Raw genomic sequence first — 57,671 nt, forward strand, 5'->3', positions numbered from 1 at the left:
GTCATTCCTAATCCTTGTGGGCTTTACCCTTATTCTGGAAGGCGTACAGGTGCACATCCCTAGAGGTTATATCTATTTTGCGATGTTCTTCTCAATGGCAGTAGAAACACTGAATCTGATGCGAGGGAAAAAGAAGAAGAAAGAAAATGAGTAATGGCTCTGCAATAGCGCTAAAAACATCATTTTCTATGTAGCAAAAAATCGCCGGTTATGCCGGCGTTTTTTGTTATACTTAGCTAATCTAGCCAAGTTATAGGAATCTCATTATGACTGTCCAAGCAAATATGCATGAAGCTAAAAGTAACCTAAGCCAGTTAGCAGATAAGGCTGTTGGTGGTGAAGTTGTCATTATAGCCAAAGCTGGAAAACCTTATGTCCAGCTTGTACCAATCACCCAACAAAACAGAGTTCCTGGAGGATTCGAAGATCTTATTACGATAGAAGAGGATTTTTTTAATGCAGATCGAGAAATTCAGTTCATGTTTGAAGGTGACAAATGAAACGTTTGCTGCTCGATACACATGTTTTCATCTGGTGGCTTACCAATGACCCGAAACTAGGACCGATTACGCGGAACATTTTGTCCAAAGGGACAAACACTGTGTATGTCAGTGCTGTTACACCTTGGGAGATATCTATTAAACGCTCTATCGGTAAACTGGACTTCAGAGCCGACTTTGAAATTGCTATGGAGAAAAACAGCTTCTTCCCGCTATCTATATCACATGCCCATGCGGAGCATGCTGGAAACTTACCACGCCATCATGGTGATCCTTTTGACAGGATGCTCATTGTTCAATCTTCTATGGAAGGGCTAACACTGATTTCAGCTGATAGTATTTTCTCTCAATATGGCATTCGGTTAATTGATGCTCGTATGTGAAAAATGATGAAAGTGTAGTGGTCAAATAATACCTGAACTTTAGGGAATAAATTTACAACTCGCTATAAGCTATTGACTATCCCCTAAAGCTATTATCAGAGCAGAAGAATTTTAGACCATCTTCTTAGCCGCCTGTAAATAAAGCATCTCCAGCGCGATAGTCGCACCTGCCAGAGCGGTAATCTCGGACTGGTCATAAGCTGGAGCCACTTCTACCACATCCATACCCACAATATCCAGCGGTTGTAAACCACGCAGTAGTTTCAAGGCACGATCGGTTGTCAAGCCACCAATTACCGGTGTACCGGTACCGGGTGCAAAAGCAGGATCAAGACAATCGATATCAAAAGTCAGATAAACCGGCATATCGCCAACAGTCTCTTTTATCTGAGCAACCAAATCATTCACATCACGGTCATTAACCTGAGCGGCATCCAACACCGTAAAACCATCGTCCTGACCATGTTCAGTACGGATACCAATCTGTACTGAATGATGTGGGTCGATCAACCCTTCGTTTGGCGCATGATAGAACATGGTGCCGTGATCAAATTTGCTGCCGTTTGGATAGGTATCAGAATGAGCGTCAAAATGAATCAAAGCCATTTTACCGAAATGTTTGGCATGAGCGCGCAACAAAGGCAAAGTAATGAAGTGGTCACCGCCAAACGAGAGCATACGCTTACCGGAAGCCAGCAGTTTTTCAGCATGAGCCTGTAACTTATCACTCATATTCTGAGCATCACCAAAGTCGAAGACCAAATCACCACAATCCACCACGTTCAGATGATTGCGTAATTTAAAATCCCACGGCCAACGGCTGCTTTCCCACGCCAGGTTGGTAGAAACCTGACGAATAGCCGCAGGCCCGTGGCGACTGCCTGAACGGCCTGATGTTGCCATATCAAATGGCACCCCGGTAATCACCCACTCTGCATCGCTGGAATACGGCTGGAAGTTCAGCGGAAAGCGCAGGAAACCGAAAGCATTAGAAACCAAAGAGTTATCTTGTTGATTGCCCAAGGTATTTATTGTCATGATATATCCTCAATAGTCTCCCGACAGAGTAAAGCCATTTCCAGAATAAATACTCAAGGCGATGACGAAATGGGGTATCGCTGAAAGAACCCCATATTCATGTATCCTTGATATTTAACTGATATCAATAGCCTTATCTGTATATAAGAGGCTTAATTAACGCCAGAAGATTATTCATCTTCCAGATATGTGTAGCCATAAAGACCACTTTCAAATTCCAGTAAAAATTGCTCTTGCAAGCCGGCATCCAGATCAGCGCCTTTTACCTGGTCACGGAAACGAGCCATTAGTACGTTAGGGTCCAGTTTTACATATTGCAGCATATCAGCGACTGAATCCCCTTCTTCACTTTGGTTATAAGTCACTTCGCCATTATCAAATACATAAACATCAATAGCCGCGGTATCCCCAAACAGATTATGCATATTGCCAAGAATTTCCTGATATGCCCCCACCATAAAGAAACCAATCATTGGCGGGCAATCAGGATCATAAGCGGGCATAGGCATAGTCGTTGCTACACCATCACCATCCACATAATGATCAATGATGCCATCGGAGTCACAGGTGATATCTAACAACACAGCTCGGCGTTCCAACGGCTTATCCAACCCCTCAATCGGTAAAACCGGGAACAACTGGTCGATACCCCATGCATCAGGCATAGACTGGAACAGAGAGAAATTCACATATAATTTGTCTGCCATACGCTCTTGCAGCTCATCAATAATTGGCCGGTGAGCACGGTTGCTTGGATCAAGATCCTGCTGAATACGTCGACAGATATTCAGATACAGCTCTTCCGCCCAAGCCCGCTCAGTCAAATCCAGCATGCCATGTGCATATTGTGTATGAACATCATGCAGATCAAGTTGGCTGTCATGCAACGATTCACGTAAAGAACGTCTATTCCCTTCAGAGTGCATCTCCTGCCAAGTTTCCCACAGGCTGGCGATCGGGCGGGAAGCATCCTCTGCCGGTGGCGTCGTCTGCGTAAATTCATTACATTCAACCCCGATCACATTGGATACCAACACAGTATGGTGAGCCGTCAGGGCGCGACCAGATTCGGTGATAACAGTCGGGTGTGGTAAACCATGCTCATCACAGGCATCACCAATACCCCAAATGACATTGTTGGCGTATTCATTCAATCCATAATTCACAGAACAATCAGATTGAGAACGGGTCCCTTCATAATCGACACCCAACCCACCACCAACGTCAAAGCACTCAATATTGACACCAAGTTTATGTAACTCGACATAAAAACGGGCTGATTCACGAACACCTGTTGCGATATCACGAATATTCGCCAACTGTGAACCAAGGTGAAAATGCAGTAATTGCAAGCTATCAAGCCGGCCTGCTTCACGCAGGATCTCAACTAATTGCAGTACCTGAGTTGCAGCCAGCCCAAACTTCGATTTTTCACCACCACTGGCTTGCCATTTACCCGAGCCCTGTGATGCCAAACGTGCACGAACGCCCAAGCGAGGGATCACATTCAGCCGTTCAGCCTCTTCCAATACCTGGGCGATTTCAGACATTTTTTCGATCACCAGATAAACCTTGTGACCGAGCTTTTCACCTATCAGCGCCAGACGAATATATTCGCGATCTTTATATCCATTACATACGATGACAGTACGAGTCATACCCGCATGCGCTAACACCGCCATGAGTTCCGCTTTGGAACCTGCTTCAAGCCCCAAAGGCTCACCGGAACTGGCCAGTGATTCAATGACACGGCGTTGTTGGTTAACTTTAATGGGATAAACTAAAAAGTAGTCACCTTTATAACCATATGACTCTCTGGCGCGTTTAAATGCTGCGTTGATTGAACGCAAACGATGTTGCAGGATTTGAGGAAAACAAAATAACGCCGGTAAGCGCAAATGCTCCTGCTCCTGCTGAACTCTTTTCACCAATCCCGCAAGATCAATTCTTGCCCCTGGCAAATCAGGGTTTGGACAAACACTGACATTGCCGAGATCATTGACGTAGTAGTAACTCCCTCCCCAATATGCAATATTATAAGTCTGTTGCATTTTACGAGCGATATTATCATTCATGGCAGTCTCCTTAATGGAGTTAGAGTTTCGCCTTCGCCTGTCATTAATAAATAACTCAAAACACCATCATTTTGCGGGTTGAGAAATATCAGGGAACAGCATGCTCTTAAGGTTGTAAAAAGCGTTTAGTTACTACTAAACAATGACAAAATTACCGAGTGACAATACGCCTGTGCGACATATCCGGCCTATTTGTTGGCAACAGATAACATCGAATTAAAGACATATTGAAAAGAAAGGAAAAAGACGCGGATATATCCGACGACAAGTGTGGCTGTTGGCCATTAGCAATCAGCAGATAATGGTTCATTACCCCATTCACCCCCACACATGACTCATACCAAGGAGCCATTTTCTCAATTGAGAAACAGAAGCTATTCGTATAGCTCTCTGCGAATCTGTAGTACAAAGAATCCAACTACGGCCGCTGTTTATACTCGCAATTAAACAAAATTGCAAAATGAAATTGAACAAAACACACATATAAACAAAGAAATTATTTGTCAGCAGATGAAAATTACTCTTTGAACTAAAAAAATCTGGAACACGGATAAGAATTACCCTAGAATAGCCGTCTAGATGTTAATCCATCCGTTTCCAAACTGAAATTATATTTTTAAGGTAACGTTATATAATGACCACATACCTTTTCACTTCTGAATCTGTTTCCGAAGGGCATCCTGATAAAATCGCAGACCAAATTTCTGATGCTGTTCTTGACGCTATTTTGGAACAAGATCCAAAAGCCCGCGTTGCATGCGAAACCTATGTTAAAACCGGCATGGTTATGGTTGGTGGTGAAATCACTACCAGCGCTTGGGTTGATATTGAAGAAATTACGCGGCAAACAGTTCGAGAGATTGGTTATGTTAATTCTGAGATGGGTTTTGATGCAAACTCATGTGCAGTATTAAGTGCGATTGGTAAACAGTCACCGGATATTAATCAAGGTGTTGACCGCGAAGATCCACTACAACAAGGTGCTGGTGACCAAGGGCTAATGTTTGGTTATGCAACCAACGAAACTGATGTACTGATGCCTGCACCTATCACCTATGCACATCGTCTGGTTCAGCGTCAGGCCGAAGTCCGGAAAAATGGTGTACTGCCGTGGCTACGTCCCGATGCTAAAAGCCAGGTAACTTTCCAATACAATAACAACAAAATTGTCGGTGTTGACGCAGTTGTACTTTCAACACAGCATTCTGAAACGATTAATCAGAAAGATCTGCAAGAAGCTGTCATGGAAGAGATCATCAAGCCGGTTCTGCCTGCTGAGTGGTTAACTCCAACAACCAAATATTTCATCAACCCAACTGGCCGTTTCGTCATTGGTGGCCCAATGGGTGATTGTGGCCTGACTGGCCGTAAAATTATCGTAGATACTTACGGTGGCATGGCTCGTCACGGTGGTGGGGCATTCTCCGGTAAAGATCCATCTAAAGTTGACCGTTCAGCGGCTTATGCTGCACGTTATGTGGCAAAAAATATTGTTGCCGCAGGCTTGGCTGATCGCTGTGAAATTCAAGTTTCTTACGCTATCGGCGTTGCAGAACCCACTTCTATTATGGTGGAAACGTTTGGTACGGAAACAGTTTCAACAGCAACCCTGACTCTGCTGGTGCGTGAATTCTTCGACCTGCGTCCTCATGGTTTGATTCAGATGCTGGATCTGTTACATCCAATCTACCGTGACACTGCTGCCTACGGCCATTTTGGTCGCCCACAATTCCCGTGGGAAGCAACAGATAAAGCAGAAATCCTGCGTGACGCTGCTGGCCTGAAACAATCAGCGGTCAATATGTAAAAGCAAAAAGCCCGGTTTAGATAACTGAACCAGGCTTTTCTTAACATTAGCGGGTTATTGAAGAAATCCTGAAATGACTATTTTTATCTGGCTTATTTAAGGATTTCTAATAAAATTCGATCACTCTCGTCTTATTCAATTTTCAACATATGCCATCAGCCAGAATTCCAGTTGCCTTACAACAAACTGTTATACATACTTTGCGGCAAAAACTGCAACAGGCAAACTTATATCTCAATCGTGATTTTCCAGAACCGACGATAAATTACCACCAGCGTGGTACCTCCGCAGGCAGTGCATATATAAAAGATTGGCAAATCCGCCTTAATCCGGTGCTATTGATTGAAAACCAACAGGCTTTTATTGATGAAGTTGTCCCTCACGAACTCGCTCACCTATTGGTTTACCGCTATTTTGGAAAAGTGCCTCCACATGGAAAACAATGGCGTTGGATGATGGAAGAAGTATTAGGCTCTCCTGCTAGCCGAACACATAAGTTTGAAGTCAATTCAGTACGCAGTAAAACGTTTACTTATTACTGTCGCTGCCAACAACATGAGCTGACTCTGCGACGCCATAATAAAATATTACGGGAAGAGAGCCATTATATTTGTAAGAAATGTGGAGAGAAGCTTATTGCCAAATCAATCGTTTCTTTTAATTCTAATTTATAAAAAAATGGGATTAAATTATTTTACTATCCAAATAAGTATTCTTTGCATTTTAACCGCACTAAAAAAGTAAAAAGCAGTAATTAAGGATTTTTTAAAGCGGGTAAAAGATCCGATGTTCTGCTGGCATAGAAAGGAAAAGGAAAAGGAAAAGGAAAAGGAAAAGGAAAAGGAAAAGGAAAAATGGGTTTTAAATTGACTAATAATGCGGGAAAATGACAATATTAATCCAATACTAAAACCATATTAAAATATTTAACAGGATTAATCGCATTAAACACATTATCAGCGAAAAATCACGAAAACATTTAAAAGCATTAAAGATTATTAAAGAAATTGGCGTTATTTTTGACATCATTAACACATCTGTTACTCTTTGGTTTTAAACCTAAAAAAATCAAATACAGAAAACGAGAAAACTTAACTATCAGTTTGACGAAAATGGGGAAACCAAATAGCAAGCTGAAAACGAAAAAACCATTAAATTGCCAGTAAAACAGCATTAGTAAAGATAAAAAGTGGGTATGATTAGCATTAGTTAAACGTAAAACACGATGGCTAATGATGATTAAACTTAATAAAAAGCAGGTATTAAAAGCGGTAAAAACAACGGTGAAAATGTTATACCGATTAAAACTATAAATTAAAACAATAGTTTTTAATAACAGTTTAAAACCTGCTCTGGTTTTATGGGTATTTCCATTAAGGGCCTTGGAATGTGATATTTATGACCGCACCTTTAATCGGCAAGCACCGGTCGAACAACCACAATTAACCAAGTGTCCCTCCAGGGCAACAGGTATTCCCTGTATATTGAACACGTTGGAACCTTCCGCAATCGCACCGGTTTGTTTACAGGCGGGACAAAATACCGGATCGCCTTTACAGGCAACCGACGATTGTTGGTTTACTAAACCAGAGCCCTTTAAAACATCGCCTCCGGTTGTGGTGGTATCACCTTTAAGGATAATTTTTTTTCCTTCTACGACACTTCGCATGATTTACTCCGTTGTATTTTCCGCTTCTCGTATTAAATGCCAGATCGTTGTGCCTGACTCCGCCCCTTGAACATCAAAAGCCATCGCGCCCTGCGCAAAGAAATACTGCTTGTTAGGGATGCTGTCGGTTCGCCAGAATCCGCTAACTAGCGCAGGGTTGCCGCCTCTCAGCGGAGTCACATGCAAAGGTCCACGGTCATAACGGGCATACCAGGCCAGTGTGGAAATATCATCAAAATGACCGGCACCATAGAAGTGCAGAGAATGGCCTTCACGAGGGATCACTCGTATTGAGCGTATTAGCTGGTTAATGGCAAAATAACTCTCCGGCACGCTGCCCGGCAGCGGTGTCAAGTCTGGGTATTTGCCTGCGCGGATTATCAGGCCATCGCAGTAAGAGCTAATCACCACATCTGTGTAGCGGGCCAGCATTGTGCGTATCCAATGTTCCCCACCCAATCGTCCTACAAAGCGTTTGGACAGCAGGGTGATCCAGTTAATACCGCGGATGGCATGTTCATACTGTAATACCGCAGTATGAACCGCCGAGTTCACTTGCAAGGAAGGGTAACGTTGCGCTAACTGATACTCCAAGGGAAAGTAGTCATGGTAATCTCTGGGCAGGACCAGGGAGTAGCCACAGTCTCCACTGTCGGGTTCGAGCTGTTCACACAGAAAGTCCAGCCAGGCCATAAAACGAACCATGCCTTCTTGCTCTTTCAGATAATCCCAGGGCAGTGTCAGACTCAGGTAAGAGCTACTATCGTCACCATCATCCTCATCGGAATCCAGGTAACGCATCAGATAGCGAGGGGCTTCATAGAGATTTTTTGCATCACTGACTACCCAACTAGAAGGCTGGTTTTTTTTCCGATTAAGAATACCTTCTTCGACTTTGGCAATATTTTCCGGTGAATATTTTTTTAATCCCCTCAGTGAATGACGATGAAAACGCAGGTGGGTACCAAACTCTTCGCGAAAACGGCGATAGCAGGCCAGAATGCGTTGCTTTTTCTCTTGAGTGTAGCCCTGTTTAAAAAACAGGGTTATCGAGAGACCCAGACGGGAAACAGTCAGTCCATCTCTATTGGTAAAAGTAAAACCGACCCGTTGTGATTTCAACTGGGAAAAGTAATCCAAAGTTTCCATATTCTCTCCGTTCATGATGAGACAGTGGATAATCCGTTATTCCCACATATTTTTTCCTTCCCGTATCAGGTGCCAGATCGTTGTGCCCGACTCCACGCCCTGAATATCAAAAGCCATCGCGCCCTGCGCAAAGAAATACTGCTTGTCAGGGATGCTGTCGGTTCGCCAGAATCCACTGACTAGCGCAGGATTGCCGCCTCTCAGCGGGGTCACATGCAGAGGTCCACGGTCATAACGGGCATACCAGGCTTGTGTGGAAATATCATCAAAATGACCCGCGCCATAGAAGTGCAGGGAATCACCTTCTCCCGGCACAAAACGTATCGGACGTATTAGCTGATTAATGGCGAAATAACTCTCCGGGACACTGCCCGGCAGGGGCGTCAAGTCCGGGTATTTACCAGCCCGGATCATCAGACCATCGTGGTAAGGACTCATCACCACATCCGTGTAGCGGGCCAACATGGTGCGTATCCAGAATTCCCCGCCCAATTGTCCTACAAAGCGTTTGGACAGCAGGGTAATCCAGTTGATGCTTCGTATCGAGTGGGCATAATCATCCAGTGTGGTATGAACTGTAGAGTTGACTTGCAGGGTCGGGTAGCGTAGGGCCAGTTGATACTCTAAAGGAAAATAGTCATGGTAATCTCTGGGCAGGACCAGACAATAACCACAGTCTCCCCAGTCGGGCTCAAGTTGTTCACACAGAAAGTCCAGCCAGGCCATAAATTTGGTCATGCCCTCTTGTTCTTTCAGATAATCCCAGGGCAGCACCAGACTCAGGTAGGAGCTACTATCATCACCATCAATTTCTCGGGAGTCCAGGTAATGCATCAGATAGCGGGGAGCTTCATAGATATTTTTAGCGTCACTGATATCCCAGGTAGAAAGCTGGTTTTTTTTCTGATTCAGAATACCCTCTTCGACTTTGGCAATATTTTCTGGGGAATATTTTTTTAATCCCTTCAGTGAATGACGATGAAAACGCAGGTGGGTACCAAATTCTTCGCGAAAACGGCGATAGCAGGCCAGAATGCGTTGTTTTTTCTCCTGGGTGTAGCCCTGTTTAAAAAACAGGGTAATTGAGAGACCCAGGCGAGAAACGGTTAGCCCATCGCCATTGATAAAAAGAAAAGAGGTCAGTTGGGATTTCAACTGGGCAAAGTAATCCAAAGTTTCCATATTCTCTCCGTTCATGATGAGACAGTGGATAATCCGTTATTCCCACATATTTTTTCCTTCCCGTATCAGGTGCCAGATCGTTGTGCCCGACTCCACGCCCTGAATATCAAAAGCCATCGCGCCCTGCGCAAAGAAATACTGCTTGTCAGGGATACTGTCGGTTCGCCAGAATCCACTGACTAGCGCAGGATTGCCGCCTCTCAGCGGGGTCACATACAGAGGTCCACGGTCATAACGGGCATACCAGGCTTGTGTGGAAATATCATCAAAATGACCCGCGCCATAGAAGTGCAGGGAATCACCTTCTCCCGGCACAAAACGTATCGGACGTATTAGCTGATTAATGGCGAAATAACTCTCCGGGACACTGCCCGGCAGCGGTGTCAAGTCCGGGTATTTACCAGCCCGGATCATCAGACCATCGTGGTAAGGACTCATCACCACATCCGTGTAGCGGGCCAGCATTGTGCGTATCCAGTGTTCCCCACCCAGTCGTCCTACAAAGCGTTTGGACAGCAGGGTAATCCAATTAATGCTCCGGATGGCATGGGCATAATCTCTCAGTGTTGTATGAACAGTAGAGTTGACTTGCAAGGAAGGATAACGTTGCGCCAGTTGGTATTCTAAAGGGAAATAATCATGATAATCTCTAGGTAAGACCAGACAGTAACCACAGTCTCCCCAGTCAGGTTCGAGTTGTTCACACAGAAAGTCCATCCATGTCATAAAGTGAGCCATACCGTCTTGTTCTTTCAGATAATCCCATGGCAATACCAGACTCAGGTAGGAGCTACTATTATCACCGCTTATTTCCCGGGAATCCATGTAACGCATCAGATAGCGAGGGGCTTCATAGAGATTTTTTGCATCACTGACGACCCAACTAGAAGGCTGGTTTTTTTGTTGGCTAAGTATGCTCTCTTCGATTTTGACAATATTTTCCGGTGAATATTTTTTTAGCCCTTTCAGTTCATGACGGTGAAAACGCAGGTGGGTGCCAAATTCTTCGCGAAAACGGCGATAGCAGGCCAGAATGCGTTGCTTTTTCTCTTGAGTGTAGCCCTGTTTAAAAAACAGGGTAATTGAGAGACCCAGGCGGGAAACAGTCTGTCCATCGCCATTGATAAAAAGAAAAGAGGTCAGTTGGGATTTCAACTGGGCAAAGTAATCCAAAGTTTCCATATTCTCTCCGTTCATGATGAGACAGTGGATAATCCGTTATTCCCACATATTTTTTCCTTCCCGTATCAGGTGCCAGATCGTTGTGCCCGACTCCACGCCCTGAATATCAAAAGCCATCGCGCCCTGCGCAAAGAAATACTGCTTGTCAGGGATGCTGTCGGTTCGCCAGAATCCACTGACTAGCGCAGGATTGCCGCCTCTCAGCGGGGTCACATGCAAAGGTCCACGGTCATAACGGGCATACCAGGCCAGTGTGGAAATATCATCAAAATGACCCGCGCCATAGAAGTGCAGAGAATGGCCTTCACGAGGGATCACTCGTATTGAGCGTATTAGCTGGTTAATGGCAAAATAACTCTCCGGGACGCTGCCCGGCAGCGGTGTCAAGTCTGGGTATTTGCCTGCGCGGATTATCAGGCCATCGCGGTAAGAGCTAATCACCACATCTGTGTAGCGGGCCAACATGGTGCGTATCCAGTGCTCCCCACCCAATCGTCCTACAAAACGTTTGGACAGCAGGGTGATCCAGTTTATGCTCCGGATAGAATGACCATACTGTAATTTGGCGGTATGCACTGCCGAGTTCACTTGCAAGGAGGGATAGCGTTGCGCTAACTGGTACTCCAGGGGGAAATAGTCATGGTAATCTCTTGGCATGACCAGACAGTAACCACAGTCCCCACTGTCCGGTTCGAGCTGGTCACACAGAAAATCCAGCCATGCTATAAATTTGGTCATGCCCTCTTGTTCTTTCAGATAATCCCAGGGCAGCACCAGACTCAGGTAGGAGCTACCATCGTCACCATCAGCTTCATCGGAATCCAGATAATACATCAGATAGCGGGGAGCTTCATAGAGATTTTTAGCGTCACTAACATCCCAACTAGAGGGCTGGTTTTTTTTCTGATTAAGAATACCTTCTTCCACTTTAGCAATATTTTCCGGTGAATATTTTTTTAACCCCTTTAGTTCATGAGTATGAAAACGCAGGTGAGTGCCAAATTCTTCGCGAAAACGGCGATAGCAGGCCAAAATGCGTTGTTTTTTCTCCTGGGTGTAGCCCTGTTTAAAAAACAGGGTAATTGAGAGACCCAGGCGGGAAACAGTCAGTCCATCGCCATTGATAAAAAGAAAAGAGGTCAGTTGGGATTTCAACTGGGCAAAGTAATCATTAGTATCCATAATTTTCTCCGTTCATTATGAGGCGGTGGCAAATGTCACACTTGCCAACATTGCCAGGATGGCGGCTAATGCCGCAGCGCTTACCGCAGCAGCAGCGATTAAAATTTCTCCCAGTTCAATCAGCGCGGCAGCGACGGCAAGGGTGACGAGGATAACAACGGCAACTTCGGCAATAATCACAACCACTTCCAGCATTCCGTCACCCACCTCTTTTAATATTTGCATCCAGCTCATGTTTTTTAGATCTTCCAGGGTGATATCTGAACCCTGTTGCACGGTTTGCCACCGGGCTTTTATCTCACGCTCAGTCCAGGTCACGATTTTTCCCGTTTGTTCATTAACCCAGGAAAAAACGTAGCTGACCTGATGGCTTATCGGGTCAATAATTTCTTCACACACCCACTTGCCGGCTTGATTGAACCAGGTACCAAACTGGGCAAGGAGCTCCCGGGTACTGTCGCGGACATAACTCAACCCATTTTCGGCCAGACCAGCCACTTCCTGTCCGAGGATAACCCAGTCTTCATAGCTGGGTAAGAAAGACCAACGGGAAGTGCTGAGAAGCGGCGGATTTTTTGTCAGGGGTTGCGGGATCGTACCCGGCACGCCCTCTTCGGGAGGTACGGGTAAAGCTTCATCATCAGGAGGTGAACCGGGCGGCAGTGGGGCCAGTGGTATAGGATTTTTATAGTATTGGGAACCGGGTTGGTAATGCTTTCGCCACGCTTCATCGTACTGCTTTTGCTCCTCGGTGCGGTTATCCATGACACGCATCACGCCAAAGCGCTTTTCTGTCGCAATTTGAATATAATCAAGCTCTTGCCCTTTACTGAGGGAATCACCCGGAAATTTCACCTCAATCAACATTTTCAGATTATCAGTGTGCACAGAGCCATCGAAGTAGGTGGCATTTCTGCCCGGCCAGCGGAGAGCGTCCTCTTTAACCAGAATAATATCGGGGCGGCGAATACGCTTAACACCAAATTCCTCCGCATCGGCGGCAGAAGGCCGGGCAAACGGGTTACTGGATTGCGGTAGATTATCACCATAACGCTGCTTAGAGACTTGACTGGTTGCCAGCATGGGCAGAGGAACATCCTGCTTTCCTCTGATAGCAAACCACCACTTCCGCTTTATAGGACCATAAAAAGTCATGTTTAAGCTCTTCAACCTTAATCAACCCACTCATAATGATTTGATTAAGAAAGCGGATCGCCCCCTGTTTAGTCACAATCATCGCAGGCAGACGCAGGGCATATTCAGCTTTTTCCGCCAAATAGCAGGGGTCTTCATCGGCCGGAAAGACCCCGATTTCCATCGTACAGTTAATTGAGGTGACGGCCGGGCACATCTTGCCGCTGTTGGATATTGTCATACTTATTTCTCCGTAAATTCCATAACATACTCTACCGGCGTATTACCGCTGGCTCGGTATAAGGTTTTCTTCGATGGGGGCAGGTAAAGACTAATCCATCCATATTTGAAACCTTATATAATGATTGAACCCTAATCCTGAAACGGCGTCATGACGATAGAGGCCATTAAACGAATAATCACGTTCTGTTCTTTTAAATAGCGCCGTGCAGCGCTTCTTCATATTACCAAGCCAGTGTTTCAATTTTGTGGCTCTGAATACGTGGCATTTGTAGAGAACAATAAACAACGTCCAGCTGAGTAGCGTGGAAATAAATAATAGAGAATTTCGTCCTCTGAGTTTTATGACTATAAAATCACGTTTTGTATCATATGAACATAATGAAAATGTGATACAAATCACAAAAACAACCAATTAATCGCTATCTGTCATATGTAACTAATAAAAAGCTCCGTACATCTTCACCTAATGCAGGGGAAATCTAAAACCTCAAAATCGCCAGGATATTAATCAGGTGTATGTGGGCTGGCGATATATGCTTTAAGTGTTTCTATTCTAATTCTCTGACCGTATTGACGTAAGCTGTGTAGTGATTATTAACACTTTGTTTAGTTCTTCACAATAGATGATTTCTGTAATTTCAGTATTTAGGCTGACTGGCTCAATAACAGAAAAAGCCGTATTCATTACTTCCTCACTGGATAATCAATAGCGATTCTTTGTTAATTACCCAATGAAAAAAATAGACAACCAATTACAAAAGACAATTATTCATTCTATTTTGGAAGAAACATTTAGCAATATTATCTCTCACATCATCACCCGTTGCCGCTAATACTGTTAGCTCCACCAGTTCCGGCGCTCTTTGAACAATAACACCATTTTTTTCAGAAAGAATAGAGCTGTTGTTAAAGCAGTACGCTTATTTCCATCAGCGAAAATATGACCTCTGGCAATGGCGACAAGATAATAGCTAGCTATCTCAAACAAGTCGGTCAACGCTTCATATTCACACAATGCTTGAATACGATACAAAACAGCATCAACTCGACCAATATCCACAACACCATGCAGGCCACCGTATCGATCAATTAACTCTTTTCTGATATAACAAATCTCACCAAGAGAAATATGGAAAATCATCGGTCGCTCAATTCCCTAAGCTCAGCATCAAATTCGTCAAATATTGCCGTTACGTCCTGCTTTAATTTATTGGCTGCAAACTCACGATATTCAGCCTCCGAAATGAGTACCGCCTTACCAAATGACTTATGGCGAATGATCACTGGCTCACCGCCAACCGCGGTTTTGTGAACATCGGACAGTTTTGCCCTAGCATCCGTGAAGTTGATAATTTTCATAGAATCACCTGTACAGTTGAAATGTACACACTATAGCAAAGAAAAAATAAACTGAATTCACTCAATGTAGACACGGCAATGACCATGAACGGGAAATTCAATAGCATACTCAACAACAACTTATTTCTGTTGTTTCAACAATATGGTTGTTCTTTAAGTATGCTATTTACTCTTACAACAACTTTTTTACTTATAGCAAATTAATCAGGCAAATTTCCCTTTTCCCATCGTGGTATCTGTCCACGCCGTCGTAATGGCGGCTTTCGCTTTACTGTCCAAGCTTTCAATAAAACCATTATCACCCACTGTCGGGGAAAAACCACTCATGGCCTGAATCAAGGAATCAACCGCATTGTCTGAAAGAGCAGTAAATTCACGCTCTCCTATTCCGTCCTTACGCCCCATCTGAGTCACTACTTTGGCACGATTGCCATTAAAGTAATTATTAAAACTGACGGAACCCACTGACTCAAATATGCCCTGCTCAGTTCCATCCTGAGTATGACGATTCACTGACAACACCAAATCATATCCGCTGCGCTGGAACCACAAGTTTTGCCAGTCAACATCGTTAAAGGCAATCATATCTTCTGCGCTGATATCATTAACCTGACTCTCTATCACCTTACTACTGACCACAAAGCTGTCTACACCCGCCCCGCCCTGGAAGCTGTTCTGATATCCCCCCAGAACCAGTAGATCTTGACCATCACCGCCATCAAACCGGCTGAATTTCGAAATGGCGGCGGCTATCAGGTGGTCATCACCGTCTCCGCCATTAATCACCGCATGGTAGCCCATCAGCTTAATCACATCGTTACCTGTGTTGCCATCCATGCGGTTGTCATTACCAAACACTCTGGCAAAGTCATTACCTTCAGCCAATTCAACCCGGTTGTTATTGCCGATGGTCACGACATAATCCTGATCTTCCCCGGTATCCACCCGGTTGTAGTTGCCGGAAGTCACAACGTAGTCCCGGCCTTTACCTGCGTCAATAAAGCCACCTTCGCCAAAGACAAATATCTGGTCATGCCCCTCACCCATAAAAACATGGTTCATGCGTCCAGCCACCACTGCGGTGTTATCACCATCACCACCAAACATCCAGTTTTCACCTCCTATCAGAACACCCAGATCATTACCTTCACCGCCCGTAAAGATGTTGGATGTGCCAATTGAGTAATAAACGTCATCACCACGGCCCCCCCAGAAGTTGTTGTTGTCTCCCAGATAAGCACCGAGATCTTTACCGTCACCGCCCCAGTTGAAGTTATAGTTTCCCAGTGATACATGGATATCGCTATCCCCTTGTAAGTGACCACTATTACGCAGGAAATCAAACGTTTTCTGCTCCATATTAAGCAGATCCGCAGTCAGATTCTCTTTCAGATGAGTGACTAACGATTTCATCTCTTCTTGCTTGTGTTTGCTGAATATCGTCGCAAATAGGTTAGGCAGGTTTAGTGAATTAAAACCAAATGCACGTTCTGATTGGTCATCAACCTGTATCTTCCCTCCGTTAATGACAACCGGCGATCTTTTTTCCTGATGTTCATCAGGCGCTTTTTCTTTCAGCCCATGACTCACAAAAAAGGATTCCACACTGTCCGCATTCATATTGGCATGTTGTTTTAAACCATGACTTAATTTATCCGGATCAGTGAAGACCCGTAATTGATCACCACTAAACTTCCCAATAACTTCCAGCATTTCCTGCAACATCGCCTTGCCATCCACGGGTTCGCCGGTGCGGGAAATAATCCGCCCCTCCACGGTGTAATCCACACCAAAGATATCCGCTAAGGTGGTATCCGCATTGACATTCGCTAATCGGCCAAGCAATTTGTTCCTAAGCTGACGCGGTAAATCCCGGGGATTATAGGTAAATGTTGTCCGCGCCATACCCGTTGTCGAGTATTGCTGCGTCATTAAACCAAACAGTGAGCCTAGGTTGGTATCCAGAATCGATTGTATATGGTCACCGAACATAAAGTTCCAACTCCCGGTGGTGACCTGAATATCCGCCCCCTGACCACCGACCGCAAAATTGAAGGCCAGTTTTTCATTGGCTTGACGAAATTTATCTGCACGGCTCATTTTGCCCGTATCAATATTGTTGCCGTTGCCACTTAACCATTGGTTGTATTGCTTGTTCAGTGCAGCTTCCGCGTCACTTTTTAAGCCACGGCTGCTGCGTTCATGTTGCGAATCTAAATCAACCAACGTTTTGTAGTCCACACTGCTGGTTTGGTCCAAGCCAGACATATCGCGCACAAATTTCTTCGCGCCAGACTGCGTCCATTGCCGATTCTGTGCCGCCAACCAATTCCGCTCTTCACCAGAATGAGCGATGGCTTTCAGTACACCGGTAATACGAACAGCCCCATCAAATGGATTAACCAACGGTGGCGTTGGGATTGATTTGTCCATCATCACTATCAGGTCATTACTGCGGCCCTGGTTGAAGCTGACATTGCGGTTACCAATAAACATCTGCACCCCTTCAAACGCTTGATAACCACCAATATTGACGCTGTGCTTACTGTTACCCTCACCGATGTGAACCATCACATTGTTGTCACCAAAGGCCAGTGATTTAAAACCACCGGTCCCGATTTTGACACCCACGTTTGATGTTCCCCAATTGATCGCGGTCAATTCACCGTTACCCACGTTCACCTGAATGTTTCCGGAGTAAGTCAGCGGTTTATTCGATTGATGGTTTGAGCTGACTTCAATCCTGTTTTTTCTCTTCCCCGGTGCGGTGAAAATATTAACGTTATCCGCAATTATCCCTCTGCTCACGGCATCAGCTTCTGTGTACCCCACCCTGGCGAGGTTGATATCACTCTCTGCAATGCCACGACGCACTTTTTCTGTGCTGGTCGCCAGTTCACCCTGTTCATTCCAGCGCAATACCCGTTTGTTATCGTCCAGTTTGTTAACCCACTGATTATTTTTATCGCGGGTAAATTTACGGCCGGTTGTATCAACCGCAACTTCGCTGCGACGCGCTGAAACCTCACTGTGAATACCTTGTTTATTTAAAGCAGTGATAAAACGATAGGCAAAACCATCCCGTTTATCATCACTAATCAGTGAGCACCCTACGATACTGATACGTTCAGGTTTACCCGCCTGGCGAAAGTTCTGTTTGAACAGCTTCATTTTTATCGCCAGTTCATCGGCACTGTAGCCACTCAGACGTGTGTTATTTTGAGCTGATTCTTCCCGTCCATGACCGACAATCTGCCAACGTAATTTGCCTGATAATCTGTCAGGATCACCATAAACAACATGATATTTACCACCGGAATCAAGTTTAACGACGACGCTGGACCTCGGGTGTTTCCCCGCCAGATGGGTCGCGGCTTTCGCGACAACCGGGTCATTTTCCATCTGAATAATGATATGACCATCAAAGCGGGTCCCACGGGCTTCACTCTTTTGCGCAAGGTTCTTTACCACATCACGATGTTTATTTTGAGCGCCAGAGAGAGTCGATATTATCCTGTCTGCATATTGACTCATCAAAGCACGGCTTTCTTCATGACCATAGAAAGTTTGTTCACCCAATACGTGATAACCGGAAGAAGTCAGCCTCGCACGTAACTTTTCCCCCTCATGGCCCAACTCTTGGTTGTCAGTCAACAACATGATTGGCGTATTGATCGGCAAACCTTTAAGGTTTTTTTCTACTGAAAATTGTCCATTCATCGCTTTTGCCAATGCCCCTGTGATGCCACCAGGGTTTGGTATTTCATGCGCAGTTATGGCTTCGTCCACATTCGGCATCGGCCTGTCGAGTAACAAACCGGATACTGTCTGATTATTTTGTGCCGCATAGCGGGCAAGATCAGCCGCAACCGGCCCACCGATGGCATAACCATGAATGATGATGTTATCCGGATCAATTCCGCGATCTTTCACCAAATACCGGAACATCGTCCGGGCATCTTGATAGAACCCGTTCTCACTTGGCCCGCCATCACTGCCACCATAGCCACGCATATTGATGGCAAGCATATCAATACCTTGCTTTTGATAATGACGTTGGATAGCACTGGCTTGTTCCTCAGCGGATAAACCTGAACCATGAATAAAAAGCACCACTTTTTTCGCTACCGTTGTTGAAGGGCTACCAAGGTTTACGTCACCCAGATGATAATATCCGGTTAAACGCCCCTGCCCACCTTTTAGGGTGATTTTGCTGGATTTGCCATTATCAACAACCTCGTTTAAGTCCGCCTGCGTCTCATCACTGATATGACGGCGATCTTCTTTAAGACCATAAAGTTCGTCGTTAAAGAATCGCGTCAGCGGATTTAAAGATTCATTATCGCGCGGTGGAGTATCGTCATTCTTGATTACCACTGACTCTGAAACGTTATTTTTTTTGCCAGATAGCGCTTGTAACGTTTCCACAGGAGAACCCCCCTGTTTTTTCTCCAAATCATATTGCCGATAAAGGTGCTGAGTTTTCTCAAAAGCACTATTTAATGCCTGACTTATCCATAGCTTCCCTTTATCTCCGGCGATATCCATCAGGTCCATATAACTGGCTGTGTAGTTTTGCAGTACCTGCCTGCGTTCATCACCCGTCGCCTGTAACGCTTTGTAAATGACCAAACTTTCATTAACTGAATGACCGCCATCAAACACCAGGAACACCAAGGTATTCAGATATCCCTGATCTACCGGGAAAGTGGGATCTCGACTGGCGATATATTTATTGAGGTGAACCATGATATTGGTCGAACCAGAGGCCCCTGTCACGACGGAATGTCCTTGCGCCAGCGCGTTACGTTCAAGCGCAGTTTCATGTCCGGGCGTCAGAATTCTGCCTGCTGCTACTTTCCTGCCAGACAGAAAGTCTTCATACCGATCACCCGATGGCTGGTAAGGCAACGCAATACCGTAATCATTGGTTTGCTGCTCCGTTATCTTCACTTTGTATGTTACATCAGCCCATTTAGCTACCTGACTGCTGGTCGAACGGGCCTTGTAGATTGCTTCCCGATAGAAAATATCCCCTTCCGCTTTCCATTGAGATGAACTCAACCCCATGCCATTCACGTTCGACATTTTTACCGCCAGAAACGGTATTTTGATCATTTCAAAGCCGTTATCCACCTTGGTCATCATGGCTTTAAAGTTATCAAAGGTCGGCTGCTGCAGGAATGTAGTCAATTCAGGTACCCGGCTGAACCAGGGGCGAATATCCTTCTTAATGGTATTGGCAAAGGCTTGCATTCTGATGGCTATATCACGCGCGGGTGCAACAGAGGTGTTCTGCATCCATTGTTCAAACTCCTGCACCAAGAATTGACCTGTCCGCCTGGCGGCCGCTATCGCATCCGGTGACACGGTTTTCACCAACGCATGGGCCAATTCTGAATCAAAGCGGCGGCCAAATAAGTTATCAATATATTGGGTGGTTGCCTTTTTTCTGCGGGCATCCATCTGTAATGAAAGCACCAAAGCATGTAACTCAGGGTATGCCTGTAACTGGGGGACGGCGTCATTAAATAATCTGATGGTTTTTTTGGATGTCACCTGCCCAGTGAGCCAGAGTTCCCTGGCCCGTTCAACCAAAGGCGTAGTGCCCGGGATATCTGCCTCTTCCAATCGGCTCATGAACGCAATGAGGCTTTCACTTTCGGTTCTGGGCGCTTCCCGTTCAGCCATTGAGTTCGTTCGGATCAACGGTGTAATTTGCCATTCAATAAGACGATCAATATCGTCTTGTGTTACACCGCCTTTCAGGCCCACAACGCGTCCGATTCCATCAAGTATTATCTGTGGATTAAGTTGTTCAGCATGTTGAGGTGCCACCGTAATCCCAAGGATCCCAACGGATTCGGCCCTCTGCGCTTGCAAGTGCTCAATCATCCGGCCCATCTTAAAGCGGACTAAGCCCACTTGACTGCTATGCAGGGCAAATTCCGCAGGGTTATGCTGTTGCCAATGCGAAAGTGCCTGTTCAAACTGCAACACACGTTCTTCATCAAAATGAGGCATCATTTTTTTGTTGAAAATCTCACGTACAGCGATCAGCGCCTTACTAAACTGATTTTTCCAGCCTAATGTTTCCACTCCGGGATTGATAAACAGCTTGTTTCCTTCTTTCAATAAATTAAATTTTAGCTTGTCAAAAATAACGGAATTATGCTGCTTGCCTTGCGGATCATTCCCTAACGGTTGCAAATCAACGCCTGAAGTTTGCAGGGATCTTCTGACAAACTCATCTGGGCTGTTTAAGGTTGGTGCCATCATGTTGCCAGATTGTGCTTTGGCAAACGTTGATGTATCCAAAATGCCGGTATGTGTTGCGCGAACACCGGCATTTATCTGTAGACGATTAATCGCTTGTTTAGCACCAGCCAGCGCCTGTAGCTCTTCTCCGGTCAATCCCTTGTAGAATTTGCCTTTAGCTGCCGGCATAGATTCGGGATCTATATGGCTATCGGTTTCCCCTACCCCTGCTGATTCGTAGGCTTTGCCAGATAAACCACTACCACCAGCCCCAGCGCGATCAAGTCTGGAATCGCTCTGTTTAGCGCCTTTAGCATCGGCTTGTACCTGAACAACTTTACTTTCAGCCGTAGCCGTATCGCGCTCACCCCGATTTTTCGCGTTCTGATATGCAATATTAGCGTCATTTCCAGCTTTTTCGGCCCGCTGTTGCTGCGATAACGCCTCTTCTTTTCTTAATTCGGCTTTTTTCTTGGCGTTCGTAATATCTTGTTTCGCATTGGCACGATACTGTTCACTTTTTGCTACACCTGTTTCTGACTTCGCAACCGATTTCTCTATTTGTTTTTGGTTATCCGTAAGATACTGCTGGACAGTGGCTAATCTTCTCTGTGCAATAAATTGGGTGTAATTCAACTCATACTGAACACTGTCCAAATATCCGGTAGCAAATTGATTGCGCCACGGGTCACCTGATTCACCGTTGTCATTCGCATAATCACCAAGCGTCTCCAGCTCCTGAGCCATGGAAATCAGTTTGTCAGTCTCCAACTGTGCTTCTGCTTTTATCGCATCACGCTGCGTCAGCCCACTTCGGTTAAGCACTTCCTGATCCGTTAAGGCCAATTGGGATTGCGATTTCGCAATAGCGGCCAGTTGCTTATCTTTTTCCTGCTCCAGCAGTTGGCGATCTTTTTCGGCTTTTTCTTTATCGTTTAATGCATTTTGCGCCGCTTTATCCTGTTTCGCCTGTTCGGTAACGGCATTGGTTTGTTGTGAGTGCTTAAATTTCGCAACGACATTGTCTAAGATATAACCTAATCCATCATCCTGGCCTGTCCCCTTAAATTCAATTCGGTTAGTACCCGTTTTTGCCATTAAGTCGAGTTTTTGGGTATGCCATATAGCTCGCTCCCCAGAAGCTGAGAATACAGACTCACCATTCCATAGCACCGTTATTCCATTGTCACTAAGATCACGGTGCGTTATATTTGAACGATTCGCAAAATCAAAACTCAGTGAAATCACTTCGCCTTCAAACAAATTTTGCAATTCCTGCGAAATAATGGTGTTTTTATCAACATCAAGCTCACTGACTCGTTCACCATAACCGGCATTATCATGACCATAAGCACTCGCTGAACCGTATGCCTCAATACCATTGGTTGACTGCCAACCTAAATCACCTTGCTCAAAGTTACCATTGACGATCAGGTTTTCATTCTGGCTTGGCACCGATCTTGTCTTTCGATTCAACGCGCTTTCTATTGAATCAATATCAGGCTTTTCAACCGCAGTGACAGAACCCCCGAGACGACAGCTTAAATCTGAATCTATCGGTGCAATTTCATCCATCTGAAAACCGTCAATAGCAGAAACTTCCACTAAGTTAATTGCGCCTCTGCCTTTATGTGTCCCAGACGTGTTGGCTTCATCACCCTGAACCAGATAGTTGATCGCCTGACTGCCGCCCACACCTAATGCAGTCTGTTTGATATTCTCAAAGAGGGAAGAGAGTTTGTTGCTTTCTGCAACAGAAAAACTGTAAAAATCACCGTGACCAATCTTAATCGCCACGTTATTGCGGGCATAACAGGCGTTGATGCCCAGACCATCACCAATATGAAGATTAGCGTTGCCTTTGCCTTTCATGACCGCCACATTAAGACCATTGCCGACTTTGGTGTTAGCGTTATATTCACCCCACACCACGTTAACTGAAACACCGTCACCCACTTTGGTATTCATATTCAAGTCGCCATGCGTCGCGGTCACACTTAAACCCTTCCCCACCGTGGTCGTAACATTGGCTTCACCTTTCGCGGCAGTCACCTGTATGCCATTACCCACTTTGGTGACGATATTGCCTTTACTCCACAACGCATTAAAGCTGTCACCGTTGCCAACCTGAGTCACTATGTTTGCATCGGCTTTAGCCAGCACCACATTACGTCCATCGCCAACCCGGGTGATAATGTTAGCTTTGCCCCAAGCTCCCGTGTAGTCATCACCGTTACCGATATGAGTGATAATATTGGCATCACCCTGAACGACCGTGACTTCCTGCTGATCCCCCACTTTAGCAATGATGTTCGCTTTACCTTTCGCCAAGTTGTAACGATCGCCATCACCCACCTGAGTCAGGACATTAGCATCACCCCAAACGGCGTTCACCCCCGTGCCGTTCCCCACTTTAGTGATGATATTGGCTTTACCTTTGGCAAAACCTACGGTTGTACCATCGCCAATATGTGTCATGACATTACCCACATCGGAAATCAGCAGACCAACTGTTGTACCTTCTCCCACCTTTGTCAGAATATTGCCTTTGCCAAACAGGACAGCCGCGGTTGTCGAGTCGCCGACATGCGTGATGACGTTAGCTTTCGCCGCCGCAACAACCCCCATAAAATCATCACCCACTTTGGTGACAATATTGGCCTCACCCAGCGCTAAGACACCGGTTAAACCCTTGCCGGCATGAGTCATGATATTGGCCCGGCCAAACATTGCCGCCAGCGTTGTCCCCTCACCGACTTTAGTCATAACATTCAGCTGACCGGCAAACAAGCCAATACTGGTGCCATCACCCACATGCGAATAGATATTGGCTTTCCCCACCATCAAGGCAGCCGTCAGATCATCACCAACCTTTGTCAACACATTGGCCCCGCCAATCATGGCAGCAAAGGTATTGCCATCACCCACATGGGTAAAAATATTCGCCTTGCCAATCATTGCCGACAGCGTGATGCCGTTACCCACTTTGGTCGCGATATTGCCTTTTGCCAACATCAAGGCAACACTCATGCCATCACCAATATGGGTAAACACGTTACCGGCAGCTATCATCAGTGCTAATGCGTTGCCATCACCCACCTTAGTAAAGATGTTTGCGATGCCCCCCATCAGCGCCCACGCATCACTGTTGCCAACATGAGTAAAAATATTCCCCGCACCAAGCATCGCCGCAATCGCAATGCCATCCCCAACTTTAGTGAAGATGTTGCCAGCGGCACCCATGACACCCAATGTCTGATCGTTACCAATATGGGTAAATACGTTCCCCATCCCAAACATAGTGCCGATCGTATTGCCGTCGCCTACTTTAGTCAGGATATTGGCCCCCCCCAGCATGACCCCGATCGTGTTGCCGCCACCAATGTGAGTCAGTACGTTTGCCCCACCGCTCATTATTGCCCGTGTATTACCGGGCCCTTTTTTGGTGAGGATATTGGCTCCGCCCAGAGCGATAGCCGTGGTGTCTGATGTTTCAGTTTCATCACTGAGATGCGTGATAATGTTGGCACCACCGAGCATACCGGCAACCAGACCACCGGTACCGAGTTTAGTCAGCACATTAGCGCCACCCAAAAGTACTGAAGAGATATCCCCTTTGCCGGCTTGGGTGATGACGTTAAAACCGCCCGCCCCCGACCAGTCCGCACTGCCATCCCCTATTTGAGTATGGGTGTTGTAACCCCCCAGCATCAGTACCCGGCTGTTACCATGGCCTTTGTGAATTGAGATATTGCCATAAGCCAGCAGATGAGCCAGATATTGCCCATCACCGACCCGCACGAGAACATTTGCCGCGCCACCGACGTAAGCATCCATTTCTCCCCACTGGCTTTGGTGAACCAGGACGTTCGCTAAACCTGCCCCACGAAATGTCAGATCGCCCTCTTCACCGCTTTTCACGATGACATTGGCGGTGCCAGCACCTTCAAAATACGTATTACCGAATTTTGATCTGTGCAAAATGACGTTCGCAACCCCTGCGCCTTTAAAATTAACATTGCCATAAGTGACATTGGATTTAATAACGTTTCCTCCACCCGCACCGCTAAAATAAATATCGCCGGAGCTATCACCACTGGTTATTAATGATTGGGTAACATCTTGCTCAGAATAACCGTCAAGACGAGCCAAATGATCAGGAGTACTGTGATCAATATTTAAATCATAGTGAAGCTGACTTAATGTATAACCCGCTCCGATTGATTTGTAGCCATGAGGATAGGAAAATATTTCATTCGCTAAACGATCAGTATAGTCACCCTTTTTATACCAAGATCTTGCAATATATTTCAGTTGCCCTGTTTCATAATCATTTTCCAGCTTGACCTCAACCACTTTGGTATAAGGCTGCAAAAAAGCCGCATACACATATGTATTCGGCAGGCTGTTTGATTTAACTGCGGATATATCAATTTTCGAACCATCCGAAAAGATTGCATACCCTCCCATTTTGGCATCACCCAACGTGACATTTTCTGCTTTAACGTTCGTACCGCCAGCATAAGTTACCCACTTATTTGTTAATAACGCCTCCTCAACGCCATGTATCGTGGTTGTTTGTCGATAGAGAAGGTTAATACTGGAAAGACTAATAGCCTCTTCTTTTTCAATCGGAAAAAATCTATTGCTTACTGAGATATTTTCCGTAGCCAAATTCTTAAGATGATGACCTTCCTTATACCAGGCAGTAGCATAATAATGGAGTTTCCCGGTATCTGGATTATTCTGGAGCTGCACGGCAATAATGTTAGTATTAACATCATCGGCAAATGCAAACAGATAAGTGTCAGGCTCGATAGTGGATTTAATCGCGTTAACTTGCTGAGGTTGCTGAATCCAATGCCCCTCCATTGTTGCCGATGCCATGATAATATCTTTAGCTTGAGCAAACTCTATTTCATTTTCCACCCGCACCCGGGTAATTTCGTTATAAGCTCCTGCACCAGAGAAATGAATATTGCTATGGGCAATATCGGAATAGAGTTTGTTATAACCCCCGACACCTTCAAAAAGGATATCACCGTGAGTCTGTTCATACACATCTTCACTTTGGCGTATACGCTCAATGCGGTTTGATGCCCCTGCGCCACGTAAGATAATGTTACCTTCTCTACCTTTCCGCACAATATGATTATCCGCGCCAGCACCATGAAAAGTAATATCACCACTCTCTATCCGGGAGCTGATGTTGTTTGCCGCGCCCGCGCCATTAAATGTCACATCACCCTGAGTCCCCTGATAACGGTTAAACCAGGTACGATCAATATCATTGGCTGCTCCTGCTCCGATAAAATACACATTGCCTTGGTCAGTTTCATGCCATAACTCATTATATCCACTCGCCCCTTTAAAACGGGTGTCACCTGATAAGCCTCTACGAACCAGTTTGTTATAGCCGGCAGCCCCCGAATAAGACAAATCCCCCGTTTCACCCGTATGATCAATGAAAGCAATACCGGCTGCACCCGCAAATGACAAACCACCATTTCCCGTTTTACAAATACCTGCGTAACCCGAAGCGCCTTTTACCGAAAGTTCACCATCCGTATGGTATACATCGACTTTAAATGAACCAACAGTAATATTGTCATCCCCGCCATAAGCATAAACGTCACCACCAACACCAATAGCAGTAATATTATTACCATCATTATCGTCGTAATACTTTCCAGTAAAGAAATACTCAGTACTTCTATTTGATGATTTCCCCATAAGTCATCCTTTGATTTATCGTTGAGGTTAAGTAGAAAACCACCACATCTAATAGATAGAGCGGTTATTTTTAATATTCAAGTTATTACAAGATAGTGAGAAATTTATGAATTTTTAACAGAAAAAATTAAACAAAGAGAAAAAACCACTATTAAAATTAACATTAGAGATTGTTTTAACGAATTTATTAGACATACTTTTTCCCAAAAGTAATTTATTAATAAAGTGCGTATAACAAGGAAAACACTAAGTTCAAAAAAGTTATAAACTGATGCATCTATACCCGTTATCTTTCAAGTTGCCTCTTTGTTGGCTGCGCTCACTCACCCCGGTCACATCGTTATCTATGCTCTCGGGGATTCGCTCCCTTGCCGCCGCGATGCATCTTGAAATCCATAGGGTATATAAACACTTTCAAATAAATCCATCGAATAAAATAAAGAAAAACCAAAAAGATATTTAGCGCAGATGTTTTCTTCCACAATAACATTGCAAATAAAAATAATACAATAAAGTCACTTCTAAACTCAGATATAAATTTTCATTAATGACGAACAATTATTCCATTCCACTCTTATAAAAACATTAAAGATTATAACCACTAAAACAATATAAGTAAATGAGATAATAACATCATCCTTTTTTGGTCAAAAAACAATAATGATAAATGAAATTCATTAATAAAAATAACGATTGATCAGTGAACAACCTACAATATGATAAGTATTCGTATTCAGAAGTAAATAATAGCTCACGGATTCTGTGAGCCATTATTATTACTCATATTACTTTTATTATAGAAAATTAATTAGGTAAATTTCGCCTTTCCACTAGTGGTATCTGCCCACGCCGTCGTAATAGCTACTTTCGCCTTACTAGCCAAATTTTCAATAAAACCATTATCACCCGCTGTAGGAGCGAAACTACTCATTGCTTGGATCAATGAATCAATCGCATTGTCTGAAAGCACGGTAAAATCACGCTCTCCCGACACGCTCTTATCACCCATCTGAACCACCAGTTTGGCACGATGACCATTAAAGTAATCGTTAAAGGTAACTGAGCCTACTGATTCAAATATGCCCTGAGCAGTGTTGTCTTGAGTATGACGGTTCACTGACAACACCAAATCATATCCGCTACGTTGGAACCACAGGTTTTGCCAATTAATATCGTTAAAGACGATCATATCTTCTGCATTAATATCATTCACCAGGTTATCAATCACCTGTTCGCTGACCACAAAGCTGTCTACACCTGAGCCGCCTGTAAATTTGTTCTGATAACCGCCCAGCACCAGCAGATCCTGACCATCACCGCCATCAAACTGGCTGAACTTCGAAATAGTTTCCGCTATCAGATGATCATCACCGTCACCACCACTAATCATTGCATGGTAGCCCATCAGTTTAATCACATCGTTACCCGCGTTGCCATCAATCCTGTTGTCATTACCAAATACCTTGGCAAAGTCATGGCCTGCACCCAATTCAACCCGGTTATTATTACCGATGGTCACGGTATAATCCTGGTCTTCGCCAGTATCCACCCGATTGTCGTTGCCTGAGGTGACAACGTAATCCTGTCCCTTATCGGTATTAATTAAGCTGCCTTCGCCAAAGACAAACGTCTGGTCATTACCTTCACCCATAAATACATGGTTAATACGTCCCGCGACTATTGCGGTATCATCGCCATTACCGCCAAACATCCCGTTCTCACGTCCCATCAGGACGCCCACATCATGACCTTCACCGCCCGCAAAGATGTTGGAAGTACCGATTGAATAATAAACATCATCACCGCGGCCACCCCAGAAGTTGTTGTTATCTCCCAAGTAGGCACCAAGATCTTTACCATCACCGCCCCAGTTAAAGTTATAGTTCCCCAACGATACATGGATATCGCTATCCCCTTGCAGATGACCGCTGTTAAGTAAGAAATCAAACGTTTTCTGCTCCATATTGAGCAGATCTGCGGTTAGATTTTCTTTCAGATTGGTCACTAATAACTTCATCTCTTCTTGTTTATCTTTGCTGAACATCGTCGCAAACAGGTTAGGTAAATTCAGCGAATGAAAGCCAAATGCACTCTCTGGTTTGGTGTTCGCCGTCGCCACAGTCGCTGGCGTGCTGCTCTGCGCTTTTTCATTTCCATCAGGTTCTTTCTGTTTCAGGCCATGACTCTCAGTAAAGGATTTAATACCATCCGTCCCCATATTGAGGTGAGATTTCAGGCCGTCGAGCAATTTATCTGGATCCGTGAAGGCTTTCAGTTGTTCACCACCGAATTTTCCAATGACGTCAATCATCTCTTTTAGAATCGCCACGCCATCCACTGACTCGTCTCCACGGGAGACAATACGGCCATCCTCAGTGTAATCCACCTCAAAGATATCCGCTAAAGTGGTATCTGCATTCACACTGGCTAACCGACCAAGGAATTTATTCTTAAGCTGGCGTGGCAAATCCTGCGGATTATAGGTAAACGTTGTTCTCGCTATACCGGTTGTTGAGTATTGTTGCGTCATCAAACCAAATAGTGAACCTAGGTTAGTATCCAGCATCGACTGGATATTGTCACCGAACATAACGTTCCCGTTACCCGTGGTCACCTGAATATCCGCGCCCTGACCACCTACCGCAAAGTTGAATGCCAGTTTTTCATTGGCCTGACGGAATTTATCTGCACGCCTCATTTTGCCCATATCAACGCTGTTGCCATTATTGCTTAGCCACTGGTTGAATTGCTTATTCAGCGCTGCTTCCGTATCACTGTTCAGACCACGGCTGCTACGTTCATGCTGAAAATCCAAATCAACCAGAGTGTTATAGTTGACGTTGCTGGTTTGGTCCAGACCAGACATATCCTGAACAAATTTTTTCGCCCCAGCGATTGTCCATTGCTGCTCTTGCTCCGCTAGCCAATTCTGCTCTTCACCAGAATGGGCAATGTCTTGCAATACGCCAGAAATACGGGCTGCACCATCAAATGGATTAACCAACGGTGGCGTTGGCAGGGATTTATCCATCATCACAATCAGGTCATTACTACGGCCTTTGTTGAAACTGATGTTACGATTGCCAATAAACATTTGCGCTCCTTCAAGCGCCTGATAACCTGCAATATCGACGCTGTGTTTACTGTCACCATTGCCGATATGTACCATCACATTATTATCCCCGAAGGCCAATGACTTAAAGCCCCCCATACCGACTTTGATGCCAACGTTCGATGTTCCCCAATTGAGCGCCGTAAATTCGCCATTCCCCACATCCACTTGGATATTGCCTGAGTCATTTAGCGGGTTATTCGATAGATGACTTGAATCGGTTTCAATTTTATTTTTGCGTTTCTCAGGTGCAGTGAAAATATCTGCATTATCCCCAACCGCACCTTTAGGTGGCGTATCGGCATCCGCTATACCGACACGAGAAAGATTGATGTCGCTTTCAGCAATATTGCGACGCACTCGCTCTGAACGAGTGTCAAGTTCACCTTTTTCATTCCAACTCAAGACGACTTTGTTATCATTCAGGTTATTGATCCATCGATTATTTTTATCCTGAGTAAACTTACGACCCGTCACATCAACGGCAACTTCACTACGACGAGCCGAAACACTCGTGTGAATGTCTTGCTCCTTTAAGGCCGTGATAAAGTGACGAGCAAAACCATTCCGTTTGTCATCATTTATCAAAGAACAGCCCACAAGACTAATGTGATCAGGATTGTGCGTTATGCTTTTGCCCAAATTAGCATCCTGATAAAACTGCGTTAATCTGGTCGCCAGTTCATCAGCGGTGTAACCACTCAGACGCATATTATTTTGCGCTGACGCATCACGGCCATGACCGACAACCTGCCAACGCAACTTACCGGATAATCGGGCAAGATCACTATAAACCACACGATATTTGCCCTTAGAGTCAAGTTGAACCACTACACTGGAATCCGGGTGTTTACCCGCCAGATTTGCCGCTGCTTTGGCGGCTACAGGGTCATCCTCCATCTGGATAATGATCTGACCATCAAAACGGGTTTCTCGGCCATCAGTTTGCGGCGTCACCGCCACCCTCTGCCAGTCATCAAGGGGTTTGCTAATTTTTTCACCTTGATGATGAGTATTGTCGATGATAGCCGGCTTTAACGCCTCTTCCTTACCAGATAACCCGTCCAGCGCTTCCAGCGCAGGGCGAGGTTGCGATTTCATCCAGACATGTTTCCGATAAAACGCCTCAGTGTCTTTAAACGCATTATCCAACGCCTGACTGACCCAAACTTTGCCTTTCTCACCGACAATATCCACCAGATCCCGATAATTGACAGTGTAGCTATTCAGTATCTGCTTACGTTTTCCATCAGTGGTTGCCTGTAGTGCCTGATAAACCGCCAGACTTTCATTGACAGAATGACCACCATCAAATACCAAAAATGCCAGCGTATTGAGATAGCCCTGCTCAGCCGAGAAAGTGGGCTGTTTACGGGCGATATATTTATTGAGGTGCACCATGACATTGGTCGAGCCAGACGCACCTGTCAACACTGCGTGGCCGTGCGCTAACCCATTACGCTCAAATGTAGTTTCCCGTCCGGGGATTAAGATCCGCGCTGCGGCGATATTTCTGCCATACAAAAAGTCATCATATTTGTCATTCGCAGGCTGGTGGGGCAGCGCCGTACCATAATCGTTGATCTTCTGCTTTCCGGTTATTTCAACGTCGTACGTGACATCCGCCCCGACAGTCAGTTGAGTACCGATCGAACGGGCTTCGCTGATAACATCATAATAAAAACGATCACCTTCAACCTTCCACGCCGCCCTAGCCATCCCCATTTCCTTTGTGATCGCCATTCTTACTGCCAGAAATGGCACCTTAATCACCGCAAAACCATCATCAACCTGAGTCATCATGGTCTTGAAATTGGCAAAAGTCGGTTCGTCCAGAAACGTCATCAATTCAGGCACCCGACTAAACCAAGGGCGACAGTCCCTATTGATGACCTTGACAAAACTCTCCATCGTTTTAGCAACAATCTTCTCACGCTCGGTAATATCAGGATAAAGACCGTCTACCCACTGTTCAAATTGCTCTACCAGAAATTGCCCTGTCTGCCGGGCTGTGGTCATGGCATCCTGTGGCGCTGTTTTCACCAATTCATGAGCCAACTCAGAATCAAAATGGCGACCAAACAGGTTGTCGATATATTGTCCCGTTACCTTTTCTTTACGGGCATCAGCCAGTAACTGTTGAGCCAACGTGTGTAATTCAGGATATGTCTGCAACTGGGTAGCGGCATCCTCAAATAGCTTAATGGTTTCCTGTTGTGTTACTTGTCCGCTAAGCCAAAGGTTTTTGGCCCGTTCAACTAACGGCATACCTTCGGGAATCGCCTCCTGTTGCAATCGGCTAACGAAAACGATAAGGCTGTCACTTTCAGTTTTAGGCGCTTCCCGCTCTGCCCCAGAGTTAGTCTGGGTCAATGGCTTGATTTGCAAATGAGTAAGGCGATTCATTTCACTTTGCGCGATGTCGCCTTTCAAACCCGCCACACGCCCGAACCCATCAAAGGATACCTGCTGGTCAAACTGTGCAACATGGTCAGGTGCCAAACTAATCCCCAGAATCCCGACGGATTCAGCTCTTTTTGCCTGAAGGTAGGCAACCCGTTCCCCCATTTCAAAACGCAGGCTTTTGACTAACCGACCACGCTTGGCAAACTCATTAGGATCATGCTGTTGCCAATGAGCAAGTGCTTTCTCAAGCTGCAACACATGTTGTTCATCAGGTTGTTCGACCGCATTGTTGAAAGCCTCACGTACTACTTCTAGCGCCTTACTCGGCCGATCGGTATTTATCTGACCAAGATATCTTTTCGTTGAATCAATAAACCGTTTGTCACCCTGATTCAGCAAGAAAGGCTCAAACTCTCTCAGTATAGAAAAATGGGATTTAAGGTTATCTCCACCCGCAATTTGCCCTAATCCTTGCAAATTGATACCCGAAATTACAGGTGCTTTTGTGATTAACTTTCTGGGTTGATTTGAGATAGGTTCCACTACCCTATCGGATGACGTTCCGCTAAACAGCGAAATGATCGAACCACCGGTATTTTTTGCACGCATTCCCGCGTTGATCTGCAACCGGTTAATAGCGTGTTTAGCACTATCCAACGCTTGCCATTCTGCTTCAGTCAGCCCTTGATAATATCGGTTTCTCGCTTCTGGCATTGATTCAGGATCAATATGGCTGCTAGCGTCTCCTGCTCCTGTTGATTCATAAGCTTTTTCTCCTGACAAGCCGCTGCCACTTGCTTTAATACGATCAGGTTTGGAATCACGCAGTTTCGCACCTTTAGCATCAGCCTGGGTCTGAACCGCTTTCCTTTCCGCCACTGCGGTATCACGCTTCCCACGACTTTCTGCATCCTGATACGCAATATTGGCGTTATCCTTCGCCTTTTCTGCCTGCTGCTGCTGTGAAAGTGCCTCTTCTTTTCTCTGATCTGACTTGAATTGCGCCTCTACACCATCAAGAATGGCCTTATCACGATTTTGTTGACCTTTTGCCTCAGCAGCCTCTGATTGAGCAACCGCACCTTTTACTTTTTGCTGTGTATCAATAGCATCCCGATGGATATCTGCCAGCCGTTTTTCTAATGTCGGCTTGATGTCATCCAGCCGTTTCTGAATGTCCTCAAAGATTCCACCCGCATAGTCGAGATAATAGCTCTCTAACTCACGACGCTCATCAGTTTCATCTTTAAGTGCTTTAAATTTTTCCGCTAGTAAAGTCAGCTCTTCCGTCACTGCCTGAGCTTCTTCTTTTATCGCAACACGCTGCACTTGCCCATTCCGGTTAAGCGCTTCCTGATCCGTTGATTCTAATTGGGATTGCGATTTCGCAATCGCGGCCAGTTGCTTCTCTTTTTCTTGTTCTAGGCGCTGGCAATCTCTTTCGGTGCTTTCTTTATCATTTAACGCATTTTTAGCCGCGTGGTCTTGCTTGGCATGTTCAGTAATACTATTGGTTAACCGTGTACCCACAGATTTTGCAACAACGTTATCTAAAATATAGCCAATACCATTATTATCACCGACATTATCACCGACACCTTTAAATTCGATGCGGTTAGTACCTGCTTTGGCGATTAATTCCAGTGTTTGACTTTGCCATGCAGTATCACCATTAGTCATGGTAAATTTGCTTTCACCATTCCAAATAACGTCCATGCCTTTATTAGGCCTAACAATATTTGCACGTTTTGCAAAATCAAAGCTCAATGAAATAACTTCACCTTCAGACCGGTTTTTCAGATCCTGGTAAATAGTGGTACTGACATCCACATCACGTTCACTGACTCGCTTTCCATGACCCGCATTATCAAGACCATAAACTTTTGCTAAATGATCTGCCTCAACATCACAAACTCCTTGCCAACCTTGATGACCTTGTTCAAAGTCACCATTGACGATCAGATTTTTGTTCTGATCTGATACCGCTCGCGTTTTTCGATTCAACGAACTTGCTAAAGAGCTTTCTATTGAGTCAATATCAGGCACTTCTACCGCAGTTACAGAACTACTCAGACGACGGCTTAAATCCGAACCAAGGTGATCAATTTCATCCATCTTAAAACCATCAATGGAGGAAACTTCAGTTAAGTTAATCGCACCTCTGCCTTTGTGGGTGCCCGACGTGTTAGCTTCATCCCCCTGAACCAGGTAGTTGATCGCCAGACTGCTACCTACACCGAGTACAGTTTGTTTGATATTGTCGAAGAAAGAGGCAAGTTTGTTGCTTTCTGTATTACTCAATACAACAGCCAAGCTGTAAAAATCACCATTACCCATCTTAATCGCTACGTTATTACGTGCATAAGAGGCATTAACGTATAAACCATGACCAACCTGGATATTAGCGTTACCTTGGCCTTTCATTACCGCAATATTGAGGCCATTGCCAACTTTGGTATTAACATTGTACTTACCCCACGCCACGTTAACCGAAACACCATCGCCCACATGGGTGTTAATGTTTGCATCACCATGAGCAGCGGTTACACTCAGACCCTTTCCGACTGTAGTCGTCACGCTAGCTTTACCTTTTGCCGCCGTAACCTGCATACCGTCCCCTATTTTGGTGACGATATTGCCTTCGCTCCATAAGGCATTAAAACTGTCACCCTGGCCCACCTGAGTTACAATGTTGGCCTTACCTTTGGCAAGCACTACATTGCGCCCATCTCCTATTTTAGTGATAACGTTGGCTTCGCCCCAAGCTCCGATGTAGTCATCACCGTTACCCACATGGGTAATGATATTAGCATCTCCCTGAACTACGGTGATTTCTTGTCCATCACCCACTTTGGTCACGATGTTTGCTTTACCTTTAGCGAAGTTGTAACGGTCTCCATTTCCCACTTGCGTCAGGATATTCGCCTCACCCCAGGCAGCATTAACCCCGGCCCCCTCTCCAACTTTGGTCAGAATATTGGCTTTACCTTTGGCAAAACCCACCGTCGTTCCATCTCCAACATGGGTCATGATATTACCGGCATCAGACACCAGCAGGCCGACAGCCATACCACCTCCCACTTTGGTCAGAATATTGCCCTTACCAAAAAGGATACCTGCGGTTGTCGAGTCGCCAACATGAGTGATGACGTTAGCTTTCGCCGTTGCGACAACGCCCATAAAATCATCACCCACTTTAGTAACGATATTGGCTTCACCCAGTGCTAAGGTGCCAGTTAAGCCATTGCCGACATGGGTCATGATATTGGCTTTACCAAACATGGCCGCTAACGTTGTACCCTCACCGATTTTGGTCATCACGTTTAGTTCACCAGCAAACAAACCAATACTGGTGCCATTACCCACATGCGAATAGATATTGGCTTTACCCACCATTAAAGCGGCGGTCAGGTCATTACCGACTTTTGTCAGCACATTGGCACCACCAATCATGGCAGCAAAGCTATTACCATCCCCTACATGAGTAAAGATATTGGCTTTGCCTATCATCGCAGCCAAGGTTATGCCATTACCCACTTTAGTTGCGATATTGCCTTTTGCCAGCATCAAGGCAACGCTCATGCCATCACCAATATGGGTAAACACGTTGCCGGCAGCTATCATCAGTGCTAACGCGTTACCATTACCCACTTTAGTAAAGATGTTTGCGGCACCACCCATTAACGCCCATGCATCCCCTTTGCCGATATGGGTAAACAGGTTGCCTACGCCAATCATGGCGGCGATAGATGTCCCATCCCCGACTTTAGTAAAGATGTTGCCTGCCGCAACCATCACACCCAGTGTTAAACCGTCACCGACATGGGCCAGCACGTTGCCAATGCCGAACATAATGCCAGTCGTATCACCATATCCGACTTTGGTCAGAATATTTGCACCACCCAACATCACGCCCGTTGTGTTACCGTCACCAATATGCGTGAAGACGTTTGCACCACCGCCCATTACCGCCAGTGCATTGCCTTTCCCCTTTTTGGTAAGAATATTGGCACCACCCAACGCAATTGCAGTGGTGTTTGAGGTTTCAGTTTCATCACTAATATGCGTGATGATGTTAGCGCCACCGAACATACCAGATACCAGATCTCCGGCACCAAGCTTAGTTAACACATTAGCCCCACCCAAAAGTATCGAGGAAATGTCCCCTTTTCCTGCTTGGGTGATGACGTTAAAACCGCCTGCCCCGGACCAGTTCGCGCTACCATCGCCTATTTGAGTATGCGTGTTGTATCCCCCCAACATCAGCACTCGGCTGTTACCATTGCCTTTGTGGATCGAGATATTGCCATAGGCCAGAAGATGAACCAGATATCGCCCATCCCCAACCCGCACGAGAACATTTACAGCGCCACCAGCATAAACATCCATTACCCCGCTCTGGCCTTGGTGAACAAGGACATTGGCTAAGCCCGCACCACGGAATGTCAGATCGCCTTCTTCGCCACTTTTTACAATGACGTTGGCTGCACCCGCACCATCAAAATTCGTATTGCCGAATTTTGAGCCGTGCAAAATGATGTTCGCCCCCCCTGCGCCTTTAAAATCAACATTTCCCCGCATGACATTAGATTTAATAATGTTTCCACCACCCGCACCGTTAAAATTCACGTAACCACTGCTTGCAGATAATTTCACAAGGTCTTGCTGATGATATTCTTTGCTATGCACTAATTGATGAGAGGTATGGCGCACTGTATTGATGTCATATTGAAGCTGGCTTAACGTGTAACCGGGGTAGACAGAGGTATAGCCGTTAGCATAGGAAAACTCTTCATTGGCTAAATCACCCATATGATCGCCTGTTTTAGACCATGATGTTGCGATGTATTTTAGTTGCTTTGTTTTAGGATCATTTGCCAACTGAACTTCAACTACTTCGGTATAGGGCCCCATGACTTTGACATACACATAAGTATTGGGTTTTCGGTTCGATTTGACTGCGGAAACATCGACTTTTCCATCATTAGAAAAGACTGCATATCCCCCCACTTTGGCATCGCCTAGCGAGATATCCTCTGCTTTAATTATCATGCCACCCGCATAGGTTACCCACTGATCTGTCAACAGGTTTTCCTCAACAGCATGAATCTTGACGGGTTGCTGATGCTCAAAGATCAAATTGGAAAGACGGTAAGCACCATCAATGTTTACAGCGATAAATCCATTGCCTGACGAAATATCTTTCGACGCAAGATTTTCAAGGTGATTGCCTGTTTTATACCAAGAAGTGGCATAATAGCTGAGCCTACCCGTTGTAGGATTATTTTGAAGCCGAACTTTGCTGATTTTAGTGTATGTTTTGTCAGCAAACGCAAAAAGATAGGTATCCGGTTCGAGAGTTGATTTAATACCTGTGACTTGTTGGGACTCCGGGATCCAACTTCCTCCCATCATTGCTTTCGTCAATGCGATCTCTTCGACTTTAGCAAATTCGAGTGTCACACCATAGAAATCGCTATTCGTACCTACTCTGGTGATTTCATTGTAAGCACCACCACCGGAGAAATTAATATTGCCATGTGCGACATCAGAATAGAGTTTGTTATAACCTCCCACACCTTCAAAAGTAATATCACCACGCGTCTGTTCATACCCATCTTTATTTTGGCGTACACGCTCAATTCGATTCGATGCCCCCGCACCACGTAAGATAATATAACCTTCTTTACCTTTACGTATGATGTGATTATCAGCACCTGCTCCATTAAATGTCACGTTACCGCTTTCTACTCGTGAACTGATGCTGTTTGCAGCGCCTGCGCCACTAAAAGTCACATTTCCCTGTGAACCTTGATAATGGTTAAACCAGGTACGATCAATGTCATTGTATGCCCCTACACCCGCAAAATCTAAATCTCCCCGGTTAGCTTCATGCCATAACTTATTGTATCCACCGGCCCCTTTAAAACTTGTATCACCAGACAAGCCTCTACGAACTAGTTTGTTATAGCCAGCAGCACCCGAATAATTTAAATTTCCCTTTTCACCCGTGTGATCAATAAAAGCCACACCGGCTGCACCCGCAAATGACAGACCGCCATTTCCCGTTTTACGAATGCCGGTGTAACCTGAAGCGCCCTTTACCGAAAGGTCACCATCTGTATGGTATACATCGACTTTAAATGAACCAACAATAACATCATCATCTCCGCCATAAGCATAAACTTCACCACCAACACCAATAGCAGTAATACGGTTACCATCATTATCGTCGTAGTATTTTCCCGTAAAGAAGTACTCTGTACTTCTATCCGATGATTTCCCCATTAGAAAACCTTTAAATAATAATATAGAAATTAAACAAAGAACCACTGCACCTGACGAATACAGCGGTTATTTTGAACATCCAGTTTCCCACGGACAGTACAAGCTTTCTGGCCTTTCCACGGTAAAAAGACACGGCGGCGTAGATCCTTAGCGACTTCACGGCCATGACCAAAAGGTGCAATCATTTCAGGAAAAAAGAGATACGGACCTGATCGCCAGTCCGTATGGGTAAGCTCTCTTTCTCCCGAAAGCAGTTCTTCCCGGTTCTGTTCAGACAAAAAAGCCCAATTACAGAAAGCTATTGGGCGCCCATGCTCATCTTCGTAGTAGCAAAACTGATTCAGTTCAAATGCAGGTAAGATACGCTGATGCCACTCAGACACCAGGTATCTCCGATGCAAAGGAGAATACTGACTCAGCAGCATCACCCCTCCGATCATTGCCTGAATTTCTGCGGTATTCAGTTTCGCAGGTTGATGTACAATCGCCATGCGTTACTCAACCGTCAAATGTTATTTTTCGTTTTTAGATGTGCGTTTCTTAGCACGAGCCGGCTCTTCCGCTATCGCTCCTGATGCAACTTGCTCTTCGGCTACTTGCGGAGTAGGTAAAAACCCGGCAGCAACCAGTTTGTCAAATTCCGCCGCCATGCGCGGATCTTCCAACATATTTTTAACCATTGAAACCATATACATAAATCCCGATGCCGGCATATGAATAACTTGCTTTAATTCAAGTTCATTATCATTTTCCGCCATTATTCCGTTCGCCATCCGATTTGGTTCCTGACCAACAAAATAAAGAGAGAAAATACCTTTGTTATAATTGACGCTAGAGATAGTTTGTACGAATTTTTCAGACATATTTCATTCACCAAAAAAATAAACAATTCATTAAAAAGAATGCTAAATATATATAACAATAAAAACATTAAACTCAAAGGAATTTCGAGTTTATATAGCGATAAATGCGACAAAATGAGTAGATCAAATAAAATAATATAGCGCAAAAATTCAAAGACAATATTCATATACCAAAAAGTCTTTTTACCCCCCATATATAGTCCTATTTACCCACACTGCTACCGACAACAAATATAAGATAATTAAGTGATACTGACATTACAACATAACAAACAGATAACATAATAATCTGTTTCCATTAATATTTTGTGCAAATATTATTTATACGAATTCTAAAGATATTTATTCATGAATGAGATTGAGAAATTAACCCTATCATCATTAAAATTAATATTGATGATCTGTAACGGAAAGAACAATATCAGTGATATTGATAACTTAAAAAATCCTAATTGTTACCACACTTATATAAAGGATATAGAGAAAAAATTTAACTTATCTCTTTCAAATAAGCACTCTGTAAGAAAGAAATATCATGACATACCATTACCTGCAATCTTGTTTGATAATAATGGTCTACCTTTTGTTTTAGCCAAATCGAATAAAGATAATTCACTCATTCAAAAAGTGAATAAAGAGACACCAGAAGTATGGTCAGCCGAAAAAATGACAGAAGAATGGAATGGAAAATGGATTAAAGTAAAACAAAAGCAAACTAAATTTGATATTAGCTGGTTTATTCCAGAATTTCTGGCACAAAAGAAAAACCTAGGTGAAGTATTGCTATTTTCTTTTGTACTCCAAATTCTTGCACTCATTTCACCGTTGGTCATTCAGGTGGTTATGGATAAGGTCTTAATCCATCAGGCGTTATCAACCCTTGATGTCTTAGTCTTTGGCTTAATTATCGCCGGCATAATAGAGGTGATTCTACGCGGATTACGTGAATACCAATACGCTCATACCGCAAACCGTATCGATATCAAACTGGGATTAAAGCTGGTACGGCATCTGTTTGGGCTACCTTTACTCTTTTTTAAATCCCGCCAGGTCGGCGCGATTGTCACACGAGTTCGTGAACTGGATACCGTCAGGGAGTTTCTGACCGGCTCAATGTTCACTTTATCCGTCGATGTGCTGTTTATGTTTGTTTTCGTCTATGTGATGAGTCTGTTATCCAGCACGCTTACTTGGGTTTTTATCGCAACCATCCCTTTTTATGCCATTCTGGCGTGGTGGCTGACTCCCCGCATGGAGAAGGCCGTTGAAGAACAGTTCACTCATGCAGCGATAAATACTGCTTTTCTAACTGAAACCGTTTCCGGTTCTGAAACCCTTAAAAGTCTGGCGGTAGAACCGAGATTCATTCGCCGCTGGGATTGCCAGACTGAGAAGATGGTCAATACCAGTTATGCAGTGCAGCAATTGAGTAATCGCTCAAACCATATTGTCATGCTACTGCAAAAAATCACCAATGCCGCGATTCTCTGGTTAGGTGCGTCTGAGGTTTTATCACTGCAACTGACCATTGGTCAGTTAATCGCCTTCAATATGATGGTCAACCACACATCCCAGCCATTAGCCAGGCTGGTGGAGCTGTGGGGGCAATTTATCAGAACGCGGGTGTCCATAGATAAATTAGGTGATATGTTAAATCTGCCCACCGAACAGCAATCCGGCCAGCAGCAGGTAACGCTGCATGGTGCAGTTTCGTTTAACAATATTGTCTTTCGCTATCAACCTGATATTTCACCAACGATCAAAGGACTGACTCTTGATATCAGAGCCGGAGAAACCATTGGTATTGTGGGTACTTCCGGTTCCGGGAAAAGCACGCTGGCACGTTTATTACTCCGCCTTTATACCCCGGAGACAGGCACAATCACCATAGATGGCATTCCATTGCAAAACATCGCTATCGGAACACTCAGGCAACAAGTTGGTGTGGTTCTGCAAGAAAATTTCTTATTTAACAAAACAGTATATGAAAATATCGCTCAGTCGAAACCCGATGCCAGCCTGGAATCGGTGATTAAAGTCGCCAAACTGGCTGGCGCTCATGAATTCATTCTCAGGCTACCGATGGGATATGACACAACCATCGCAGAAGGCGGGCAATCCTTATCTGGTGGTCAGCGTCAGCGGCTTGCTATTGCCCGGACTCTCATTGCTGACCCCAAAATTCTCATTCTTGATGAAGCAACCAGCGCGCTTGATGATGAGTCACAATCACGCATTCAATCAAATATGGCCGAAATTGCCCAAAGCAGAACAGTGATCACTATCGCCCACCGGCTTTCAACCGTGCGTCATTGTGATCGCATCATTGTGCTTAATCAGGGGGAAATTATCGAACAAGGCGCTCACGATCAGCTGCTTAACCACGGCAAGCAGTACCGGAAACTCTGGCAGTTACAACAGGAATTAAAACAGGAGATGCCTTGCCATGATTAAGGCGTTTAAGGATAAAATGAAATCACGGCTGCGCGGTCGCCCACAACACTATGAGTTTTTACCAACACATTTAGCGCTGTCACAACGCCCACCGTCACCTTTCGCCCGCTACACTGCGATAATGCTCAGTGTCGGTATCATCATAGCCTTGTTCTGGGCCTATCTGGGTAAATTGGATGTTCAGGCAACGGCCATCGGTCGTCTGATTGTCTCTGGCCGCTCTCAAATAATTCAGGCATACGAACAGAGCCGGGTAACCGCTATCCATGTTCAGAATGGGCAACGGGTAGAGAAAGACACCCCTCTTCTGACACTCGATACTCTCGGTGTTAACCAGGATATCACCCGGTTATTCAAGCAGATCGAATATCAAGCCCACGAAAAAATTCGCTATCAGGCTTTGACAGAAGAGCAGGAACCGACAGAACAGGCACTGTTCCAAGCATTACCAGCATCCCAGCAAGCACAAGTGGTTGAGAACTATACCCGTGAGAAAAGAGAATACGAAGCTGTTGTAACAAATCTGAAAGCAGAGATGAACGTGAATCTCTCTTCTCAACAATCACGAAAAAGCGATCTCAATGCGCTCACTAAGCTCCGGCAAAATATTAGCCAGCGTTTAAAAGCACGTCAGACCTTAAGTCAAAAACAAGTGATCAGTAAAGTTGAATATCTCGAACAGGAAAAAGAGTTTCTGGAAACAGAACGCCTGATTGCCCAACAAAATGCGGAGTTTAATGTTCTGCAATCGCAATATATTAGCCTGGAAGAGCGTTTAAACAGTCTGAAAACCCAAAAAGAGCGCGAATGGTTTGATAAAAGAAAACAAGCCGAAGTTCAATTGGTCGTTTTAGAGCAAGAGCTTGCAAAAGCGCAAGTACGAGAACAACTTGAAGTCATTCGTTCCCCCGTCACAGGAACCGTTCAACAACTCAGCGTGCATACGTTAGGTGCGGTACTGCAACCGGCACAAAATTTGATGGTGATCGTTCCTGATGACAATGTGCAACTGGCGGAAGTGCAAATTTTAAACAAAGATGCCGGGTTTGTTTATTCGGGCCAGCCAGTCACTATTAAGGTTGATGCCTTCCCATATACACGTTACGGCACTATCGACGGCGAACTGTTGAGCATATCCAGAGACTCAACCACGGATGAACAATTAGGGCTGGTTTTTCCTGCTCAGGTCAGCCTTAAACGCAATAGTATTGTCATAGACAATACCAATATTGAAATTACCCCTGGTATGTCCATTGTCGCCGAAATCAAAACTGATCAGCGCCGCATTATCGATTATCTCCTGAGTCCTATCAGAGAGTATCAGTCTGAAGCATTGAGGGAGAAATAATCGTGAATCTATTACCCTCTTCTGCCACTGACTCCAGCCGCTACGTTCATAATCGGGCGCTGGATTGCATCGTCTATGTGGGGAAACAATTTCATCAATCAGCCACTGTTGATCAACTTCAACACAGCCTGGGTTTTGATTCTTTACATCTGAGTGACTTACAACTGCGTGAAGCCGCCAACGCTATCGGGCTGCACAGTAAAATTGAGCGCTTCACTGCCAATACAGCGCCGACGCTGCCCTTACCGGCATTGATCGAACTGGAACAACAGTGGTGGGTACTTATTGAAGTCGATAATGGCAATATTACCGTTCTCGATCCTGCGACTAAACAAACGCGGTCACTCCCCCTACCTGCTGACGATAAAAAAAGTGCCTATAAAATTCTTTTGATCGCAGATCAGGAATTAACTAAGAAGCATGTCAAATTCGGCTTGGGCTGGTTTTATCCCTCAATTTTCCGGCAGAAAAGTCAGATAAGAGATCTGTTTTTGTTCGCCATCGTACTCCAGTTATTTGCGCTGGTCAGCCCGATACTGTTTGAAAACATCATCGACAAAGTTTTGGTAGGCCGAAGTTTATCCAGCCTGCATGTATTAGGCATAGCTATGCTGGCTCTCGCTCTTGCCGAACCTTTGTATAGCTTTATGCGCAATACCGTGTTTGGGCACATGGCAAGCCAGATAAACTCTGAGCTATCTGGGCAACTGTATCGTCATCTGGCAGGATTGCCGCTGCAATATTTTAAACAACGGCAAACAGGGCAGATCATTGCCAGAGTCAGAGAGATGTCTCAAATCCGCCAGTTTCTGACGGGCTCTACCCTGATGCTGTTGCTGGATTTGCTCTTCGTCATCATGTTCATTGGCATCATGTTTTACTATGCCTGGATACTAACCTGGATTGTTATTGGTTCGCTTTTCGTTTATTTCGTATTTTGGGTCGCCGCCGGGCCGATTATTCGCCGCAAAGTAGCGGCAGAATATGAAACCGATGCAAATGCAACAAGCTTTCTGACTGAAGCCGTGACAGGGATTGAAACCATCAAAACCACCGCGACTGAAAACCGTTTCTTACATCAGTGGCAACGTATTCTCAGCCAGCAGTTGACTAAAAGCTTCACAGCACAAAAAAGCGGTTTAATCGCAGGACAGGGAATCGATTTTGTCCAGAAATTTACTGCCGCGATCCTCTTATGGTGGGGAGTGACAGAAGTCCTGCGTGGTGAACTGACTCCGGGGCAACTTATCGCTTTCAATATGCTGGCCGGACACGTCACGCAACCTATCCTCCGGCTCGCACAGGTTTGGCAGGATTTTCAGCACACGTTAATCGCGCTGAAACGTGTGGGGGATATTCTTGATGAACCAATGGAAAACAGTAAACAAGGGTTGGCTTCTGTACCTGAGCTGGAAGGCCAGATTGAATTCAAAAATATTCGCTTCCGTTATCATGACGACACGCCGGAAGTTCTGGCAAACCTATCGTTATCGATAAAATCTGGTCAATTTATTGGTATAACCGGACCCTCTGGTTCAGGTAAAAGTACGCTCACTCGTTTGCTGCAAAGGCTATATGTACCCCAGCATGGACAAGTTCTGATTGATGGCATGGATCTGGCTATTGCCGATCCCGTCTCCTTACGCCGCAATATGAGTGTTGTACTCCAGGAAAGTATCCTGTTTTCCGGCAGCATCACCGATAACATCCGGCTGTGTAAACCCAATGCGACAGATGAAGAAGTCTACCGCGCTGCTGAATTATCCGGCGCCATTGAATTTATTCAATCCTTTCCTCACGGTTTTGCACATCCAGTTGGGGAAAAAGGGGCAAATCTCTCAGGTGGTCAAAGACAGAGAATCGCATTAGCAAGAGCGCTCTTGGTCAACCCAACGATTCTGATCCTTGATGAAGCCACCTCAGCATTGGACTATGAATCCGAAGCGGCGATCATGGCAAATATGGATGAAATATGCCGTAACAGAACAGTTATTAGCATTGCTCACAGGCTCAATACGATCCGCCACGCGGATAAAATTTGTGTGTTAGATCAGGGGCAAATTGTCGAATTTGGCTCACATGACCCATTGCTCCAGCAAGGCGGCTTATACGCTCATTTGTGGCATCAACAAGTTGGCGAAACTAAATGACTACCCGCTTAACTCTTAACCAGAATTGAATAAATTTTGACTGAAATTGTATCTAGTCTTACTTATTTGTTCTAAAAAATAACTCTATGTAATTAAATTATTTATAATTATTATAATAAGTTATTAACATGTTAGATAATAAAATATCTTTACACATCTTAATTTTTAAGTTGGAGAATTTTATGGACAGGAATCCAGTTTCTTTAAGCGCTTTAGCATTTTCAGGAGGACCTCTGACTTCTATTACCGGCCCGATAGAAATTTTAACCATTGCCGCTCATTTAGCCGGAGCACCGGTGCCGGAAATCAATATTGTCACACAGGATAATCAGGATGCTATCGGACTAGGCGGTGTTCGGCTAAAACCCAATAAACTCATAGGAGAAATTAGACAAACAGATATTGTCCTGGTGGGTTCAGTTGGGGTCCCTTATTACGATGTCGATCTTTGTACCCAAGAAACCTTAGATTGGCTCCAGATGATGGGAGAAAGAAATATTCCTATCGTCGCCATTTGTTCAGGTTCTTTTGTACTGGCTAAAGCTAATTTACTCAATAACCGCAAAGCCACCACACACTGGTTATTTACCAAATTATTCAAGGACATGTTTCCACAAGTACGGTTACATTCAGAAATAAAAGTCACCAGCGATAACAATATTTTTTGTACTTCCGGCACCTATGAATACAATGATGTGATGATGCATATTATTGAACAAATATATGGTCAAAATACCAGAGAAACTTGTAGCCAACTTATATTTGGTGACATAGAAGGCGCCCCTCCACATACTCTGGCAAGTTTTGTACCATACCGCCAGCACTCAGATACCTTAATCCACAAACTACAGGATTGGATGCATTCTGCCCCATCAGACATATTATCAGTCGGCGATCTGGCAAATAAAATTCATTTGTGTGAAAGGCAGATGAAGCGACGCTTTAAAACAGCCACCGGTCAAACACCAATCCAATATATCCAGCAAATCCGGTTATCCCTGGCAAAATACTGCTTAGAAAAATCGAATAAGACCATAGAAGAAATCAGTCATGAAGTTGGCTATGAAGACACCCGCTATTTCAGAGAATTATTTAAGAAATCTAATGGGTTAACACCCATCGAGTACCGCAGAAAATACCAGTACCGTTAAAGTCGGAACACAATGGACATCCTTTACGAATAAACAGTGACACCGCTTTTTATCTTTGTCAGACAGTAGCGATACACAGGAAGCTGGGGTATCATGGCGTGCTATATTTTATGGTATACGCCCTTTAGTAATTGAATTTATGGCAAAAGAACAAATGGATCGCACCACTCTGGATTTGTTCGCAAATGAACGCAGACCGGGGCGCCCAAAAACCAACCCACTTTCCAGGGATGAACAGCTCAGAGTCAATAAACGTAACCAGCTTCGCCGTGATAAGGTGCGTGGTCTGCGTCGTGTGGAATTGAAAATAAATGCTGACGCAGTCGATGCACTAAACTTTCTTGCACAACAACGCAATATCAGCCGCAGTGAACTCATTGAGCAAATTTTGCTGGCTCAGTTAGCAGAAAGCGATATCACTGCTTGATAACATTGAAAGTACGAAATCACACAAATTTGACAGAATTGTCCCTGCTGTTTGGTCAGAATAGGATTTTGTTTTTTTAATAATACAATCAGAATTTTTCTGCTGATTTTGACATTTTATACGTATATCTCAAACAGAAATACACAAATAAAACAAGAGGTTATATCATTTTATGGCAATTATAGGTATATTCTTTGGCAGCGATACTGGCAACACAGAAAATATTGCCAAAAAAATCCAGAAAATTCTGGGTTCCGACGTTGCTGAAGTCCACGATATTGCCAAGAGCAGTAAAGAAGATATCGAACAGTTCGATATTCTGCTGCTCGGCATCCCTACCTGGTACTACGGAGAAGCTCAGTGTGACTGGGATGATTTTTTCCCTACTCTGGAAGAGATCGATTTTGACGGGAAGCTGGTTGCCCTTTTCGGTTGCGGCGATCAAGAAGATTACGCGGAATATTTCTGTGATGCGATGGGAACTATCCGTGACATTATTGAACCCCGTGGCGCAATTATTGTTGGTCACTGGTCAACAGCGGGTTATCACTTTGAAGAATCAAAAGGTCTGGCTGATGATGATCATTTTATTGGGCTGGCTATTGATGAAGACCGCCAACCAGAATTAACCGAAGAACGCGTTAATTCTTGGACTAAGCAGATCTACGAAGAGATGAGTCTGGCGGAAATTATTGCCGGATAGGAATTTACCCCAATAGGCGTATATTGGTGCAGGCCATTTCTTATCAATAGTGAATACGCGGTAGGTGAGTAGCCATTCGCTTTTGTCAACACACTGCTCACATCCGCTCTTTTACTACAAAGAATGGCGAAAAGATAGCCTAAACATTATAAATAGTAAGGTTATTCCTGCGTCTTACAAATGATTATTCTGGCAAAATGTGTAATGATAGTTAAGGTTAACGTGGTTTTCATTTTCATTAGCCATACCTATAATCATAATCTGATAACTAACCGGTACTTTTTGAAGTATCGCTAAGTTCACTTTACTGAGTAACAGGACTGAATCCGCATGACCGACAACAATAAGGCATTAAAAGATGCTGGGCTTAAAGTGACACTTCCTCGACTGAAAATACTGGAAGTGTTACAGGATCCTGAATACCACCACGTCAGTGCGGAAGATCTCTACAAAAAACTGATTGATAACGGTGAAGAGATTGGCCTCGCTACTGTCTACCGCGTGTTGAATCAGTTTGATGACGCCGGCATTGTCACCCGTCATAATTTTGAAGGTGGCAAATCGGTTTTTGAACTCACTCAACAACACCACCACGACCATTTGATCTGTCTGGACTGCGGTAAAGTCATTGAATTCAGAGACAAACAGATCGAAAAACGCCAGAAGAATATCGCTGAACGTTATGGGATTAAACTCTCAAACCACAGTCTTTATTTATATGGTCATTGCTCGGCAGGTAATTGCCGCGAAGACAATAGTGTACATGACGAGAAGTAATTCATTCCTGAGCCGATAATTTTTTATCCATAGCCATAGATAGAAAGGGACCCATCAGGGTAATGCCAGTCACTCAAGGTGACTGGTTCCCAGAACATAGTGACTTATCGTTTTACCGCCTTTAACGTAAGTGCAGGCGCCGCGTTGTGGCAATACAACACAGCGTTCTGAAAGGAACCCTGATGGGTTCCTTTCTTGATGAGACAAAATCATGCCTTTACATGATCAATCCGGCTGTAACGTTGACCATCCGGACTGACAGAACGGATCAACACATCACCTTTCACTTTCGGACGTTTATCATTGTCATAAATCTTCCAGCTACTACCGCCATCAGTTGAATACTGAATAACCAACCCTGGCAAAGCAATATTGGCTTTCAGAACACCGCGTTTTACCTTAGCCCCCGGAACCGGTAAACGGTAAGCAATTCCTGCTCTATCCAGTTTGACAAGCTCACGCTGCCCTATCAGGTTAGCGAGAACCGGGTCCAATCACGATTCAGTGCATCTATATCAACTTTATTCGTTTCTCCTCCCTTATATTCCTAGCCTGGAACATTCATCAGGAAGGTCATAACGAGCCATAACATGTTTTTCCCGAAAGTCAGAGCCAAATGATTATCCTATCTCAATCTATTACGGGACACAGCCTAGTACTACAGCCGTACTTACTTTTTTCAACAGAAAAGACACTCATAGAAAAGCTTAATTCATGCGGTTTCTCAGAGTTGTGAGCATCAAGGAAAATGCAACTTTCTGGTATCTACGGCTGTAGTACTAAGTATAGAAGGAAGTGAAGTAAACCTATGCTTAACAAAAGAAGAGGAAGATGAAACTATAAATTCAATTCATTATTTAAAATCATTCGAAAGTTTTGTGAATAGGTGAATAATGCAAATAGGAACCAATTGGTCTGGAAATAGAGAACTAAAAGTTCTAAAAGTTCTAAAAGTTCTAAAAGTTCTAAAAGTTCTAAAAGTTCTAAAAGTTCTAAAAGTTCTAAAAGTTCTAAAAGTTCTAAAAGTTCTAAAAGTTCTAAAAGTTCTAAAAGTTCTAAAAGTTCTAAAAGTTCTAAAAGTTCTAAAAGTTCTAAAAGTTCTAAAAGTTCTAAAAGTTCTAAAAGTTCTAAAAGTTCTAAAAGAGATAATATCACTGAAAAAGGTCGACTTCATAGAGATATTAATAGATAACTTTTTACAGTGCTCTCCTGACTCAATACTTGACATAAGCAAAGGATTACCGATAGCGTTTCATATCATGAACTCTAAATATATGCACAGAAGCAAACAAGATTTGGAGAGCATAGGGAAAATCATAAGGCTACTCCAAAAAGAACTAGACCCCATATATATATCTGATCATGTTGGTATTTTTTATCATAATAGCTATCCTTTACCAACAATGAGTGAAGTAGATTACTCTTCTGAAAAAGATAAATACTTCGATTCAGTAAGCCTTTGGCAAGATATAATTGGCGAAAAAATTTATTTAGAAAACTTCCCTTCAATACTTGATGAAAACGCTAGGCTACAACCAGATTTCTTTAAAGAAATGACAAAAAAATGCGGCAATGGATTTTTGTTTGATATATCAAATGCTGTAATTGCACAAGAAAACACGGGAACCCCATTTAAAGAATGGCTTGATATAGAAATAAACCATCTTCACATTGGTGGTTATGCAGAAACATCATTACGTCCTGGTTTCTTAGTTGACACTCATGCACATAGAATATCTAATCTTTCATTAGAGTATTTTAATAAATTAGAAACAGAGAGTAAGGGCAACCTTACATCACTATCTGTTGAAAGAGATGATAATTTTGTATTAGGAGACTGGATTAATGACATCGAATTATGCAGACAATAGAAATTGTTACTCTTATGTTGTAACTGGAGAGTCCGCATCAGAACTACCAAAAAACAAATCAGACTCTCTATCTAAGCTCATGATCTATAATATAACTAGTATATTAAACAATCCTCTGAGCAGATCTAAAGCTGAAGTTTCTTTTGAAGAAGCAGAGGAATTTATACGTTGGGCAAACAAGAGGAAATATCATCTCGACTGGAGAATATTTGCATACTTTTTATCTTTCAGACATGAAAATAAAAAAAACCTTACAGATGAAATGATTAATGATTTATTAATCTTCTCAGCAAGCCAATGGACTTATTTTGATAAAAGCGACAAAGAAGAGGTAATAATATACTCCAAAATTAAAGAAGGATATAAGTTTATAGCAAAAAAGTCAAAAAAAGCGTCAATTGCGAGAAAATTATACATAGCCAAGATTGATATTATGGATGATGGATCTCATGATAGAAGAAAAGAAATTATATATATTTGACAAGGGTATTATATTGCCATCGATAACAATGTTTAAGAGTAGAATGCTAAACATGGCAATGCAACTCATTATTACCGCACTAATATATCAATTGTCTGCAAACAATGCTGGATTTTTTTTACTATCATCACAGTTGGTTCAGATATTTGTTGTTGCCTCATGTACCTTTTTCATAGGCATTAATATAAAATCAGACATTAAAAATAAAAACTACACTTACGAAAACTACACTTGGCTTTTAATAACAGCGACGATAATAGGTTTATTAATAACTCTAATATCTGGGATATCAATACATTATTACAGTGACCATGCAGTAACAAAAAGAACAGCATTGATACTATCAATCGGCATTATACCATTATGTATATATTCTGTTAACTGTGCAATTCTAGAGTCTACAAAACAAGAAAGGCACATGGTAAAAGTCAACTTATTCAGTATATTAACAAATTTATTCGCCTTGATTGCATTATACTTATTTACTGGTGATTTAATATTTTCTATTGCTCTTGCTATCAGTATTTCAAGAGTATATATGGCCATCTCATCTTCAATCCCATTAATAAAATTTATAAAATGGAAAAAAGTTGACTTGCCTTACATTAAGGATATTGTGAATATAGGAATAAACGAAGCTTTGACATCTACATCATTAGTAATATTGATGTCTATTTTAATAAGGTTTGTCTCAACATTAATTTCAAACATAGAATTATCAAAATTATTTGTTTACATGGGGATTATGAATTACCTATTTGTCACGGGCTTTTCTGCTGTTATTTCATTGGCTTCAAATTACAGAAATGGTGAGAACAATTTTTTAAATATCGCGATAGGTACCAACTTATTTTACCTTATTATCTTTTCAGCCGCCTCACCATTAATTAGTTTGATGGTATTCAACACGCTAACAGAAACAATAAACATAATAATTTGTGCATTAGTTATATTCTTTGACTTGACTTCTGTATCTATTATTAACAGAATAAGGAGCAAATCACCAAACTCAAAATCTGTATATCTTAAAGTAATTCCTATTATTACCGTTCTTGTGGTCACCTCTACATTAATTAGTCCAACATCATTCGAGATCTTATTGACTTTTGTATGCAGTAATATATTGTATACGCTAATTTCATTAATATGGTATCTGCTATGGAAAAAGAAATCTTTGTTTTTAGAGAAGTTAACGTAGAAGACGCAAATAATCTCATTGTTTTTTTTAACGATTTGGATAACACATCGGAATTTATGTTGCTTGAGCCGGAAGAAAGAAAAATAAGTATTGAAGAACAAGCAGATATAATAAAAGGATTCGGAAAAGACAGGCAAATGTTAATATGTGAAGATAGCAAAAACATTGTTGGATTTATTGTTGTATCTAGAGGGGTGTTCAATAGAAACAGGCATCTGGGTTCTATTGTTCTTGGCGTAAAAAAAGAATATAGAAATAAAGGCATAGCGAGGACCCTACTCGACAAAGCACAAGATTGGTCACGGAAAAATGGAGTTAATAGACTTGAGTTAACCGTTGCAATAAAAAATACATTGGCAATAAAGCTGTATTTGTCATCAGGTTTTATTTTTTCTGGCATCAGAACTAGCTCACTATTTATAAATGGTGAACTGACAGATGAATACTATATGACTAAAGGACTATCTGAACAGTGAGAAATTCCTGTGTAAATAGTATTTTCAGATCGTCGGGGGACGCCTACATTCGATGGGAGTCAACAGCGTTCTGAAAGGAACCCTAATGGGTTCCTTTTTGATGAGACAAAATCATGCCCTTACATGATCAATCCGGCTGTAACGTTGACCATCCGGACTGACAGAACGGATCAACACATTACCTTTCACTCTTGGACGTTTATGGTTGTTATAAACTTCCCAATTACGACCACCATCCGTCGAATACTGGATTACTAACCCAGGCAGAGCAACATTAGCCCGCAAAATGCCACGTTTTACCTTAGCCCCCGGAACCGGTAAACGGTAAGCAATTCCTGCTCTATCCAGTTTGACAAGCTCACGCTGCCCTATCAGGTTAGCGAACCGGGTCCAGTCACGATTCAGTGCATCTATATCAACTTTATTCGTTTCTCCTCCCTTATATTCCTGGCCTGGAACATAATCCTGCTCCCAACCAGCCCGGTGCCATGCTCGTTCTGCCAGCGGTAATAAGCGAGGATAAAGCATATATTCCATCTGCTCATCAGTACGGACGGTTTCACTCCATACTTGCCCTGACAGCCCATAAGCGCCCGGCCACGGTTTGTCACTTTTCGCACGGAATGCATTACCATCACGGTCAACGGATGTTTCCGCATTTTGTGGCATATTATTTGGCGCAAAACTAAAGATCTTGGCTTCATCATTAAAACGGGTTGCCCAATAATATCCACGTTCCTGCGGATGAACTTCATATGGCATATCCAGATAAACATAATCCGGGTTGGATATAACGACTTCATAGCCCTTGTTCGCCCAATCATTGACTGAATCAAAGCCACCCCAGTAGAGAGTATCCCAGAAATTCACACCAACGCGTTTGGTCGCAAAATCTTTAGCGCTGTCAGCATGTTTCAGGCCATCCTGCCACGCCTGCATTTTCTCAATACCATTGGCATTCACAATTTTGCTCACTTCAATTGCGAAGTAGCTGGCAAGATGCTCAATATCTTTCACCACACCCTGCTCCACCAACTTCTGGCAAGCCTGAGATTTAGCCCACGGCTTATCTTCTATACTCTTATCAATGATGCCTTTACCCGGTACTATAGGGCCATTCTTATCCTGAAACCCTTCTCCCAAACGAATATTCTTCGCTTCATCACCACCAAAATGCCAGGTCTCCAATGGCAAGCCAGCGTCTTTATGCATAGCAGCAATTTCACCAATGACTTTTTCAACAAATCGTTTTGAAGAATCCATACACGGGTTCAAATAACTGCGACGATCATAAAGCTGAACAGAGGTTGCTCTGGTGGTATCGGTTGGATCCAACAAGCGATATAAATTCGCGCCTTTCACATTACCCTGATCCATCAACTTCTTATAACGAGCTTCCATCGAAACCACTGCGGCACGAGCATGAGCCGGCATGTCAATTTCGGGAATAACGTCAATATAGCGGGCTTTGGCATATTTCAAAATGTCGATGTAGTCCTGACGGCTGAAGAATCCACTCCCCATATTGTTGTTATCAGGGCCAGATCCCAATTGTGGCAACAAGCATTTGGTTTCACTCAAATCATGACAACGCTGGCTACCAACTTCCGTTAGCTCGGGTAATCCCGGAATTTCCAAACGCCAACCTTCATCATCACTCAGGTGGAAATGGAATTTATTCAGTTTGTAACTTGCCATTTGGTCAAGCAAACGCAGGACCGCCTGTTTGCTGTGGAAATTACGCCCTACATCAAGGAGAGCCCCACGATACTCAAAGCGCGGAGCATCTTTTACCATCAGAGTCGCAATCTTCGCGCTGCCATCAACAGGAATCAATGACAGTAGAGATTGAAGGCCGTAAAACACCCCAGATTGGTCAGAAGCAACAATTTGAGCACCATTCTGGGTAATATTCAGGCGGTAAGCCCCTTTAACCTTCCATTCACCGGTAAAGTCCGAAGAGACAATCTGAGTCGCAACCAGATAGCCACTATTCTCTAATTTAATGCCTTGATCGGTAAAACGTTTTCTGACCAGAATAACCGCCTCGTCATTCAAACCGCCAAATTCCAGTCTTACCCCCCCAGATAAATCAGCGTCCTCTGAATAAATCTGAACTTCTTTTGGCGTCGGAATTATTTGCCCACGTAATTTTTCTGACTCAACTTTTTTAACCTGCAAATTCTTCGCATAACGATTTTCAGGCGTCATCAGAATGTTGTTATCCGCGTTTGTACGTTTCCATTGATCACCGGTGAAAGCAGATAAAAATTCGCGCAGATCTTCTGTATCCGTATTCACAAGGACTTTAGGTTTCGCATCGCCTGACGTTGCATACCAGCGCGGCAAAAAGTCAGTGCTGTAAATCTGCCAGTACTCTCCGGTAATAGGCAGTTTTACCTGCTGATTCGCTTTAATACCGGTGAATTTCTCAGTTGGTTCCAGTTTATGTAAATCACCCGTGATACGCGTGATTTTGAACTGCTCATTATCGACACTCAAGACCTGACGGATACTATGGAAATAAATCGCCCAGTCAGATGAGTCAATAGCCTGATTACCATTAGTTAACGTAATATCGACCCGATTACAAGTAGCCCAGTCCGCCCCCAATACCGCACAATTAACACCATGATCTCCGGCCTGATTATCAACAACCTTATAATTAACTTTTAATTGACTCAGTGAATCAACCAATTGCTGCGCTGTATTATTGGCATAGGCAGAACCCATCAGACCAACCGTTGCCGTTAACGCCGCCAGTGTACGCAATTTAAATTTCTTCATTGTTGCCTCTTTCAAACACAAATATTATGTAAGGTAAGCCACTGCCCAGAAATATAAAAACAGCGGCAACGAACCATTAGAAGACAATAAATGGCATGATGATATTGAATTTAATCTCTTTCTCATCCTGGAAAAATTCCAGTCAGATCCTTGAAAATGCACATTCTGGTCATAGATTGAATTAATGCTGATTTTTGTACTATGTGTAACCATAAAATTAATTACTTTTTAATTAAAATAAATCACGATCAAAAATGTAAATCCATCCGTAAAATAAAAAAATTTAGGGGCTGTCCTAGATAACGATTATATCTTTCTCTTAACTATTTGTTTTAGAATATATAATTGGTCTTTTACATCCGGTGTGTTAAATCTCCACTCACATTCCTTGAGAAAGAGCTCAAAATGTTCCTTTGGAATGCCATTAAATTTACGCATATGACGGTTGGCTTGGTTCCAAAAATTCTCTATCCCAGTGATAGGGTTTTGACCATTTTTAGCGTCTACAAACTCCGTGCTATGGTTGATTCGATAGTGTTTTCGGACACGCCCAACCCATCATAACGGGCAAAATTGTCTGTGTAGACCAGGCTGTCAGGCTTAATTTTCGCCGTGATTATCGGCATCAAGGTATCGGATTTAGCGTTAGGTATTAGGCGGGTGTAGACTTTACCACCTCGCTTGATAAACCCGAAAACAGGGACTTTTCCGGCTGAACCTCGCCCGCGTTTTCCCTTACATTTACCCCCGAAATCTGCCACAGTGCGAACTGTAGCCCCTGCCACAAAGAGCTCCTGAAGACGTTTTTGCTTGTATTGGCTAATCCAACTTTTTCTCATTTGGATATCCTAAATCAAATTACTTATCTAGGACAGCCCCAATCTGAATTGAAAAAAATATTTGAAAAGAAAGAAACTGAAGAAATAAGGGTAATAGCATGAATACCACAATGACCGAACGATTAGTTGCTATTGCATAAGCAGCACATAAAGCCGGACATAGCAGCAAAGAAGCAATATATCGGGCGGCTTGTGAAGAGCTGTGCATGTCACGTTCAACATTGATTAAAAAACTGGCTGAAGTTTCTGACAAAAAACCACTCAAGAAACGTTCTGATGCAGGTAATAGCGCGTTGACACGTGAAGAAGCAACTTTGATCTCAGGGGTATTGATGGAGGCCACTCGTAATACAGGGAAACGGTTATATAGCCCCGAACAGGCCGTTAATGATCTACGCTCAAATGGCTTGATTAATGCAGGCCATATCGGGCGAATTTTCTCCGTTATCCATTGACGCTATTCGTCGTGCATTGCGCCAGTACAAGATACAACACAAAGCCCGTGCTACAGTGCAGGTCAGTGTTGAGCACGGACAGTTGATTATCCGGCTCGTTGAGAACAACTGACGGCTCAAAAAAGATCCCAGCGCTTGGCTGGGATCTTTAGCATGACTAATTACCTTCTATCCATACTTGCTTTATCCAGCTAGCAAGATCAGACCAACTTTCCTCGTTATAACCATCAAGCGTCCAATACTTAATTTTTCCATCATAATCAATACAATAATAACTGCCATTATCTTCACAGATCGGGAGCAAATTTTCAGGTAGCCCTTGCTCTCTTGCATCGCTTAACGCTTGTGACAGTTCTCCGTAATATTTTTTATCACGGGTAACAGATAACAAATCTATAGTTCCGTAGAACATATTACTTATTTTTTTTAAAACCTCTTTATAATCATTTGAAAATTCGAAACCAATTTCTTTTTCATACTGAGAAATTAATTCATCATCTGGCAAATCAACATCGTTTCTTTGACCATCTGATAAGCGTTCGATTTCTTCAATAACATCATTAAGTTTAGTATTCATACGTAACCCTATTTAAAATCGTTAGCTCGTTGTTTCCAATAATCAGAACGCCACTTATTAAACTCCGAGCGGTTAATACCTGAGGGGATACTGTTATCATTTATATGTATGACTTTATGATTATCCTTATGAAAACTCTGCGTTACCTCAGCTATAGATCCATCCTGCTTTTGTAACATATGATGTAAATTGACAGGTTTTCCATCATTACCGATAGGTGCTCTACCAGCTCTCATAAGTTCTACGTTTGTCTTCCTGATTTAAGAAAAACTCTTCTAGGCTGTGTCCCTCAATTGTCTGCACAGTGGAAAACCATGCAGTTTTCTCGGTGATTGATAGCAAAAATGCAGATTAATGGTTCAAAAAATGAACGAGATTGACGTTTTCTCTTCACCTTCAGCCAGTCCAAATGAA

Annotated in this window: 37 protein-coding genes and 3 pseudogenes (2 of these 40 only partly in view); 18 read left to right on the top strand and 22 right to left on the bottom strand. The window is 43.7% G+C overall.

Annotated elements, in window-relative coordinates; genetic code table 11:
- From ACUN2T_RS18970 to ACUN2T_RS18980, 3 genes are all read left to right on the top strand, one after another.
- Positions 1-154 carry the 3' end of a TerC family protein gene (locus tag ACUN2T_RS18970; RefSeq protein ID WP_445494548.1) on the top strand. The gene continues 569 nt to the left of window position 1, outside the view, so only the last 154 of its 723 coding nucleotides appear in the window; its start codon lies beyond the left edge, outside the window; it ends in the stop codon at positions 152-154.
- Positions 155-266: 112 nt separating this feature from the next.
- Entirely contained in the window at positions 267-500 is a 234-nt protein-coding gene (locus ACUN2T_RS18975; protein ID WP_133814846.1) for a type II toxin-antitoxin system Phd/YefM family antitoxin, read from the top strand.
- Positions 497-883, top strand: coding sequence for a type II toxin-antitoxin system VapC family toxin (locus ACUN2T_RS18980; protein ID WP_387464848.1), 387 nt, complete (start codon positions 497-499; stop codon positions 881-883). The genes ACUN2T_RS18975 and ACUN2T_RS18980 overlap by 4 nt, the downstream gene beginning before the upstream one ends.
- 111 nt (positions 884-994) lie before the next feature.
- Here the strand turns inward: ACUN2T_RS18980 and speB are convergent, their stop codons facing one another.
- Both speB and speA read right to left on the bottom strand, forming a co-directional pair.
- The gene (gene speB / locus ACUN2T_RS18985) at positions 995-1,921 is read right to left on the bottom strand and encodes an agmatinase (protein ID WP_445494549.1); all 927 of its coding nucleotides are present in this window, start codon (positions 1,919-1,921) and stop codon (positions 995-997) included.
- 170 nt (positions 1,922-2,091) lie between these two features.
- Positions 2,092-3,996 (bottom strand): biosynthetic arginine decarboxylase, encoded by a 1,905-nt coding sequence (speA, locus tag ACUN2T_RS18990; protein ID WP_445494550.1) that lies wholly within the window; start codon positions 3,994-3,996, stop codon positions 2,092-2,094.
- Positions 3,997-4,630: 634 nt separating this feature from the next.
- Between speA and metK the strand changes: the two genes are divergently transcribed.
- Positions 4,631-5,803, top strand: coding sequence for a methionine adenosyltransferase (metK, locus tag ACUN2T_RS18995; RefSeq protein ID WP_445494551.1), 1,173 nt, complete (start codon positions 4,631-4,633; stop codon positions 5,801-5,803).
- Positions 5,804-5,952: 149 nt separating this feature from the next.
- On the top strand, positions 5,953-6,477 hold the full coding sequence (locus tag ACUN2T_RS19000; RefSeq protein ID WP_445494552.1) for a SprT family zinc-dependent metalloprotease: 525 nt from the start codon (positions 5,953-5,955) through the stop codon (positions 6,475-6,477).
- 722 nt (positions 6,478-7,199) lie between these two features.
- Here ACUN2T_RS19000 and ACUN2T_RS19005 read toward each other — a convergent pair.
- The 13 genes from ACUN2T_RS19005 to rtxH form a co-directional block, all read right to left on the bottom strand.
- Entirely contained in the window at positions 7,200-7,472 is a 273-nt protein-coding gene (locus tag ACUN2T_RS19005; RefSeq protein ID WP_445494553.1) for a PAAR domain-containing protein, read from the bottom strand.
- A 3-nt stretch (positions 7,473-7,475) separates the two neighbouring features.
- Positions 7,476-8,621 carry a DUF3396 domain-containing protein gene (locus ACUN2T_RS19010; protein ID WP_445494554.1) on the bottom strand — a complete coding sequence of 382 codons (1,146 nt, stop codon included), beginning with the start codon at positions 8,619-8,621 and terminating at the stop codon, positions 7,476-7,478.
- 36 nt (positions 8,622-8,657) lie between these two features.
- Positions 8,658-9,803, bottom strand: coding sequence for a DUF3396 domain-containing protein (locus ACUN2T_RS19015; protein WP_445494555.1), 1,146 nt, complete (start codon positions 9,801-9,803; stop codon positions 8,658-8,660).
- 36 nt (positions 9,804-9,839) lie between these two features.
- Positions 9,840-10,985: a DUF3396 domain-containing protein gene (locus ACUN2T_RS19020; RefSeq protein ID WP_445494556.1), complete on the bottom strand. Its 1,146-nt coding sequence runs from the start codon at positions 10,983-10,985 to the stop codon at positions 9,840-9,842.
- 36 nt (positions 10,986-11,021) lie between these two features.
- Positions 11,022-12,167, bottom strand: a complete 1,146-nt coding sequence (locus ACUN2T_RS19025; protein ID WP_445494557.1) for a DUF3396 domain-containing protein — start codon at positions 12,165-12,167, stop codon at positions 11,022-11,024.
- A gap of 15 nt (positions 12,168-12,182) precedes the next feature.
- A complete protein-coding gene (locus ACUN2T_RS19030; RefSeq protein ID WP_445494559.1) occupies positions 12,183-13,250 on the bottom strand; it encodes a VRR-NUC domain-containing protein in 1,068 nt (355 codons plus the stop codon).
- Entirely contained in the window at positions 13,225-13,542 is a 318-nt protein-coding gene (locus tag ACUN2T_RS19035; protein ID WP_445494560.1) for a hypothetical protein, read from the bottom strand. Before ACUN2T_RS19035 ends, ACUN2T_RS19030 begins: the two co-directional genes overlap by 26 nt.
- A gap of 840 nt (positions 13,543-14,382) precedes the next feature.
- Positions 14,383-14,685 (bottom strand): type II toxin-antitoxin system death-on-curing family toxin, encoded by a 303-nt coding sequence (locus ACUN2T_RS19040; protein WP_445494561.1) that lies wholly within the window; start codon positions 14,683-14,685, stop codon positions 14,383-14,385.
- A complete protein-coding gene (locus tag ACUN2T_RS19045; RefSeq protein ID WP_023044700.1) occupies positions 14,682-14,903 on the bottom strand; it encodes a type II toxin-antitoxin system Phd/YefM family antitoxin in 222 nt (73 codons plus the stop codon). The genes ACUN2T_RS19040 and ACUN2T_RS19045 overlap by 4 nt, the downstream gene beginning before the upstream one ends.
- Before the next feature lie 204 nt (positions 14,904-15,107).
- The gene (gene rtxA / locus ACUN2T_RS19050) at positions 15,108-26,894 is read right to left on the bottom strand and encodes an MARTX multifunctional-autoprocessing repeats-in-toxin holotoxin RtxA (protein ID WP_445494562.1); all 11,787 of its coding nucleotides are present in this window, start codon (positions 26,892-26,894) and stop codon (positions 15,108-15,110) included.
- 808 nt (positions 26,895-27,702) lie between these two features.
- A complete protein-coding gene (gene rtxA / locus ACUN2T_RS19055) occupies positions 27,703-38,700 on the bottom strand; it encodes an MARTX multifunctional-autoprocessing repeats-in-toxin holotoxin RtxA (RefSeq protein WP_445494564.1) in 10,998 nt (3,665 codons plus the stop codon).
- 29 nt (positions 38,701-38,729) lie between these two features.
- Positions 38,730-39,191, bottom strand: a complete 462-nt coding sequence (gene rtxC, locus ACUN2T_RS19060; protein WP_445494565.1) for an RTX toxin-activating lysine-acyltransferase RtxC — start codon at positions 39,189-39,191, stop codon at positions 38,730-38,732.
- Between the two features lie 21 nt (positions 39,192-39,212).
- Positions 39,213-39,563 (bottom strand): protein RtxH, encoded by a 351-nt coding sequence (rtxH, locus tag ACUN2T_RS19065; protein WP_445494566.1) that lies wholly within the window; start codon positions 39,561-39,563, stop codon positions 39,213-39,215.
- Positions 39,564-39,911: 348 nt separating this feature from the next.
- Between rtxH and ACUN2T_RS19070 the strand changes: the two genes are divergently transcribed.
- The 7 genes from ACUN2T_RS19070 (at position 39,912) to fur (ending at position 48,573) form a co-directional block, all read left to right on the top strand.
- Complete coding sequence (locus tag ACUN2T_RS19070; protein WP_445494567.1) at positions 39,912-42,017, top strand: peptidase domain-containing ABC transporter; 2,106 nt, start codon at positions 39,912-39,914, stop codon at positions 42,015-42,017.
- The gene (locus ACUN2T_RS19075; protein ID WP_445494568.1) at positions 42,010-43,365 is read left to right on the top strand and encodes an HlyD family type I secretion periplasmic adaptor subunit; all 1,356 of its coding nucleotides are present in this window, start codon (positions 42,010-42,012) and stop codon (positions 43,363-43,365) included. Before ACUN2T_RS19070 ends, ACUN2T_RS19075 begins: the two co-directional genes overlap by 8 nt.
- 2 nt (positions 43,366-43,367) lie before the next feature.
- On the top strand, positions 43,368-45,515 hold the full coding sequence (locus ACUN2T_RS19080; protein ID WP_445494569.1) for a type I secretion system permease/ATPase: 2,148 nt from the start codon (positions 43,368-43,370) through the stop codon (positions 45,513-45,515).
- 182 nt (positions 45,516-45,697) lie between these two features.
- A complete protein-coding gene (locus tag ACUN2T_RS19085; RefSeq protein ID WP_445494570.1) occupies positions 45,698-46,666 on the top strand; it encodes a GlxA family transcriptional regulator in 969 nt (322 codons plus the stop codon).
- A 139-nt stretch (positions 46,667-46,805) separates the two neighbouring features.
- On the top strand, positions 46,806-47,093 hold the full coding sequence (gene ybfE / locus ACUN2T_RS19090; RefSeq protein ID WP_036836823.1) for a LexA regulated protein: 288 nt from the start codon (positions 46,806-46,808) through the stop codon (positions 47,091-47,093).
- Between the two features lie 172 nt (positions 47,094-47,265).
- Positions 47,266-47,796, top strand: coding sequence for a flavodoxin FldA (fldA, locus tag ACUN2T_RS19095; protein ID WP_445494571.1), 531 nt, complete (start codon positions 47,266-47,268; stop codon positions 47,794-47,796).
- 330 nt (positions 47,797-48,126) lie between these two features.
- Positions 48,127-48,573, top strand: a complete 447-nt coding sequence (fur, locus tag ACUN2T_RS19100; protein WP_445494572.1) for a ferric iron uptake transcriptional regulator — start codon at positions 48,127-48,129, stop codon at positions 48,571-48,573.
- Between the two features lie 209 nt (positions 48,574-48,782).
- Here the strand turns inward: fur and ACUN2T_RS19105 are convergent.
- Both ACUN2T_RS19105 and ACUN2T_RS19110 read right to left on the bottom strand, forming a co-directional pair.
- Positions 48,783-49,120 (bottom strand): annotated as a pseudogene (locus tag ACUN2T_RS19105) (chitobiase/beta-hexosaminidase C-terminal domain-containing protein); the annotation flags it as partial.
- Between the two features lie 290 nt (positions 49,121-49,410).
- Positions 49,411-49,728 (bottom strand): hypothetical protein, encoded by a 318-nt coding sequence (locus ACUN2T_RS19110; RefSeq protein ID WP_445497992.1) that lies wholly within the window; start codon positions 49,726-49,728, stop codon positions 49,411-49,413.
- Positions 49,729-49,757: 29 nt separating this feature from the next.
- Between ACUN2T_RS19110 and ACUN2T_RS19115 the strand changes: the two genes are divergently transcribed.
- From ACUN2T_RS19115 to ACUN2T_RS19130, 4 genes are read left to right on the top strand one after another with little or no spacing between them, the layout of a single operon-like run.
- Positions 49,758-50,444: a multinuclear nonheme iron-dependent oxidase gene (locus ACUN2T_RS19115; protein WP_445497929.1), complete on the top strand. Its 687-nt coding sequence runs from the start codon at positions 49,758-49,760 to the stop codon at positions 50,442-50,444.
- A complete protein-coding gene (locus ACUN2T_RS19120) occupies positions 50,419-50,925 on the top strand; it encodes a hypothetical protein (RefSeq protein ID WP_445494573.1) in 507 nt (168 codons plus the stop codon). Before ACUN2T_RS19115 ends, ACUN2T_RS19120 begins: the two co-directional genes overlap by 26 nt.
- Positions 50,894-52,123, top strand: coding sequence for a hypothetical protein (locus tag ACUN2T_RS19125; RefSeq protein ID WP_445494574.1), 1,230 nt, complete (start codon positions 50,894-50,896; stop codon positions 52,121-52,123). The genes ACUN2T_RS19120 and ACUN2T_RS19125 overlap by 32 nt, the downstream gene beginning before the upstream one ends.
- Positions 52,084-52,599, top strand: coding sequence for a GNAT family N-acetyltransferase (locus tag ACUN2T_RS19130; RefSeq protein WP_445494575.1), 516 nt, complete (start codon positions 52,084-52,086; stop codon positions 52,597-52,599). The genes ACUN2T_RS19125 and ACUN2T_RS19130 overlap by 40 nt, the downstream gene beginning before the upstream one ends.
- Before the next feature lie 111 nt (positions 52,600-52,710).
- Here the strand turns inward: ACUN2T_RS19130 and ACUN2T_RS19135 are convergent, their stop codons facing one another.
- A complete protein-coding gene (locus ACUN2T_RS19135) occupies positions 52,711-55,386 on the bottom strand; it encodes a beta-N-acetylhexosaminidase (protein ID WP_445494576.1) in 2,676 nt (891 codons plus the stop codon).
- A gap of 306 nt (positions 55,387-55,692) precedes the next feature.
- Positions 55,693-56,225: pseudogene (locus ACUN2T_RS19140) on the bottom strand (IS1595 family transposase).
- Positions 56,226-56,431: 206 nt separating this feature from the next.
- Here ACUN2T_RS19140 and ACUN2T_RS19145 point away from each other — a divergent pair.
- Complete coding sequence (locus ACUN2T_RS19145; RefSeq protein WP_445494577.1) at positions 56,432-56,680, top strand: hypothetical protein; 249 nt, start codon at positions 56,432-56,434, stop codon at positions 56,678-56,680.
- Positions 56,640-56,792, top strand: a complete 153-nt coding sequence (locus ACUN2T_RS19150) for a hypothetical protein (protein ID WP_445494578.1) — start codon at positions 56,640-56,642, stop codon at positions 56,790-56,792. The genes ACUN2T_RS19145 and ACUN2T_RS19150 overlap by 41 nt, the downstream gene beginning before the upstream one ends.
- A 45-nt stretch (positions 56,793-56,837) precedes the next feature.
- Here ACUN2T_RS19150 and ACUN2T_RS19155 read toward each other — a convergent pair whose 3' ends face one another.
- The 3 genes and pseudogenes from ACUN2T_RS19155 to ACUN2T_RS19165 form a co-directional block, all read right to left on the bottom strand.
- Positions 56,838-57,257 carry an SMI1/KNR4 family protein gene (locus ACUN2T_RS19155; RefSeq protein ID WP_445494580.1) on the bottom strand — a complete coding sequence of 140 codons (420 nt, stop codon included), beginning with the start codon at positions 57,255-57,257 and terminating at the stop codon, positions 56,838-56,840.
- Positions 57,258-57,265: 8 nt separating this feature from the next.
- Entirely contained in the window at positions 57,266-57,493 is a 228-nt protein-coding gene (locus tag ACUN2T_RS19160) for an HNH/ENDO VII family nuclease (RefSeq protein WP_445494581.1), read from the bottom strand.
- A 53-nt stretch (positions 57,494-57,546) separates the two neighbouring features.
- A pseudogene (locus ACUN2T_RS19165) lies at positions 57,547-57,671 on the bottom strand (SDR family oxidoreductase) (it continues 451 nt past the right edge of the window).

Source organism: Photorhabdus machadonis (genome assembly GCF_052657765.1).

What these genes read in the sequence shown, in the direction of transcription:
- ACUN2T_RS19020 (WP_445494556.1), bottom strand. Translation starts at nt 10,985, where the DNA reads ATGGAAACTTTGGATTACTTTGCCCAGTTGAAATCCCAACTGACCTCT.
- ACUN2T_RS19045 (WP_023044700.1), bottom strand. Translation starts at nt 14,903, where the DNA reads ATGAAAATTATCAACTTCACGGATGCTAGGGCAAAACTGTCCGATGTT.
- ACUN2T_RS18980 (WP_387464848.1), top strand. Translation starts at nt 497, where the DNA reads ATGAAACGTTTGCTGCTCGATACACATGTTTTCATCTGGTGGCTTACC.
- ACUN2T_RS19150 (WP_445494578.1), top strand. Translation starts at nt 56,640, where the DNA reads ATGCAGGCCATATCGGGCGAATTTTCTCCGTTATCCATTGACGCTATT.
- ACUN2T_RS19135 (WP_445494576.1), bottom strand. Translation starts at nt 55,386, where the DNA reads ATGAAGAAATTTAAATTGCGTACACTGGCGGCGTTAACGGCAACGGTT.
- fldA (WP_445494571.1), top strand. Translation starts at nt 47,266, where the DNA reads ATGGCAATTATAGGTATATTCTTTGGCAGCGATACTGGCAACACAGAA.
- ACUN2T_RS19030 (WP_445494559.1), bottom strand. Translation starts at nt 13,250, where the DNA reads ATGCTGGCAACCAGTCAAGTCTCTAAGCAGCGTTATGGTGATAATCTA.
- ACUN2T_RS19010 (WP_445494554.1), bottom strand. Translation starts at nt 8,621, where the DNA reads ATGGAAACTTTGGATTACTTTTCCCAGTTGAAATCACAACGGGTCGGT.
- speA (WP_445494550.1), bottom strand. Translation starts at nt 3,996, where the DNA reads ATGAATGATAATATCGCTCGTAAAATGCAACAGACTTATAATATTGCA.
- ACUN2T_RS19125 (WP_445494574.1), top strand. Translation starts at nt 50,894, where the DNA reads ATGATAGAAGAAAAGAAATTATATATATTTGACAAGGGTATTATATTG.
- ACUN2T_RS19155 (WP_445494580.1), bottom strand. Translation starts at nt 57,257, where the DNA reads ATGAATACTAAACTTAATGATGTTATTGAAGAAATCGAACGCTTATCA.
- ACUN2T_RS19035 (WP_445494560.1), bottom strand. Translation starts at nt 13,542, where the DNA reads ATGACAATATCCAACAGCGGCAAGATGTGCCCGGCCGTCACCTCAATT.
- ACUN2T_RS19085 (WP_445494570.1), top strand. Translation starts at nt 45,698, where the DNA reads ATGGACAGGAATCCAGTTTCTTTAAGCGCTTTAGCATTTTCAGGAGGA.
- ACUN2T_RS19005 (WP_445494553.1), bottom strand. Translation starts at nt 7,472, where the DNA reads ATGCGAAGTGTCGTAGAAGGAAAAAAAATTATCCTTAAAGGTGATACC.
- ACUN2T_RS19075 (WP_445494568.1), top strand. Translation starts at nt 42,010, where the DNA reads ATGATTAAGGCGTTTAAGGATAAAATGAAATCACGGCTGCGCGGTCGC.
- ACUN2T_RS19145 (WP_445494577.1), top strand. Translation starts at nt 56,432, where the DNA reads ATGTCACGTTCAACATTGATTAAAAAACTGGCTGAAGTTTCTGACAAA.
- ACUN2T_RS19000 (WP_445494552.1), top strand. Translation starts at nt 5,953, where the DNA reads ATGCCATCAGCCAGAATTCCAGTTGCCTTACAACAAACTGTTATACAT.
- ACUN2T_RS19040 (WP_445494561.1), bottom strand. Translation starts at nt 14,685, where the DNA reads ATGATTTTCCATATTTCTCTTGGTGAGATTTGTTATATCAGAAAAGAG.
- ACUN2T_RS19160 (WP_445494581.1), bottom strand. Translation starts at nt 57,493, where the DNA reads ATGAGAGCTGGTAGAGCACCTATCGGTAATGATGGAAAACCTGTCAAT.
- rtxH (WP_445494566.1), bottom strand. Translation starts at nt 39,563, where the DNA reads ATGTCTGAAAAATTCGTACAAACTATCTCTAGCGTCAATTATAACAAA.
- ACUN2T_RS18975 (WP_133814846.1), top strand. Translation starts at nt 267, where the DNA reads ATGACTGTCCAAGCAAATATGCATGAAGCTAAAAGTAACCTAAGCCAG.
- rtxA (WP_445494564.1), bottom strand. Translation starts at nt 38,700, where the DNA reads ATGGGGAAATCATCGGATAGAAGTACAGAGTACTTCTTTACGGGAAAA.
- speB (WP_445494549.1), bottom strand. Translation starts at nt 1,921, where the DNA reads ATGACAATAAATACCTTGGGCAATCAACAAGATAACTCTTTGGTTTCT.
- ybfE (WP_036836823.1), top strand. Translation starts at nt 46,806, where the DNA reads ATGGCAAAAGAACAAATGGATCGCACCACTCTGGATTTGTTCGCAAAT.
- ACUN2T_RS19130 (WP_445494575.1), top strand. Translation starts at nt 52,084, where the DNA reads ATGGAAAAAGAAATCTTTGTTTTTAGAGAAGTTAACGTAGAAGACGCA.
- metK (WP_445494551.1), top strand. Translation starts at nt 4,631, where the DNA reads ATGACCACATACCTTTTCACTTCTGAATCTGTTTCCGAAGGGCATCCT.
- ACUN2T_RS19120 (WP_445494573.1), top strand. Translation starts at nt 50,419, where the DNA reads ATGACATCGAATTATGCAGACAATAGAAATTGTTACTCTTATGTTGTA.
- rtxC (WP_445494565.1), bottom strand. Translation starts at nt 39,191, where the DNA reads ATGGCGATTGTACATCAACCTGCGAAACTGAATACCGCAGAAATTCAG.
- ACUN2T_RS19015 (WP_445494555.1), bottom strand. Translation starts at nt 9,803, where the DNA reads ATGGAAACTTTGGATTACTTTGCCCAGTTGAAATCCCAACTGACCTCT.
- ACUN2T_RS19025 (WP_445494557.1), bottom strand. Translation starts at nt 12,167, where the DNA reads ATGGATACTAATGATTACTTTGCCCAGTTGAAATCCCAACTGACCTCT.
- rtxA (WP_445494562.1), bottom strand. Translation starts at nt 26,894, where the DNA reads ATGGGGAAATCATCAAATAGAAGTACTGAGTATTTCTTTACTGGAAAG.
- ACUN2T_RS19070 (WP_445494567.1), top strand. Translation starts at nt 39,912, where the DNA reads ATGAATGAGATTGAGAAATTAACCCTATCATCATTAAAATTAATATTG.
- fur (WP_445494572.1), top strand. Translation starts at nt 48,127, where the DNA reads ATGACCGACAACAATAAGGCATTAAAAGATGCTGGGCTTAAAGTGACA.